Source organism: Enterococcus sp. DIV1411a (assembly GCF_050531945.1).
GTDB classification, from domain to species: domain Bacteria; phylum Bacillota; class Bacilli; order Lactobacillales; family Enterococcaceae; genus Enterococcus_B; species Enterococcus_B faecium.
Genome location: NZ_CP172892.1, coordinates 288,358 through 346,028, shown reverse-complemented (window position 1 = coordinate 346,028; position 57,671 = coordinate 288,358). Strand labels below are relative to the sequence as shown.

At 37.9% G+C, this 57,671-nt stretch carries 48 protein-coding genes and 8 pseudogenes (2 of these 56 only partly in view); 9 read left to right on the top strand and 47 right to left on the bottom strand.

The features are described from left to right. From IGJ87_RS01690 to IGJ87_RS01635, 12 genes are all read right to left on the bottom strand, one after another. On the bottom strand, positions 1-680 hold the 5' portion of the coding sequence (locus IGJ87_RS01690; RefSeq protein WP_002327498.1) for a helix-turn-helix domain-containing protein. 781 nt of this gene lie to the left of the window's left edge; the window shows 680 of its 1,461 coding nt (coding positions 1-680); the start codon lies at positions 678-680; its stop codon lies beyond the left edge, outside the window. Then, positions 670-1,965: an NAD(P)/FAD-dependent oxidoreductase gene (locus tag IGJ87_RS01685; RefSeq protein ID WP_038811357.1), complete on the bottom strand. Its 1,296-nt coding sequence runs from the start codon at positions 1,963-1,965 to the stop codon at positions 670-672. Before IGJ87_RS01685 ends, IGJ87_RS01690 begins: the two co-directional genes overlap by 11 nt. A gap of 342 nt (positions 1,966-2,307) precedes the next feature. Then, positions 2,308-2,985, bottom strand: coding sequence for a type 1 glutamine amidotransferase domain-containing protein (locus IGJ87_RS01680; protein WP_002328734.1), 678 nt, complete (start codon positions 2,983-2,985; stop codon positions 2,308-2,310). A 29-nt stretch (positions 2,986-3,014) separates the two neighbouring features. After that, positions 3,015-4,106 (bottom strand): NADH-dependent flavin oxidoreductase, encoded by a 1,092-nt coding sequence (locus IGJ87_RS01675; RefSeq protein ID WP_002328733.1) that lies wholly within the window; start codon positions 4,104-4,106, stop codon positions 3,015-3,017. Positions 4,107-4,206: 100 nt separating this feature from the next. Further along, positions 4,207-4,641, bottom strand: a complete 435-nt coding sequence (locus IGJ87_RS01670) for a MarR family winged helix-turn-helix transcriptional regulator (protein ID WP_002294674.1) — start codon at positions 4,639-4,641, stop codon at positions 4,207-4,209. 147 nt (positions 4,642-4,788) lie between these two features. Beyond that, the gene (locus IGJ87_RS01665; protein ID WP_038811361.1) at positions 4,789-6,426 is read right to left on the bottom strand and encodes a glycoside hydrolase family 13 protein; all 1,638 of its coding nucleotides are present in this window, start codon (positions 6,424-6,426) and stop codon (positions 4,789-4,791) included. Positions 6,427-6,752: 326 nt separating this feature from the next. Further along, positions 6,753-8,066 (bottom strand): NCS2 family permease, encoded by a 1,314-nt coding sequence (locus IGJ87_RS01660; RefSeq protein ID WP_002328310.1) that lies wholly within the window; start codon positions 8,064-8,066, stop codon positions 6,753-6,755. Positions 8,067-8,346: 280 nt separating this feature from the next. Further along, positions 8,347-8,535 (bottom strand): hypothetical protein, encoded by a 189-nt coding sequence (locus IGJ87_RS01655; protein ID WP_002327504.1) that lies wholly within the window; start codon positions 8,533-8,535, stop codon positions 8,347-8,349. A 19-nt stretch (positions 8,536-8,554) separates the two neighbouring features. After that, entirely contained in the window at positions 8,555-8,977 is a 423-nt protein-coding gene (locus tag IGJ87_RS01650; protein WP_002349820.1) for a VOC family protein, read from the bottom strand. A gap of 144 nt (positions 8,978-9,121) precedes the next feature. Beyond that, complete coding sequence (locus IGJ87_RS01645; RefSeq protein ID WP_002296773.1) at positions 9,122-9,832, bottom strand: B3/B4 domain-containing protein; 711 nt, start codon at positions 9,830-9,832, stop codon at positions 9,122-9,124. Positions 9,833-9,849: 17 nt separating this feature from the next. Continuing rightward, positions 9,850-10,347 (bottom strand): GNAT family N-acetyltransferase, encoded by a 498-nt coding sequence (locus tag IGJ87_RS01640; RefSeq protein ID WP_002349822.1) that lies wholly within the window; start codon positions 10,345-10,347, stop codon positions 9,850-9,852. A gap of 36 nt (positions 10,348-10,383) precedes the next feature. Continuing rightward, positions 10,384-10,836, bottom strand: coding sequence for a MarR family winged helix-turn-helix transcriptional regulator (locus IGJ87_RS01635; protein WP_002294693.1), 453 nt, complete (start codon positions 10,834-10,836; stop codon positions 10,384-10,386). A 259-nt stretch (positions 10,837-11,095) separates the two neighbouring features. On the opposite strand from IGJ87_RS01635, the gene IGJ87_RS01630 reads away from it, so the two are divergent. After that, on the top strand, positions 11,096-12,415 hold the full coding sequence (locus IGJ87_RS01630) for an IS1380-like element IS1678 family transposase (protein WP_002323333.1): 1,320 nt from the start codon (positions 11,096-11,098) through the stop codon (positions 12,413-12,415). A 239-nt stretch (positions 12,416-12,654) separates the two neighbouring features. On the opposite strand, the pseudogene IGJ87_RS01625 reads toward IGJ87_RS01630, so the two are convergent. The 15 genes and pseudogenes from IGJ87_RS01625 to IGJ87_RS01555 all read right to left on the bottom strand — a co-directional run bounded on the left by IGJ87_RS01625 (position 12,655) and on the right by IGJ87_RS01555 (position 27,897). Further along, positions 12,655-13,259, bottom strand: a pseudogene (locus IGJ87_RS01625) (NUDIX hydrolase). A gap of 448 nt (positions 13,260-13,707) precedes the next feature. Then, on the bottom strand, positions 13,708-14,328 hold the full coding sequence (locus IGJ87_RS01620; protein WP_002319525.1) for an AAA family ATPase: 621 nt from the start codon (positions 14,326-14,328) through the stop codon (positions 13,708-13,710). Position 14,329: 1 nt separating this feature from the next. Further along, positions 14,330-15,199, bottom strand: a complete 870-nt coding sequence (locus IGJ87_RS01615) for a class II fructose-bisphosphate aldolase (RefSeq protein WP_002328728.1) — start codon at positions 15,197-15,199, stop codon at positions 14,330-14,332. A gap of 22 nt (positions 15,200-15,221) precedes the next feature. Continuing rightward, entirely contained in the window at positions 15,222-15,629 is a 408-nt protein-coding gene (locus IGJ87_RS01610) for a hypothetical protein (protein ID WP_002327509.1), read from the bottom strand. Positions 15,630-15,647: 18 nt separating this feature from the next. Further along, positions 15,648-16,937, bottom strand: a complete 1,290-nt coding sequence (locus IGJ87_RS01605) for a PTS sugar transporter subunit IIC (protein ID WP_104770913.1) — start codon at positions 16,935-16,937, stop codon at positions 15,648-15,650. 26 nt (positions 16,938-16,963) lie between these two features. Next, entirely contained in the window at positions 16,964-17,266 is a 303-nt protein-coding gene (locus tag IGJ87_RS01600; RefSeq protein WP_002287534.1) for a PTS sugar transporter subunit IIB, read from the bottom strand. 24 nt (positions 17,267-17,290) lie between these two features. Continuing rightward, complete coding sequence (locus tag IGJ87_RS01595) at positions 17,291-19,384, bottom strand: BglG family transcription antiterminator (RefSeq protein WP_002287536.1); 2,094 nt, start codon at positions 19,382-19,384, stop codon at positions 17,291-17,293. A 488-nt stretch (positions 19,385-19,872) separates the two neighbouring features. After that, positions 19,873-20,637 carry a TIM44-like domain-containing protein gene (locus IGJ87_RS01590; protein ID WP_104770914.1) on the bottom strand — a complete coding sequence of 255 codons (765 nt, stop codon included), beginning with the start codon at positions 20,635-20,637 and terminating at the stop codon, positions 19,873-19,875. A gap of 110 nt (positions 20,638-20,747) precedes the next feature. Next, entirely contained in the window at positions 20,748-21,617 is an 870-nt protein-coding gene (gene mdcB, locus IGJ87_RS01585) for a triphosphoribosyl-dephospho-CoA synthase MdcB (RefSeq protein ID WP_002319518.1), read from the bottom strand. A 24-nt stretch (positions 21,618-21,641) separates the two neighbouring features. Then, positions 21,642-22,726 (bottom strand): annotated as a pseudogene (locus tag IGJ87_RS01580) (acyltransferase family protein). 26 nt (positions 22,727-22,752) lie between these two features. Beyond that, complete coding sequence (locus tag IGJ87_RS01575) at positions 22,753-23,343, bottom strand: malonate decarboxylase holo-ACP synthase (protein WP_104770915.1); 591 nt, start codon at positions 23,341-23,343, stop codon at positions 22,753-22,755. A 3-nt stretch (positions 23,344-23,346) separates the two neighbouring features. Beyond that, the gene (gene mdcD / locus IGJ87_RS01570; RefSeq protein WP_002328723.1) at positions 23,347-25,023 is read right to left on the bottom strand and encodes a biotin-independent malonate decarboxylase subunit beta; all 1,677 of its coding nucleotides are present in this window, start codon (positions 25,021-25,023) and stop codon (positions 23,347-23,349) included. Beyond that, positions 25,013-25,312 (bottom strand): malonate decarboxylase subunit delta, encoded by a 300-nt coding sequence (locus tag IGJ87_RS01565; protein ID WP_002287548.1) that lies wholly within the window; start codon positions 25,310-25,312, stop codon positions 25,013-25,015. Before IGJ87_RS01565 ends, mdcD begins: the two co-directional genes overlap by 11 nt. Before the next feature lie 101 nt (positions 25,313-25,413). Continuing rightward, complete coding sequence (locus IGJ87_RS01560) at positions 25,414-26,979, bottom strand: malonate decarboxylase subunit alpha (RefSeq protein WP_104770916.1); 1,566 nt, start codon at positions 26,977-26,979, stop codon at positions 25,414-25,416. A gap of 6 nt (positions 26,980-26,985) precedes the next feature. Next, the gene (locus tag IGJ87_RS01555; RefSeq protein ID WP_002319511.1) at positions 26,986-27,897 is read right to left on the bottom strand and encodes an ACP S-malonyltransferase; all 912 of its coding nucleotides are present in this window, start codon (positions 27,895-27,897) and stop codon (positions 26,986-26,988) included. A gap of 119 nt (positions 27,898-28,016) precedes the next feature. On the opposite strand from IGJ87_RS01555, the pseudogene IGJ87_RS01550 reads away from it, so the two are divergent. Continuing rightward, a pseudogene (locus tag IGJ87_RS01550) lies at positions 28,017-28,873 on the top strand (LysR family transcriptional regulator). Positions 28,874-29,059: 186 nt separating this feature from the next. On the opposite strand, the gene IGJ87_RS01545 reads toward IGJ87_RS01550, so the two are convergent. Both IGJ87_RS01545 and IGJ87_RS01540 read right to left on the bottom strand, forming a co-directional pair. Then, on the bottom strand, positions 29,060-29,422 hold the full coding sequence (locus tag IGJ87_RS01545; protein WP_002287552.1) for an MmcQ/YjbR family DNA-binding protein: 363 nt from the start codon (positions 29,420-29,422) through the stop codon (positions 29,060-29,062). Positions 29,423-29,610: 188 nt separating this feature from the next. After that, positions 29,611-29,793: a hypothetical protein gene (locus tag IGJ87_RS01540; protein ID WP_002294711.1), complete on the bottom strand. Its 183-nt coding sequence runs from the start codon at positions 29,791-29,793 to the stop codon at positions 29,611-29,613. Here IGJ87_RS01540 and IGJ87_RS01535 point away from each other — a divergent pair. Next, a pseudogene (locus IGJ87_RS01535) lies at positions 29,768-31,206 on the top strand (helix-turn-helix domain-containing protein). The gene IGJ87_RS01540 and the pseudogene IGJ87_RS01535 sit on opposite strands and share 26 nt — an antisense overlap. Before the next feature lie 6 nt (positions 31,207-31,212). On the opposite strand, the pseudogene IGJ87_RS01530 reads toward IGJ87_RS01535, so the two are convergent. The 4 genes and pseudogenes from IGJ87_RS01530 to tdc all read right to left on the bottom strand — a co-directional run bounded on the left by IGJ87_RS01530 (position 31,213) and on the right by tdc (position 38,794). Then, positions 31,213-33,765, bottom strand: a pseudogene (locus tag IGJ87_RS01530) (HAD-IC family P-type ATPase). Between the two features lie 113 nt (positions 33,766-33,878). Further along, the gene (locus IGJ87_RS01525) at positions 33,879-35,210 is read right to left on the bottom strand and encodes an amino acid permease (protein ID WP_038811235.1); all 1,332 of its coding nucleotides are present in this window, start codon (positions 35,208-35,210) and stop codon (positions 33,879-33,881) included. Next, positions 35,176-36,654, bottom strand: coding sequence for an amino acid permease (locus IGJ87_RS01520; RefSeq protein WP_002319503.1), 1,479 nt, complete (start codon positions 36,652-36,654; stop codon positions 35,176-35,178). The genes IGJ87_RS01525 and IGJ87_RS01520 overlap by 35 nt, the downstream gene beginning before the upstream one ends. A gap of 304 nt (positions 36,655-36,958) precedes the next feature. Then, entirely contained in the window at positions 36,959-38,794 is a 1,836-nt protein-coding gene (gene tdc / locus IGJ87_RS01515) for a tyrosine decarboxylase (protein WP_104876556.1), read from the bottom strand. A gap of 468 nt (positions 38,795-39,262) precedes the next feature. Here tdc and IGJ87_RS01510 point away from each other — a divergent pair. After that, a pseudogene (locus IGJ87_RS01510) lies at positions 39,263-40,690 on the top strand (helix-turn-helix domain-containing protein). Between the two features lie 91 nt (positions 40,691-40,781). On the opposite strand, the gene IGJ87_RS01505 reads toward IGJ87_RS01510, so the two are convergent. Next, positions 40,782-41,147 carry a DUF1622 domain-containing protein gene (locus IGJ87_RS01505; RefSeq protein ID WP_002307868.1) on the bottom strand — a complete coding sequence of 122 codons (366 nt, stop codon included), beginning with the start codon at positions 41,145-41,147 and terminating at the stop codon, positions 40,782-40,784. Continuing rightward, complete coding sequence (locus tag IGJ87_RS01500; protein ID WP_002287567.1) at positions 41,144-41,509, bottom strand: DUF1622 domain-containing protein; 366 nt, start codon at positions 41,507-41,509, stop codon at positions 41,144-41,146. Before IGJ87_RS01500 ends, IGJ87_RS01505 begins: the two co-directional genes overlap by 4 nt. A gap of 437 nt (positions 41,510-41,946) precedes the next feature. Between IGJ87_RS01500 and IGJ87_RS01495 the strand changes: the two genes are divergently transcribed. From IGJ87_RS01495 to IGJ87_RS01475, 5 genes are all read left to right on the top strand, one after another. After that, positions 41,947-42,075, top strand: coding sequence for a hypothetical protein (locus IGJ87_RS01495; protein ID WP_002287569.1), 129 nt, complete (start codon positions 41,947-41,949; stop codon positions 42,073-42,075). A gap of 56 nt (positions 42,076-42,131) precedes the next feature. Next, positions 42,132-43,826, top strand: coding sequence for an oleate hydratase (locus tag IGJ87_RS01490; protein ID WP_002319499.1), 1,695 nt, complete (start codon positions 42,132-42,134; stop codon positions 43,824-43,826). A gap of 99 nt (positions 43,827-43,925) precedes the next feature. Beyond that, positions 43,926-44,222 (top strand): hypothetical protein, encoded by a 297-nt coding sequence (locus IGJ87_RS01485; protein WP_228023256.1) that lies wholly within the window; start codon positions 43,926-43,928, stop codon positions 44,220-44,222. 377 nt (positions 44,223-44,599) lie between these two features. After that, positions 44,600-45,733: an alcohol dehydrogenase catalytic domain-containing protein gene (locus tag IGJ87_RS01480; RefSeq protein ID WP_002319497.1), complete on the top strand. Its 1,134-nt coding sequence runs from the start codon at positions 44,600-44,602 to the stop codon at positions 45,731-45,733. 30 nt (positions 45,734-45,763) lie between these two features. Further along, positions 45,764-46,054: a YrhK family protein gene (locus IGJ87_RS01475; RefSeq protein ID WP_002319496.1), complete on the top strand. Its 291-nt coding sequence runs from the start codon at positions 45,764-45,766 to the stop codon at positions 46,052-46,054. 56 nt (positions 46,055-46,110) lie between these two features. Here IGJ87_RS01475 and IGJ87_RS01470 read toward each other — a convergent pair. The 12 genes and pseudogenes from IGJ87_RS01470 to sstT form a co-directional block, all read right to left on the bottom strand. After that, positions 46,111-46,574: pseudogene (locus tag IGJ87_RS01470) on the bottom strand (GNAT family N-acetyltransferase). A gap of 130 nt (positions 46,575-46,704) precedes the next feature. Continuing rightward, on the bottom strand, positions 46,705-47,958 hold the full coding sequence (locus tag IGJ87_RS01465; RefSeq protein WP_002287577.1) for a PTS sugar transporter subunit IIC: 1,254 nt from the start codon (positions 47,956-47,958) through the stop codon (positions 46,705-46,707). A gap of 28 nt (positions 47,959-47,986) precedes the next feature. After that, positions 47,987-48,304 carry a PTS lactose/cellobiose transporter subunit IIA gene (locus IGJ87_RS01460; RefSeq protein ID WP_002287579.1) on the bottom strand — a complete coding sequence of 106 codons (318 nt, stop codon included), beginning with the start codon at positions 48,302-48,304 and terminating at the stop codon, positions 47,987-47,989. A 25-nt stretch (positions 48,305-48,329) separates the two neighbouring features. After that, entirely contained in the window at positions 48,330-48,650 is a 321-nt protein-coding gene (locus tag IGJ87_RS01455) for a PTS sugar transporter subunit IIB (RefSeq protein ID WP_002287582.1), read from the bottom strand. 464 nt (positions 48,651-49,114) lie between these two features. Next, a complete protein-coding gene (locus tag IGJ87_RS01450; protein WP_002319493.1) occupies positions 49,115-50,530 on the bottom strand; it encodes a glycoside hydrolase family 1 protein in 1,416 nt (471 codons plus the stop codon). Between the two features lie 15 nt (positions 50,531-50,545). Beyond that, positions 50,546-51,862, bottom strand: coding sequence for a PTS sugar transporter subunit IIC (locus tag IGJ87_RS01445; protein WP_104770918.1), 1,317 nt, complete (start codon positions 51,860-51,862; stop codon positions 50,546-50,548). Positions 51,863-52,011: 149 nt separating this feature from the next. Continuing rightward, on the bottom strand, positions 52,012-52,710 hold the full coding sequence (locus IGJ87_RS01440) for a FadR/GntR family transcriptional regulator (RefSeq protein WP_104770919.1): 699 nt from the start codon (positions 52,708-52,710) through the stop codon (positions 52,012-52,014). Between the two features lie 288 nt (positions 52,711-52,998). Next, positions 52,999-53,954, bottom strand: a pseudogene (locus IGJ87_RS01435) (aldo/keto reductase). Between the two features lie 113 nt (positions 53,955-54,067). Continuing rightward, the gene (gene msrA, locus IGJ87_RS01430) at positions 54,068-54,901 is read right to left on the bottom strand and encodes a peptide-methionine (S)-S-oxide reductase MsrA (RefSeq protein WP_104770920.1); all 834 of its coding nucleotides are present in this window, start codon (positions 54,899-54,901) and stop codon (positions 54,068-54,070) included. A gap of 233 nt (positions 54,902-55,134) precedes the next feature. Further along, positions 55,135-55,878: a tRNA pseudouridine(38-40) synthase TruA gene (gene truA, locus IGJ87_RS01425; protein ID WP_002300898.1), complete on the bottom strand. Its 744-nt coding sequence runs from the start codon at positions 55,876-55,878 to the stop codon at positions 55,135-55,137. 190 nt (positions 55,879-56,068) lie between these two features. Next, on the bottom strand, positions 56,069-56,704 hold the full coding sequence (locus tag IGJ87_RS01420) for a DUF998 domain-containing protein (RefSeq protein WP_002294730.1): 636 nt from the start codon (positions 56,702-56,704) through the stop codon (positions 56,069-56,071). A 146-nt stretch (positions 56,705-56,850) separates the two neighbouring features. Continuing rightward, positions 56,851-57,671, bottom strand: the 3' portion of a protein-coding gene (gene sstT / locus IGJ87_RS01415; RefSeq protein ID WP_002304113.1) for a serine/threonine transporter SstT. The gene runs 400 nt beyond the window's last position; only the last 821 of its 1,221 coding nucleotides appear in the window; its start codon lies beyond the right edge, outside the window; the stop codon is at positions 56,851-56,853.

The window sequence follows — 57,671 nt, the reverse complement described above, 5'->3', positions numbered from 1 at the left end:
TTCTTTTCTTTCAAAGTTGCGTACGTACTTTTTTCATTCAATAGTCTTTTTTTCGTAATCCCGAGCCAGCAAGCAATCTGTGCTTCTGCTGATGCCGTAAACGTTGTTTCTAATACACGGTCCAATCCTAGAATGAACGGTCTTTTTTCTGGTGTATTTTGCAAAAAAAGCGGTCGCTGATCTTCCGGGATATATTGGAATAATTCATAATAAAAATATCGTATCTGTAGCTCTTCTCCGTATAATTGACCGTTTTTGATTTGTAATCCAAATTCCTCTAAGAGCTGGTTCAATTCTTTGATCTTTCGAAAAATAGAAGACTCACTGATATTAAACGCTGTCGCTAATCGAACGATGGATACTTGCTGATGTTCTAATAAATAGACGAGCATCTTAAACTTCAAGCTTTCCTGCAATAAAAACAATAGAATTTTTTCCAAACTTACATCTTCGTCCAACACCAGCAGCGCCTGATACTCATTTCGCTGTACTTCTACTTTTTTTTCCATCATTCGGCCAATCAATTCAATATCTTCCAAATATTGATCAAACGAGGCTTTTGACAGTTGGACATGCTCTCTCAAACCATTGATAGAGGCTGTTCCCCCTTGTAGAACAAGGTTTCGCAAAATCAGGATCTGTAACTGCTCTTTTCTTTCTAATAATGCTTCAATCTTCATAGGCAGTATTCGCCACCTTTGACCACACCATATCTGGCACACGGTATTCTGGCTGGAAAAATAGCTCATGTTCTTCTAACTGTTCAAACGTCCATCCTTCTTCTACTGCAATTGTCAGTTGGTCAAGAAGGTGGAACATCTCTTTTTTGCTTTGGAGCTGTACTCCAAGAATCTTTTTTTCAGAATCAAATAGAAATTTGAGTTTAACTTTGCTTTGATTTATTGCTGTAAGCTTGTATTCTACGTATCCTGTTTCAATTTTTTTGGGATAAAAAATGCTCTCTTCTTCTGTCAAACCTACGCTTCCTAAGAAATAGCCAAACCACTGATTGCCGACTGGACGATAGGTTCCCTGATCCTTTGTCTGTGAGCCACTAATTGTCTTGCTGACATTTCGTGCTGTACGGACAGCGTTATTTACTAGAGAAACATACATTTTTTCATTTGTTGGACGAAAAGTTACTTGGATCGCATCGCCAATCGCATAGACGTCTTTTTGAGACGTTTGCAAGTAGTCATCTACCCAGATCGTTCCATCATCATTCAATGTTAATTGTTCTTCCCACATCTGATTGTCGGGGCGAGAATGATTAGCCAGCAAAACAAGATCATAGTTCTCCTTTCTTTTTTCCGTCTCTACAATAGCGGTTTCATTTTCAGTCAAAGACACAACTTGTTCTTCTAAAAAAAGTGAAAGCCCTTGATTTTTCATTTCCTTTACTAACGGTTCTGTCATTTCAGGATCTAGATAACGAAAAAGAATTGACTTTCGGCTTTCGTAAAGATGGATTTGTTTTTTTCTTGATGCCAAACCTTCAGCTATTTCGATTCCTGCTTGTCCTGCACCAATAATTGCAATTTTCTTTGCATTCATGATCTTTTGCTGAAGAGCCGTTACGTTTTGTATCTTTTTAACTGGGTGAATAAGCGTTGATTCTGCAGAAATATTTCGAAACTTTTGATTTGAACCAGTCGCTAGAATCAAACGATCAAAATCCAATTTTTTTCCTCCTGCTAAAACGACTTTTTTTTCTTTCAATCCTATTACTGTCTTTTCTGTGTAAACATGGATTCGATAGCGGTCAGTCAGTTCTTCTTTCGTGATCCAAGAAAGTTGTTTTTCACTGGTAACCTTTCCTTTTAATATCAAATTGAACCCGCTGGGAATCCATCCTAACTTCGATTGCTTTTCAATCAAATATATTTCACTTGTTGGCATCAATTGGCGAAGATAAATAGCCGCATGAATCCCTGCAAACGACCCGCCGACAATTACAATGTTCATCTGCATTCCTCTTTCTTATAAGGTGTTCTACTGCTAACTTCTCAATCAGAAAACACAGTATTCATAACTCGCTTTCAACCTTATGATACATAGCGATGCAGCAGAATCAACCCTCTCCATCATACCGTGTTCTAGGTCTGTTTCTCAATAATATACTAGTGGACCTAATTGAAGAGTATCATTTCTGAAGAGATGTTTCAAAAAATGTACTCTTATAAAAGAAAAAAACTCGCCTTTTACGTACCTCTGTCCAAATAGGAAACAGAAAAGAACGAAAAGACGAGTTTTAGTGTGTGTAATGTAATAGTTAGAATAGACACATCATTTTTATGCTAATAATTTTTAATTCTTTAATGCTTCAACAACTGCTTCGCCTAATTGATGAGCAGATTGAGGATTTTGCCCTGTAAGAAGCCGCCCATCAATGTGAACCACTTCTGAAAAAGCTCCACCAGACTGATAGTTTGCTCCTTTTTCTTTCAAAGCATCTTCTGCTAAGAATGGTACTTCATTCGTTGTACCATTTGCTTCCTCTTCTTCATTACTGAACCCAGTCACTGTACGTCCAGCTAAAATAGATTTTCCAGACTCATCTGTAACTGGCAACAATCCTACAACACCGTGACAAATAGCTGAGACCAGCCCTTCATTTCGATAGATTTGTGAAGCGACTTTCCCAAGATCTATTGCTTCTGGAAAATCCCACATTGTTCCGTGGCCACCAGCATAATAAACCGCTGCATAATCATTTGCATCCACATCATCAGGACGTAAGGTATTTCCCAAGGCCCGATTTCTGAAATCTTCATCTTTATAATAGGCCCAATCGATTTCATCCATATTCAAAACACTTTGCGGTTCTAAAGGTACATATCCGCCTTTAGGACTGACAAAATCTGCATCGATCCCATTTTTTACTAATACATCATAAAAATGAGTCAGTTCACTTAACCACAAACCTGTAGGACGCTCGATCTTTTCGTACTTTTCTACATTTGTTAATACGATCAATACTTTCATTTTCCCATCCTCTTTCTATAAAAATTGCGTTATTGATAACGTGCTTTCAAGAAATTATATAATGGACTTGGCAAATAAAGCTCTTTATATGCTTCTTCGAAGGGTTTCGTTACAAATTCATCCTCACGGTTTTCCAATAATTTCTCTGCCCAGTCAGGATCGACGATCATTTGCTGTCCAATTGCTGCAAGTTCTGCATATTTCAATACCTGCTCTACATCTTCGCGATTGCGGATCCCACCGACACCAACTAAAGGGATCTTTCCTTGAATCGTGTTATGGACCACTTCAAGAATCGATTTATCGTTGTATTTATCAGAACGAGCTATTCGATCATACATATTTAATGAAACATGCAGATAATCTAGTTTTGACTCACGTAATCGTTCAAGAAGCCAGATCGTGTCTTCAAAACGGATACCTGGTGTTTCATATTCTTCTGGTGAGAAACGATACCCTACGATGAATGGTTTTTTAGCATATTGTTCAACCGCTGAGAAAATCGTTGTTAATAATTCTTCAATAAAACGATAACGACTTTCCAAGCTACCGCCCCATTGATCCTCTCGTCTATTCGAATGCGGAGAGAAAAATTGTTGGATCAAATACGTATTTGCTCCATGCAACTCGATTCCATCAAATCCTGATTCAATCGCTCTACGTGTGGCTTTGCCAAATGCTTGGATTGTTTCAACGATTTCTTCTTCACTCATTGCTCGTGGTGTTTCCGCATCAGGACGTTTTGCTGCAACTGCACTTGCAGATACAGGCTGTTCTCCAGATAAAGTTGCTCGACTTGTCATTCGTCCACCGTGGAAAATCTGAATAATCGCTTTTGCGCCTTCTCCTTGGATTGCTTTCGCTAGCTCACTTAACCGAGGAATCATTTCATCATGAGCGATGCTGAGTTCACCTGGCCAGCCTTTTCCGATATCTTGGACATTTGCAGCACCAGTAATAACAGCACCAAGACCTTTAGAACGTTGTTTATAATAAGTGATCTCATCTTCGGTGATCACTCCATTGAAAAAGCTGAGTTGTGTCGTCATAGGCGACAGCATCAATCGGTTCTTCAATTGAACTCCTGAAGGTAAAGTAATTGATTGATCAAATTGTGACATTGTCATTCCTCCCATAATTCGCTCTGATTAACCTATCGAGAATCATCTATCATTAAACCACTCGATTAGTTGTACATGCAACTAATTTGCTTAAAAAATTTTATTTTTTTTGTAACTTATCTGTTGCATCATTCATTGTCTGGGCTAATTCTTTACTTGCTTCATTTCCCAAAACTGCTTTGTATGACTGATGAAGTTCTTCCCAGCTACCATCGACTTCCTTAGCAAATTGGCGTCCTTGTTCTGTAAGATAAACTAATGACAAGCGACCTTCGCTAACTGTTTTGACGTATCCTTTATATTCTAATTTTTCAACAAAACGAGCAATCGTTGATGGGGCGGAATAGAGCATTTGTGCAATATCTTTTTGTGGTATTCCATCTTTTTCTTTTAATATCAATAAAATAAAACCATAAGTTGGTGCCAGACCTGTCCTTCTAAACGCTTCATCAGCTAATTTATTCAACATGCGATCTAGCTTTTTCACGCTAAAGAAAAGACATTCATCTAACGCTTTTTCAATTGGCTTTTCCATTTCATCCCCTCCATTGGCGTACATATCATAGTATGATTTTTATTTTTTGTCAAAAAACTCGTAATAATGACCGCCTCTTCTGTTTAGTTTTGAGAAAAAGAAGTTGTGACAAAAAATGTGTCACAACCTCTCGGTAATACGTTTCAATCAAATAAGCTTTTCTTTATTTACTTCCACCACAAATGCTTCATATGGTCGTAACTCGACTTTGCCGTCTGGTAACTGTTTCAGAGGATAATTTGACACAATAACCCTTAAAGCTTCACGTGGAACAGTGAACGTCTGCTTTTCACTGGACATATTACAAATAACGAGCCATTGCTGGTCTTCATATATGCGAGAATAGGCAAAGACATGCTCAGGCGTCTTTTCCACTAATTCATAGTCTCCCCAGACGATGATGTCATGTTTTCTACGCAAATCAATCAATTTCTTGTACATATAAAAAACAGAATCTTGATCTGCTAACGCTTCTTCTGCATTGATTTCTTTATAATTTGGATTGACTCGAAGCCATGGAATTCCAGTAGTAAACCCAGCATATTCACGGGCGTTCCATTGCATAGGCGTCCTAGCATTGTCTCTTCCTTTCGCATTGATTGATTCCAAGATTTCCTCTTTTGTAAATCCAGAAGAAATCCTTTCGTTATACATATTGATTGTCTCAATATCTTTTGCTTCCGCGATATCATCGATTGGGCAATTCGTCATGCCTAACTCTTCTCCTTGATAGATATAAGGGGTGCCTTTCATCATATGGATCAAGATAGCAAACATCTTGGCACTTTCTTTTCGATACACATCGTCATTTCCCCAACGAGAAACAATTCGCGGAAGATCGTGATTATTCCAAAATAAACTATTCCATCCTTCATCACCTAAAGATGTTTGCCATTTGGATAATACTTTTTTCAGTTCAGAGATACTCAAGGGTTTCAAATCCCATTTGTCTTTGCCTTCTTGCTGATCTAATCCTATGTGTTCGAATTGGAAGACCATGGATAATTCATTTCTTTTAGGATTGGAATAAAGTTTAGCGATTTCGGTAGTTGCTCCCCATGTTTCGCCAACAGTCATCAGATTTTTGTCACCAAAAGTTGCTTGATTCATTTCCTGAAGATACTCATGCAGTTTAGGTCCATTACTTGTGATTTCTTTATCCGGTTCTTTGCCAATCATATCGATCACGTCCATACGAAAGCCACCAATACCTTTATCGATCCAGAAATTCATCATTTGATAAATCTCTTGGCGAACCTGTTTATTTTTCCAATTCAAATCAGGTTGACGCTTGCTATACAAGTGCAGAAAATATTGCCCCGTTTTTTCATCCAACTGCCAAGCAGAACCACTGAATATTGAGCGCAATCTATTAGGCTCTTTTCCATTGACCGGATCACGCCAAATATAATAGTCCCGATAAGGATTTTCTTTATTTTTACGGGCCTCAATGAACCACGGATGTTCATCAGAAGTATGATTCACCACCAGATCCATTATGATACGGATATTTCTTTTCTTTGCTTCTTCAATCAGTTCTTCCATTTCTTCCATCGTACCGAATTCTGCCATGATTGCTTGATAATTACTGATATCATACCCATTGTCATCATTCGGAGACTCGTATACTGGAGAAAGCCAAATTGCATCAATACCTAAATACGCCAGATAATCCAACCTGGAAATAATCCCCCGCAAATCTCCAATACCATCTTGATTTGAATCTTGAAAACTTCTTGGATAGATTTGATAAACAACTGAATGGTGCCACCATTTTTGTTCCATGATTTTCCTCCTATAAATGGATGTTTCTATTTTTTGCTTAATCATTTATTTTAGTCTCTCTCACTAAAAATTGTAACGCTTTCAAATAGCTATTGCACCTTGTTATCGGTAACAGAATAAAACAAAAAAACAGCTGAGGAAATTTCCTCAACTGTTTTTTGAAAGGATTGATTTATGCAGGGAAGAATGCTGATTTCACAACTTCTTTATAAACGGTGTTCACTCAGCTGTCCCTTGGTATTAGCTCAAAAAACGGCAAAATATAAGAAACTATTTTTTCGTTTTTTCTCTAATACTCAGGCCAGAACACTGATTTCACAACCTCTTTATTTCACATTCAATATCCACATGAATCCCACGAATACAAAAAACAGACCATACATGATTGGAGATACTTCTTTTCCTCTTTTAGCTGCTAACATGGTAATTGGATAGAAGATAAAACCTAATGCAATCCCATCTGAAATACTATAAGTCAAAGGCATGCCGATCAAGATCAAGAATGAAGGGATCGCAATCTCTAAGTTTCCCCATTCGATTTGTCGCAAAGATTGTGCCATCAATACTCCTACCATAATCAATGCTGGTGCAGTTACTTGTGAAGTAACAACTGATAGTAATGGAGAAAAGAACAAGCCTAACAAGAAGAAAATCCCTGTAGTAATAGCTGTGATACCTGAACGTCCTCCAACGGCGATACCAGCTGATGATTCTACAAATGCACCAACAGGAGAAGTACCTAATAAGGAACCCGCAAGCATAGCTGTTGAATCAGAAGCTAAAGCTTTCCCTACGCGAGGCATCTTGTTGTCTTTCATGAAACCTGCTTGATTTGCTAATCCAACTAAAGTTCCTGCTGTATCAAAGAAAGTCACAAGCAAGAATGTCAGCACTACGACCCACATTTGAAGAGAATTGATGTCCCCTACATGTTTTAATGCAACTAAAAATGTTGGTTTCAAACTTGGTGCTGCGGCAACAATTTCAGAAGGCATTGGAATCAAACCTGTGACCAGACCTAAAATCGTTGTAGCTGCCATCCCGATGAAGATGCCACCTGGTACACGCCGAACAAGCAAGATAGCAGTTACGACTAATCCAAAAATCGTCAACCAAGTAGAACCAACGTTGAGTGATCCTAATCCTACTAATGTAGATTCATTCGAAACGATGATCCCACCTTCGCTCAGACCAAGGAAAGCAATAAATAGACCGATACCGCCAGAAATCGCATATTTTAAATCTGCTGGGATCGCATCAATGATCATTTCCCGCAGCTTGAAGATTGTGATCAAAATAAAAATCAAAGAAGCAACGAATACGCCGGCTAATGCTGTTTCCCATGGAATCCCCATTCCTAAACAAACAGAATAAGCAAAAAAAGCATTGATCCCAAGAGCAGGTGCCGTTCCAATTGGATAACGGGCTAATACCCCCATTAAAATACAGCCGATCGCACTGGCTAATGCAGTCGCAGTAAACACTGCTCCTTCATCCATTCCAGAAGCACCTAATACAGTTGGATTTACAAATAAGATATAAGCCATTGAGATAAATGTTGTAAATCCTGCCAGTACCTCACGTTTTACCGTGGTGTTCAATTTTTCTATTTCGAAGTAGGAAAGTATTTTTTCCTTCATCTTCCATCCCCCTAAATCCGAACATTATAAATAAAGTCCGTTAAAATTTCGATTTATTAATAAAACAACGTGTTTTATCATATACTAAAACAAAATATAAGTAAACAAAAAATTCGGATTTTAAGCAAAATCCGAACGTTTCATCTGATTAAATCCCTTTATCTCAAAGTTCATGAACATTCACTTTGGATTACAAGAATTTCTTTATTGTGTTAATAAAGTTTCTTCATTCTAGTCTCAAAAATCAATAGTGTGATTTGATTTTACCATTTCGTTTCTGTTATTCTTTGATGAATTCTTTTGTATCGACAGGATTCAGATTATTTAGTCCGCCAAAACCTGTGTCGACCATTTTTCCCCAGCCTTTTGTCTTCTTTTTTCCTGATTTGAGATTCTTTGCTCGAAGCTTCTCACTATGTTTTGCTCGCCGATACTTCAAATAACCTTCTAATCTTCCCATTAGATCCACTGTTTTTCCTCCTTTTTATTCAATCAGACGACTCAGCTTTTCCTATAACAAAATAATTGCCTTCAGGGTCCGAAAAATTGAAAGTCAAGACGCCATTGTTGTCTGTGATTTCTCCTGGTTCTTCCATGTTCTCGTAGATAGTCTCAAATTCGTCCGTAAAAAACACTAAAGAAGGCGGTGGTCCTAATACTTCTGGTGAAAATTTCTGCACAAATACTTTTGGGAATACGCCTAATTCTAATTCTTTTGAGATGCTGAGTACAATACTCTTAAATTCTTCTGGCAATTCGATTGTTTCAGAAATTTCTGCACCAATTTTTTCTACAAAGAATCGGCAAATCATCTCTACGTCATTGACATAAAGCATCACACGTGTTTTTTGTATCATCGTTTGACCCTTCTTTCTATTTGATTTTCTTTCCTGTCTATAAACTGATTCCATTATATCACGAAAGCGCAAACACCTTGTGTTTGATACTATTCAAGAAAAATAAAGCAATAGTTTCTAGGATTGCTTTCCTCCACAAACTTTTTTTACAAAAAAAAAAAAACGGCAATGAATGCCGCTCTTCTTTTTTCGATTCTTTTATAATTCTGCTTCTGATTCATCTTTGGTTAGTGTGTGTCTAACACTAGTTACGCCAAATGTTTGATCGATTTTTTCCTTCAACGCTTCGATTGCCTGTGCGCCACGTGCCGCTTGTTCAGCATTGATGGATTCAATGACCAGCACCGCTGCTTGTGTTTCTTCCGTCAGCATCGTTCTTTGGGCTTCACGCCAGTTGAGACAGCGACAGATCGCTCCTTGTTCATCATAGTAGATGATTTCTTCCGGAAGTGCCGGAGCATCGGAATCTGCACCTAAAGGCAAGAATGATTCGCCACCTTGGGCTTTTCCTAAATGCAGATTTCCTGCGATCTTTTCGATATCTTCTCCGCCGCAAGGTACGCCAAAAGACAAGGAAATACTATTATAGATATCTACAAGCGGATTGATTGGGAAAAATTCCCGTTCTTGATTTGCACGTTTCAGTAAAGCTTCAATAGAAGAACGTGCACCTTTTTTAGTCTTGAATGTGGTAAATGCCTGACGCCACTGAGCAATGACTTCGTTTTGGCTGAATGTTTCTTCTGTAAGGTAATTTCTTGCTTCTTTTGCTGCCTCATTCAATAATTGATGATACGTTTCTTCACTTTCTTTTGTTACGTGGTTATCGATACCATTTACGGATAAGATTTCGATGGTTGCTTCAGGAAATACTTCCCAGAAATTGGTATCCACTATTACTTTTTTCATATGTTCACACCTCTTGATTAGAATAATTGCTTGATGAATAGATAGTCTGTTTGGGGATCATCTCCCATATAAAAAACATGTTCGCTGTATTTGATAAATCCTTTTTTACGATAAAAAGCGAGCGCAACATCGTTGTGTTCCCAAACACCGAGCCAAATGGCTGTTTTTTGCTTTTCTTTTGCTTTTTCAATAGCTGTATCTAGTAAAAATGTACCGATACCTTGATGTTTAAATTTTTTTCGTACATAGATTCGCTCGATTTCTAAAAAATGATCAGCCATTTCCTCAGATTGACTCGTTCCTGTATTTAGTTTCAGGTAACCCGCAGGCTCTTGATCGATACTCACTAGGAAAAAATCGGTTTCTTTATCTTTTAGCTCTTCTGTAAGTTTTTCTGGCGCATAAGCTTGTGTCAAGTAATCAGCTAAATGCTTCGGTGAATTATCTTTTCCAAATGTATCTGTAAATGTTTCGATACTGATTTGTTGTAGTAAGTCTACATCTGAAGGCGTCATTTTTCGAATTTCGTATTTATTCACGGCTTCTTCCTTTCAATAGATCCTTTTATTGCCTTTTTTGACAAAATTCCAATCTTCGCTAACATTCTTGCATACTTTATTTAAAAGATATTCCAATTGTTTTGCTTCTTCGTCAGAAAGACCATTTAATGCGACTGCATTGGAGTAGTTGTTTTCTCGAATGATGAAAGGATAGATTTCTGCTCCTTTTTTAGTCGGATAGAGTTTCTTGATTTTTTTATTTTCTTTATCTTCCAAACGTTCGATCATCCCATTGGATTCTAATTTCTTGATTGCTCGGGCAGTCGTTGTACGATCTACTTTGATCATTTCTGCTAGTTTTTCTTGGATGATTCCAGGATTTTCGCAAATACGTACTAAATAAAGATACTGTCCTCTTGTTAAATCGACTTCTTTGAATTCGATATTGCTGATAGAATCTAGCGCTCGGGCAATCATTCCGATGTCTCGAAGGATTTCAGCCATTTCATCCCACCTTTATTTTGTTTGTAAGACTAGTTTACCTCTTTTTGTTGCAAATGCAACTATTTTCAATAAAAAAATCAAGTTCTTTTTTAATAACTAGTAAACCTGAATAATTCATACTTTTAATTAAAACCATGTGAAACTGCCTCACGGCAGCTTACAATTACTTTTTCATCTTCACCCGTTAAGTGATGAAAAAAGAACCCCTTTCTGCTATGGTTAAAGTGACTAAACCAACCAAAAGAAAGGAGTTCTTTTCATGACTAGCTTACACAAAAACCAAGTAAAATTCAATTCAAATATCACTATTTCTCATACAGGTGGTCAATTATCGAGTGATTCGGGTCTCGTCCTAGTGAAAGAGCTGATGAACATCTTTGGTTTTTCTGAACTGGCTAAGCAACACATTCACATTGAAGACGAACGAGCGTATTTTACTCATGACAACTTATCCATACTTGAGCAGTTCATTATGCAATTAATTGCTGGTTACTCAGCTGATTCTGCAGCTAATCTCCTGAGACAAGATCCTGTGTTTAAAGCTGTTTTAGATAGGAAAGAACTCGCTTCTCAATCTTCACTTTCCCGATTTTTAGATCGACTATCTGAGGAGAATATCCATGAACTTCAAGCTTTGAACCAAGAACTTATCGATAAAGCACGCCTCATCCGTAATGATACGGAATTAATCATTGATTTAGATTCGACCCATTCAGATACATTTGGTCACCAAGAACAAACGAATTATAATACACACTACCAAACCTATGGTTACCATCCATTGGTAGCTTTTGACGGATTGACTGGTGACTTCTTAAAAGCTGAACTACGTTCAGGAAATCAATATACATCAAAAGGCGTAAAGGAGTTTCTCACACCTTTATTAGAGCACTATAATCACTCTCTACCAAACACTGACATCTTGGTTCGTGGAGACAGCGGGTTCGCTACACCTGGTGTGTATGATTCGTGTGAATCAAAAAAGAGTCATTATGTTATTCGACTGAAGAATAATCGTAGACTAGGTCAAATAGCTGAGAAATCAGTACTTTATGGCGATAATCAAAAGTGGGAAGAACGAGAAGTTCAGTACTTCTCGACCACTTATCAAGCACAATCCTGGTCACAAAGTCGTCGCGTGTGTATACGCTCAACACGTGAAGCGGGCGAACTACTCTTTCGACATGAATTTATCGTGACGAATCTATCAGAAAATGTTTCTCCTGATACCATCTTTTCTATCTATGCCAAACGTGGCACAATGGAGAACTTTATTAAAGAAGCGAAAGCTGGCTTTTACTTTGACAAAACAGACAGTCCTCGCTTTTTGGAGAATCATGTCCGAATGATGCTCAGCTTGATAGCTTACAACTTAGTCAACTTCTTAAGAACGATTGGCTTTGAAGAAGTCCAAAAGGGAATGACCATTCATTCTATTCGATTGAAGTTTCTGAAAGTTGCTGGGAAATTAGTCCAAACGGGTAGACGAGTCTATCTCAAATTATCTAGTTATCATGTGTATCAGAATGAATTCTACAGGGTCTTTGCTCGCCTGAGGCGAGGCAGTCAATGGATCTAATCCAACAATCTAACGATTTTTTTACTGGGAAGTTATCCAGGGAGAAGTATGCTCAAAATGCCTTACACCCAAAATTTATTCCTCAATATTTTTGAACAGTGAATGTTTGAAGTAACTTTTTAGTCAAAATCAGTTGATAGGGATATTAGTGATACATATTTCAATAAAATGTGCCAAAGAATTAAAGCTATGAATTATTCAGGAGTAAAGTATATTCTTTTCTTCTTTTACGAAAAAGCTCAATCACAATAGATCTGGTTTTTGTTTTCTAAAATAAGTAACTGTTTCTTCGTTGTTCGCTTTTCTGATAGCTTTGGCAACTCTTCTATACTAAAAAATCCCATGTTGGAAGTTTCATTATTCTCAATAAACTTGGCCTCTTCACCGTGGATCGCACAAGCAAAAACAAGTTTATAATACTGAAAAAGCTGTGGAATATCTTTTTGTTTATTCGTATCAAAAACTGCTCGCAACTGAGTAGTTTCTACTGTTAATCCTGTTTCTTCATAGACTTCTTTACGCACATTTTCTTCAGGAGACAATCCTATTTCAGCAAATCCACCAGGAAGTGACCATTCTTTCGTCCGTTTATCTTCGATTAGTAGGACCTTGCCATCTTTTTTGATATAGGCACGAACATCTACTTTTGGTGTTGGATGTCCTTCTCCAATCGTTGTGAGCGCTTTTATTTCTTCGAAAGTTTCTTTTCCTATTTCACTGATCAGTTCCAATGAAATCGTCCGGATCTCTCAAAACGCTCTTTATCAAATACATCTTTTCCATAATATAGACCAGCTTGAGAAAGTGCGAGTAGTCTTTTGTATTGAGCCAACTTCTTGTTCATTCTCTTCCCTTCTTTTTTAGCAAATGTATGACTATGTAATCAAGTATAGAAGACTAGTTTAATTACGGCAAATAAATATAATGAAATCTGCAATAAATAAAAGAATGTTAAAAAACTCGAGAACAAAAGACATTCGACTTCTCTGGGGCTGTGAATAAATGGCGTTCAAAAGCTTGCATCTGCGGTAATAAGCCCCACCAAACGAAAAATATGACGAGCTATTCTTGTCTGGCTGTTCTTATTAATTGAGGCAGGACAGCTTTTTCACAACCTCTTCCTTAAACGGTGTTCTCCTACCAACTCCTCAGTCACAAGTCACAATATTCATCAAACATGAGAAGCTGTTTCTTGAAATTGCTCCTTGTGACTCGGTGCTGAACGGTAGGCTCACGACCTCTCGGTAAACGGCGTTCAAAAGCCAATTTTTCGATATTAAGCCATTTCTTTGTTACTTATTGTCATTGATTTTTTTTTCTAATTTATCCAATAGTGGAGTGTAATCCACTTGAGTATAGTCTGTTACATCAAATTCATATAGTGTTCCTAACTGGAATTTGTCATATTTTCGGTCGGCGATGATCTTTTTGAATGCTTCTTTCGTAATATGATTGGTCCCTTTCGTTCGATCTTCCAATACGTCACCATAGTGATAATGATCCATGATATAGCTCAAATGACGATCTGATTCACGATCACGTTTGTACCGACGTTGCCATAACACTTCAAAGTCTGCTGTTAGGCGAATCGTGATCACCTGATATCCGTATCTATCTGCTAATTCTTGGAGTCGTGCTTTTTGCTTATCACTAAAAGGATACTCGGACACAATCACTTTCTTTCCTGCTTCCATATACAAATCAAGTGCTTTGTAATAGAAAGGATAAACTTTCGTCCTTTCTTGTTCCGCCCGTTCTTCCAAATTGTTAAACCCGATGGATTCTGCATAGTATTCCTTGATTTCATCGAGCGTGATGGCATACATATCTGGAAATCGTTCCCGTAGTTTATTCATAAGATATGTTTTTCCTGTACCAGGACTACCAGCCAGAAGAATGAAATACTTTTTCATCTCATTTATTTCCTAAGTTAATTGGACTTTCCAAGTTCATAAACAGTCCAATCTTATGCTTGACAATTTCTTTTACTGCTTCATTTGCTGGAATCACATTATGGCGAAGAGACTTGTTGATTTCTGTTTCACTAAAGGTTTCTTTAGCTACTTTCGTCCAGTTGACTAAAAGCTCCGTTCCAACATTGAATTTGCGGATCCCGTTATTGATCAATTCAGGATAATCTTCTTCTTTCACACCTGTTCCTCCATGGATAACTAGGGGGACATCAACTACTGCATCGATTTCTTTCAGCAAGGGAATGTTTACTTCTGTTTTTGATTTGAATTGTCCATGATTCGTACCGATAGCAATAGCTAATGCATCCACGCCTGTAGCTTCTACAAATTTCACTGCGTCTTCCGGTCTTGTATATACCTTGTCATTTTCAGCGACATGGATTCCTTCTTCTGTACCGCCGATTGTTCCAAGTTCTCCTTCTACGGAAACACCGTGCGCATGGGCATATTCTACTACTGCTTTTGTCTTCAGGATATTTTCTTTGAAAGGCAGATGGGACCCATCATACATGACAGAAGTATATCCGCTGTCGATTGCTTCTTTGATATCATCAAAGTCTCGGGCGTGGTCTAAGTGCAAGACTGCATCAACCATTTCTTCTTCTGCAATAGCTGTCATTACATTGACTAACACATGCATGCTGATATATTTAGCGGTATCGACACTTGTTTGAATAATGATTGGCGAACCCATTTCTTTTGCTGCGCCTAGCATGGCAGGAAGCATTTCTAGGTTATGCGTATTAAAAGCTCCAACTGTAAAATTCAACTCTTCTGCTGTTTTTGTTACTTCTTTCAATGTTGTATACATCTTTTATTGCCACCTTATCTTTTTATTTGTTTCCTTTGATCGTTACTTGTTTTGCAATTTGTCGCATCTCATCCATTTTGCCCATGTAGTAATCGATCCCTTGATCATCACCAGCACGAGCAGCATCTGAACGCTTCTGGTTATAGAGGCTCATCAGTTTTTTATACCCATCTCCGATCGTCTGTTTATTTTCCAAGCTCTTTTCTAAATATTGGATGGCTTGATCGTTCTCATACAATTCAGAAAATTTAAGTCCAACTTGTTCATAAAGTTCCGCTAATTTATGCCTATCTTGGGTAGTGGAAATCTCTTGTTTCAATTGTGTAATCTCTGATTGAATCTTTTCGGTCGCTTCTGGCGATAGGGCTTTTTCTTCTTTTGCCAGAACTTTTTTCGGTTCTTTCTCTTTTTTCTTAAAAAATCCAAACATCATTTTCCCTACTTTCAATTAAAATGCTTTCAAAACTGGGCTTAAGATCCAGGCATATAAGAGTGCTGCGGCTACTGTATCTACATCGGTTGCTGTAGCATTGATGAATCCCATCGAATTAAAGATCGTTACTAGTAAAGCGGGCAATAATGTAATAAAGAAACCATGAGCAATACCGCCAATGATCGCTCCTCGGCGTCCGCCAACTGCGTTGCCAAATATCCCTGCTGTCCCTCCGGCAAAGAAATTGGTTAGCATACCAGGTAAAATCATCGCTAAGCCGAACATGGGCAAAGTAAACATGGCAATAATCGTACCAATCGTTGTCGTAATGAAACCTAAAATGACAGCATTTGGGCTATAAGGAAAGAAAACTGGACAATCTAAGGCAGGGATCGCATCAGGAACTAATTTCATAGCTATCCCTCGAAATGCCTGCACGATTTCACCTAACAGTAGACGTACACCAGCTAGCAATACATACACACCCACTACGAATTGGATGGCTTGTAAAAAGGCAAACATGATATAGTTTTGATCTCCTGATAATTCAGAAGCGAATGGTTCGCCTGCAAATAAAACAGTGATGATATATAGCGGGACCATCACGACCATGACAGACAAATAAGTATCTTGCAGAAATTCGAAATGTGTCGGCAACTTGATATCTTCGATCGACTTTTTATTTTCGCCTTTCTCACCAAAAAGCTTAGCAACACCGGCTTCAAATAAGTACCCGATCGTACAAAAATGACCTAAAGCAATATCATTTGATCCAGTGATTTTACGAATGATCGGTTGCGCTACTGCCGGCATAGCAATGGCGAAACAAGCTCCGATAAAACCACCGACCAAGATCAATACGATCCCTCGCAGACCGGCAAAATAGCCAAAGACTGTCGTCATCGTTGCCATCCATAAAATTGCTTGACCAGTTAAAAAAATGTACTTCCATTTTGTGAAACGAGCCAAAATAATATTGAATACAAAAATGGCTAAGAACGTCAGTGCAATATCTCTACCTAAACCCAAATCATTCATTGCTTGACCATTGATAGATTCAATAGAAGGGATGATCCCTTGCATATGAAATCCTTCAGTAAAGATTTTCCCGAAATAAGTTAAACTTCCAACGATGATGCTCGAACCGGCACTCAACACTTGAAATCCTAGGAGTGTCTTTAACGTGCCAGAGATGACTTGTCCTGCTGATTTCTTCTGCAGTAGTAGACCCAACATAGCAATCAATGCAATGGTGATCGATGCCTGAGTCAAAATATTTTCGATGATAAAATTGATAACGCTCATGTTTTTACCCTCTTTTCTTTTTGTATTTAGATAACTCCCTTATCTTGCAGAACTGGGGTGATTTTTTCTTCAATTTCATTTTTTGAAACAATATTTTTCAAATAGATCATCGCCGTTTTAGGATCAACTGCGAACTTTTCGAACTGCGAACGAAAATTTTCTGCTGTGATGATCACATCTGGTTTCATGGAAACTGCGGAAGAAATATCACAATGGTCCAGTTTGGCTTCTACTCCTAATTTGTTCAAAACATCCTCAGCAGACATCTGTGCTGCAAAACTACTTCCTAAACCTGCGCCGCATACGAATAAAATGTTCAATTTGTTCATCTTTGTTCTCCCCCGTATCATTTATTATTTCTCAACTACTGAAAAAAGCAGTTGTTTGAAATCTTCGATATTTGTGCATTCAATCAATCGATCCAACTTCTCTTCGTTGTTGATCAATTCAATTAGTTCTTTCATGATGTTCAGATGCGAGTAGGAGTCTACTGCTGCCAAACAAAAAATAATCTTTACTGGATCCATTTCAGGATTACCGAAATCGATTGGTTGCTCAATCGTAGCTACGCTGACTCCTAATTTATTGACCCCATCTTCTGGTCGGGCATGGGCTAGTGCCATGTGTTTGCCAATCACGATATACGGTCCGTAATCATTCACTGCACGAATCATCGCTTCGACATAGCGCTCTTCGACAATGTTTTCTTTAACCAATGGTCTAGCAGCTAGTTCAATCGATTCCTCCCAAGTAGTGGCTTTTTCTTTGATCATGATATTGCTGTCCGTCAAAATATCTTTTAACATAGGCTGGATCTCCCTTTTGTTGATTTCTAAATTGTTTGTTTCGAATAATTTTTCTAACTTGCCATAGATGATTCGATCTACTCGGCCACCACTTTCTTTCATGACATCTATTATTTGAGTGAATAACTCCGTCGATTCATGACTGTTAGGCTCTAACCGCTGTAGTTCTTCATTTCTTTTCAAAAAGTCTTCTATAACCAAGATATTCGTCTCAGTTAAAATCGGATCGACAACTAAAAGCGGCTTATTTCGATAATTCAATTGAAAGGTGCTGAAAACCAGATTGACATCCAATTTATCTACTAATTCGATTTCTTTTGAACTTAAAACTGCAGTAATCTCGATCTGAGGAAACTTTTCTTTCAGATTCTCTGCTAACAGATTTCCAGTAGCCATCCCATGGTTACAGACAACGACTGATTTATAAACATAATTCAAGTCTCGCTTGATTACACTGGCGATCGTCGAAAAGTGGATGACAAGAAAAGCTATCTCGTCCTCCAGTATCTTGCCACCAATTACTTCTTCGATCGTAGGAACAAAATGAGTGACTGCGCGGTAGATTGGGAAATAATTTGTTCGGATGTTTTCTTTCAATGGATTCATGACTTGGATATGATTCTTGATTCTTACAATCAGTGCAGCCATGTGCTTATAGAGATTTTCGAATAAAGCTTCTTCCTTTAGATGGAAAGGTACGTGTGTCTCGTTCTCTACAAATTGGATCAATTGGATCGTTAGTAATTGAGCTTGTACCCACTCGATTGAATTGGAGATATCTCTAGCATTGAACGTCTCAATAGTGAAACGAAGATAATTTCTTTCTACTTGCGGGACATTGTCCAATTGAAATTCCTCGATCATGTGGTCAATAAATGCAGAAAAGCTACTGTCTTTTATTTCTGTATTTTTCCAATTAATGGCAGAGATAAATTCATGTTTCCTGATTCGCTGGATCCAGATCAATGTAAAAAGCAGGATTTGTTTTTTATAAATATCATCTTCTTGTTTCAACAACTTATTGGAATAGATCTCCTGTATTTTTTTGATTTCCACCAAAGGAAAATAATGGAGAAAGATTTTTTGAGCCGGTGTTAATTGTGCATCTTGATTCATAAAGAAGTCGGTCATTCCCAGATTCTGATTGATAAAATCATAGATCATCGTACGGATAGATCGTTCTGAACCTTTATAAACCAGTCCTTGCTTTCCATAACTGACGATCTCTATCCCATAACTGACCAGTGTTGCTCGTAACCGTCTCATATCTTCATCTAATGTACTTTTAGAGATTTGAAATTCTTCTTCTTTTTTGTTTAGATGGATCGGGATTCGGCTGTAAGCAACGGCTAAAACTAGATCAAAAATACGTTCGCGCCGATTCAAAAAGCCGTCTTTCACATCTTTTATTTCAGTTTCTAATCGAGCTTGCTTTTCCTTTTCCAGCTTCAACAAAAAACCTTTGTTGCGAATTGTACGGATCTCCGGAAGCTTTTTACTGCTCAACCAGATATTCGCTTCAAGAACTTCCTGACGGATCGTCCGCTGACTGACATTGAACTCACTTGCTAGATGTTTTGCTTTTACTGGATATTGGGCTGTCATGATTCTGTGAAGTATTTCAATTGTTCTTGTTTTCATAGAAATGATCTCCTTCTGATTTCAAGTATATGGTTCCGCTTACATAATAAAAAGTAGATATTTCTGCCACTTGAAGTGGAAAGAAAGTAAGCAAAGCAAACAAAAAATAAGCCATATGCTTTTTCATCTCCTCAACGAAAAAGACATACGCCTATTATTACAAAAATTTTGCCCATCTATACAAAAAAGAGGTTGTGAAAAAGCTGTCCTGCATCAAGTAATAAGAACAACTAAACTAAAATAGTGCTTCCTATTTTTTGTTTGGTTGTTCTTATTATCGCAGATGCAAGCTTTTGAACACCATTTAGTGGAGAAGTTGTGACAGAGATGTTCAGCCTTGAACGATAAGAAGCGATTTTGAAAAATAGCTTCCCATATTTTACAAAATCGTGCCTTATTGCCGATAGGCTATCTCTGGCACACCGTTTATTCAGAAAAAGGAGTTGCGACAAGGCTTTTGTCACAACTCCGTTCATAAATATTTCCTGTCAATCCAGCATAATCGGCTGAATAAAATCGGCTTGCCATCTTTTTTCTTTCTCAGAAAAATCAAAATACCATATCTGAGAAAAATACTGTCGTTGTGTCTTACTTCCTGAGATCAATCGCCCATCTTTTCGATCGACTGAATAATCACAGCATCTGAAATCAATTCGGATGGCAAAACTATTTTCGTGGATCTGTCGATAATTTCCTACTTCCTGAATAGTTATTTTTTTAGTATGATTTCTTACACCGTCTGCTTTGTTTTTTTGCAGAACTTTCTGATTTTCGGCAAACAGCTTGTCTGTATAACAGCTTCTGGCTTTTTCAGGAGTTTCTTCTTCCCAAGCGGATTGGATCTTCATGAATATCTTTTGGATTTCCAGAAACTGTGCTTTCTTTTCTTTAGCCGTTCCTGACATGCGGGACAATATCTCCGCTTTCAGCCTTTTCTTTTGTCTTTTATTCTTGACGATAGAAAAAGCAGAAACCCCTCCTACTGACAAAACAGCTAATGCAAGAAATCCCGTTTGCTCATAACTAGAAGGACCTGTACTTGGACCATAATACCCATAAGAATCTCTGCCGTAAGAACGACTGCCAAAATAACTGCCCCCATATGAACGACCGCCAAATGAACCTCTGCCCGAACTTCGACCGCTAGATGTACCTCCATCATGACCACCCGCGACAGCGAATCCTTGGGTCGGCAGAGCAAACAAACATAGGCCCACTAACAAAATGATTGCTAAATAATTGATTTTTTTCATTGTCTTCCTCGTTATCTTTTATTACAAAAAACTATTTTTATCATAGCCTTGCTAAAAGGAAGAGTCAATAACCAGATGCATAAACTGTTTTTTTAGCAATTTTGTCTTATTTAGTCATTGAGTAACATCGAACAGATGTATGTGTCGGCAGTCCATAATTCCTCTATCTTCAGCATGAACAAGCTTGCAGACAAGAGATCTGCGCTTCCTCCAGGAGAGATTTGGTTTTCCTGACAAAAGTGCAACAGTGCTGTAAATGGACGATTTGGTAAAGCACTTTGACTAGCAGCATGAGCAAGTTTTTGCATTTCCACTAACGTTTTCTGATCACTGCGATGCAATACGCATGTGTCATCTAGCGAACTCATCAAAACTAACAACATATGCATTTGTTTCTGTACATATGAATCATTATCTAGCTCCTTAGCTGCTTGGATTGCAAGCCTGATATGCGGATACCCTAATATTGCTTCTTCATATGCACCATTTACGCCATATTTTTGCTTCACCCTATGACCATGAGTGTTTTTTTTATGACGATATTTTGTATCAGGAAAAGCAGCAAGCTTGCTGACATCATCAAGTATTTTCGATAAAGAAAAAGGCTGTTCCATACTGATTTTTTGTGCAATGACACTGATCAATAGCCCCATTGCCCAAATCGCTCCTTTATGGGTATTGATGCCATTTGTAGCAATCAGCATTGCCTTTTCCGCTTTTCGCCCAATCTCAGCAATTCTTTCTCTTAACTCCTGATCAATAGCATGATGCCATGCTATTTGAGCCATTTCTTCAAAAAAAGGAGTTAGCGTCTTAGCAGACTTAAGAAATAAAGCATAGTCCATATCGGAATGTGCACCCGCATCCAGTGCATCCACTAATCCAGGTTTTGGACTTAATGTTACTTCTGCGATCAATGCTTCCTCTACCAACGCAGCGAGTTGCTGAGTCACTGCTTTTTTTCGTTCGTCATTTATCATGACACTCACTCCTTCTTCCTACTATTACTTGCTGAAACCTTTTTTGATAGCTACCCAAATGATATGAAGTAACCAGCTTAAAGCAAATGCACAACTTGCCGTCATTAGATAAGCTACAAGAATCATGACTCCTGAAGGTAACTGCAGCCAACTATCTTTAAACAATAATAACAGTACTTGGAAAACAAATACATTGGCTAAATACGTACGATAAGCATAAACAGACAACCATTTGAACAATGGCAATTTTGGCGAATCGTTTACAATCATTTTGGAAGCGCCTATGAAGACAGCAAAGATGATGACTAAACTGTATAAACTTTGGATCGTATTCAAGTAAGGCGCATTCGCAAAGCTCAAGTCTCCTGGATGTGCGAGCAATGAACGGACAGAAAAGAACGCGATAACTAAGGCAACAGGTAAGAAAAGATAACGTACTCTGTCCAAATATTGATAAACTTTTTCATGATAAACAAATGCGGCTACCCCATAAATCCCGTAAATCATGAAACTAGCAACAAACCGATCTAACAAGTACCAGCTGTCATGATAAGGCCCAGTCAATACTTGTGTTTGATAGAACAGATACCATGCGACATATAAAATCGTTGAACCAATCAATACTGGCCATACATATTTTTTATTAGCAAATACTTTGTAACCGAGCCAAACAAAAAACGGCATGAACAATTGGATCTGCAGCATCATAACGGTATACCATAAATGAGGCGCTCCATCACCTGTGACATATTTCAGTAAAAAGCTTGCAGTATCGTATACGGAGTTTGTTGTTGGACTGCTGGAAATAGCCAAAGATAAGCCGTCGTCCATAGAAGATACGGAACGACTAGTTCAAAAAACTTTTCTTTCAAAAATTCCCAATAAGACAAATGCTGGCTTGTTTTTACCATATTATAAACAATTGCAAAAATAAACATTGGTGCTGTGTATTTAACGATGACGTAAAAGGTACCAAGAAAAGCTGTATTTGTTGCGCTGTGGCTGTTTGCCAAAGCAAAGCTCAATATCGTTTGCATCATAACAGCCTTTACAGCTGATACTTTCTGGAAGTCACTTACGTTGATTTTGATTTTTTTGTTTTCAAACATCTCTTTCTCTCTCTTTTTCTTTATTATCAAAGTTCTTTAGTTAATTTAGGTCCTTCGACTGTTTTCAATAGAATTTTTTTCTCTGGCTCTCTCAAATACTCTTTTAGTGAAAAACCGCCTTGCCGAGTCACTACTTGGGTATCGAATTGCTCAAAAAAAGCAGGATGCGATTGAATTACCTGAATTGGCAATTCAATCGGTGAATTTGCGTACAGTAGCAAATCAAAATCACTGGTTTCTTTTACTGCCGGAATCCCAGTCGATAATTCAAATCCTAAGCTGCCGCCGATTCCCCATTTACATCCTGATAATATGTTTCTAGCAGCATGAAATTGCTGATAAACAGGATAATCCATGATTTTCTCTTGTCTATACGATTCTTGTTCGATGATGTCCCACGGATGAATGACTTGTTTGACGGCATGTTTTGAGATTTCTGTTGCCCATCTCTGATTGCGGGCAGGTCCACGTAAACCAATCGGTAGTATTTCTGCGTGATCCGTCGACGCACGACGAACTGTTCCGAACATCTTTTCAGTTAGAACGACCCATTCAGGCAAGGTGAACCCTTCTATTTCATGTTTATCAAAAAGGACAATACCATGTGCTTGAATCATTTTTTATGCATCCCATTCTTCGTCCATTTTGGCACGGACTTTATTTGTTTCGACACGTCCGAATGTTTTGGCTGTTTCGTTTGTGTATCGATTTGTCAGCATCGTGTCATTTGTATTGCGGACATCTTGAATGGCTTCATTGATTGCTTCGATGACTTTGCTGACATTTTGTTCTGAAGCAGCTTGGTCGGTGATATCTTCTAGGAAATGATAGATCGCTCCTAGTTTTGTATAATTATTGATATCGTAAGCGATAGCTGGAACTTTTTCAGCAGCTGCTTCGATTTCAGCAACCGAACGTTTTGTCACACGTGCAGCACTTTCTTTAGACATCGCTTGGACGGTAATTTCTTTATTGTTTAAAGCAATCAAGCGGCTTGATTGTAATCCATGTGCTAAAAATGCACCTGAAATAGCATTTCCTGCAATCAATCCAATAACTGGATGTCCAGCTTGACGGAGTTTTGCATAAGCAGCAGCACTATTAGCCAAAGCCACATGGATACCGATTAATTCTTCGTTATAGCCGTATGCTTGGCTTGGTACATCGATCACAACGATGATTGGCCGTTTCACTTTTTTATCTTTATCTTCTTCGTAAACGTGATCCAAAATTTGTCCCATGCGGAAACCTTCAACTAAACCAACTTCACCGTTTCGTACACGGTACATCGGGTTTTTAGGATCAGGTACGATTGATGTCACGATGGTTTCTTCTATGAATTTACTTGATTTACCATAATACACAGTACTAATAGAAGAAGTTGGATTTTTCATGCCAGTTAGTGCCGCAAACCAATCGTAACCAACACTTGCTGCAGCTGGTTCATTTCCTTCTGCTACTTCTGGTAAGTCAATTGATTTTGCTTGATGGTTAGCAATTGCTTCATTGTAATCGTCAATGGCCATTGGTTTTGAAAGATCTAAAGAATCAAGTAATGATAAATAAAATGCTGAGCTTTCACTGCGATGCGTGTCTTTTCGTTCGTCCATTGCTGCGATGACAGCAGCTTTGATTGCTTCTACACTATCAGTCACTAATTCATCAATGATTTTTGACTCTACCCGTTGACGAGATCCTAATGTATTCCAAATCAAGTCTTTGTCACTAGAATCAAATTCTCGAACGCCTGCTTCTTGTTCAATAACTTCTGGTCCATTCAAACCGACTCTCGCTTTTTTTGTTGCGATTAAATAACTCATTAATGCTGAAGTAATCGACATACCGCCAAATGATCCTACACGTCCTGGAATCAAACCGATGACTGGTACATATTGTTTTAGAGCAATGATTACATTTCCGATTTCTGAAATAGATAACAGTCCGTAGTTTGCTTCTTGCAAACGAACACCACCTGTATCTAGTACAATGACTGGAAAGATCTCATTTCCTTTTTTATTTTCTTCTAACACATGTTCAAGTGCAGCAACGATTTTTGCACCGGAAACTTCACCGATACCACCACCTTGGAATTTTCCTTCCATAGCGATTACTACTGCTTGTTTGCCATTGATCGTGCCACGGCTGACAACGATCCCGTCATCACTTTCAGGGACGATTCCTTGTGCTGGCAAACTTGGCGCGATGATTTGATCGAATGGATCAATCAATTCACGTCCATTGTCAAGTAGAGCGTTCACTCGTTCTCTGGCGTTTAATTCTACAAAACTATTTTTCATCTGAAAGTTCCTCCATTGCTTGCGTCAATCGTAGGTACACAACTCCTGGTGTAGCACCGAAGTCATTGATCACGATATCTGCTGAAATTGGATAACGATCAAAAAATCTCGTTAATACATTGTTCCATACTTCGCCGAAGCCATCGCTTCCTGTACAAATTTTTACAGTAGATTCTGTTTTTTCTGTTGGAAACATCAAGATTTCCAAATCTCCTGAACCGACCACTCCTACATGGATTTTCTTATTGATCGGCTGTTTCGTTGGATATTTATAAGCTAATTGTTCCATGGATCTCTCCCCTTTTTGTAAAACAGAGCATACACGTTCTGCTTATTCGTCTTTCTTCTTCCATCTGGGTAAATGGCGACAAAAGGTTTTTCTCGCCAATTTTATGACCAAGTTCTGAATTTCATTGGTGGTTCATACAGGCCATCTGACCATTCGATCAAATCATCGATTGTTTGTGCAGCTAATAATGAACGTTTCGCTTCACTGCGTTTGATACCTAGATCTTCTGGTAATTTCACGATGCCGGCTTCACGCAAGCTATCTAGTGATTCTTTCGTGCTAGTCATTCCTTCTTCTGTCACGATATGGGTAGTATCTTCGCTATAGATCATCACTGGTGCATTGGCTAAGCCTGCCTGTTTTTGAACAACTAATGCATCTAATTCTTCGACAAAGACTGGTTTTTTATTTGAACCATATGTTTCAACCATTTGAACAACTAATTTTTGTCCTTTACCTAATGGATCATCATTGTCGCGAAGTGATTGCCATGCTGGTGTAGAATGACGACGACCGCCAGGATTATGTCCCATGTTAGGCGCTCCACCAAAACCAGATAAACGTCCTTTTGTTACGGTAGAAGAATTTCCTTCGTAATCTAATTGCAAGGTTGAACCGATAAACATATCGATTGCATATTGTCCAGCTGCTTGTGATAATGTTCGGTTACTGCGCATCGTGCCGTCTTTACCGACGAAAAAGACATCTGGGCGAGCAGCAATATATTTTTCCATACCGACTTCACCACCGAAACTATGGATACTTTCAACCCAACCTGATTCGATTGCTGGAATCATCGTTGGATGTGGGTTCAATACCCAGTTCTTCGCGATTTTCCCTTTTAACCCTAGTGATTCACCATAAGTTGGCAGTAATAATTCGATAGCTGCTGTATTGAATCCAATACCGTGATTCAAAGATTGTACGCCGTGCTCTGCGTAGATTCCTTTGATTGCCATCATTGCCATTAGGATTTGCAATTCTGTGATGTTTTGAGGATCTCGTGTGAATAAAGCTTCTAATTGATAAGGTTCATCTGCTTTCACGACAACGTCTACCCAGTCACCAGGGATATCTACACGTGGTAAAGAATCGACAACTTCATTGACTTGAACGATCACGATGCCATCTTTGAAAGCTGCAGCTTCGACGATTGTTGGTGTTTCTTCCGTATTGAAACCTGTATACAAGTTGCCGTCTTTATCTGCTTTATCTGCAACTACTAAGACAACGTTTGGTATCAAATCGATGAATAAGCGTCCATAAAGTTCCAAATAAGTATGGATATCACCTAATTTCATTGTGCCGTCTTCAATCATTTGGGCGACACGCAAGCTTTGTGCACCTGCATAAGAGAAATCGATCTTGCTTGCGATTCCTTTTTCAAAAATATTCAAATGTTCTGGTCGTGAGATACTAGACATGATCAAATGCAGATCATTCACTTTTTCTGCATCTACTTTTTCAAGACTTTCTGAAAGAAAACTTGCTTGTTTTTGATTGTCGCCTTCTAATACAACTTTGTCGCCGGGAGCAATCAGTTTTTCCATTACTTCTACGATTTTTTCAGTTTCTACATACTTGCCATTGAGCAAGTTGCTGATTTTTTCCAATCGCTGCGCTTTTTTTTCGCGTTTAGAAGCCCAGTTGCGGTTTGGTTTTTCCATAATTAGTCATCTCCATTTTTGATATAGAAACGTGGCGTCATCAATACCATGTTGGTCTAGATTGATCGTACGGATCCCTTTATCTACACCAAATTTTGTATGAATCAGCTTTGTCAAAGTATTGCCGGGGGGAAATTCAATCGTCAGATCCATTCCTAATTCTTTTGCCAAGTCCATCATTTGGTTCCACTGCACAGGGAAAGCTAGATTTTCCAACAAATCTTTACGAATCTCTTCTGCGTCCTGAGTGGCTCTTCCATCCGTATTTTTTATATACAAACATCTGGCATCAGATAGATGGACAGACTGCATATACGGCTTGAATTTCTTGACCGTATCATTCATCAAGAGACAGTGAGATGGCACAGGGACTTTCAGCAGCTTCGCTGTTTGCGCTTGGTGCCGTTTGGCTTCTGCCAACGTAACGGATAAACCTTCGATACTCCCAGATAACGTATGTTGCATCGGACAATTTTCATTTGACAGATAAACTGGATGGTCAGGATCAAATGTTTTGGCTACCATTTCCTCTGCTTCGCTTCTCGTCACACCTACTACTACGCCCATTGCATAACCGCTTGGATATGCTTCTTTCATCAAGACTGCGCGGTGATAGACTAGTTCCGCTGCATTCTCAAATGTCAAAGATCGACAAGCAACAGCTGCACAAAAAGCACCGATCGAATGTCCTGCTGCAATATCAGGCTGAATACCGTTTTTTTCCATTTCATCTAAATAAAATACTGCTTTTGTCAGTAATGCTAGCTGGATAAAAACCGTATCTTGATAGTTTTCTTCTTTATCGACTAACCGATACCCCGTCACATTTTCTAAACGTTCCATGTACATTTCAGGGATATCCGCTAACATCCCTAACTTCTGACTGCCTTGTCCAGGAAATAAGAAACCTGTACTCATGAGCCTCGCCTCCTCAGCACTTACTTTTTCCACTGCTATCTTAGTCAATTTCTGCTATAATAAAAAATGCCAAAAAAAGAAAAAACCATAACAAAAAGGTATGGATGGGATGGATAATTATGAAATTGCTTCATCTGCAGTATTTTAAAAAAGTATTCGAAACAAAAAATGTTACCCAAGCAGCCAAAGAATTATTTATTTCTCAACCTGCCTTGAGCCGTGCGATCAAACATTTGGAAAACGAATTAGGTGTCCCTTTGTTTTACCATAGCGGCAGAAACATTGAGACGACCGTTTATGCAGAAGAATTTTATCCATATGCAGTCAAGACATTAGACACATTAGAAGAAGGAATCAATTATTGTCTTCGGTCAATGAGAAGATCGTTACTTCCGTCATATTGTATTTAGAGGTAGCTTCTGTTTCTATTCCGAACTTAGTCCGAATTTTTATGGAAAAGCATCCTGATATCCAATTAACGATCATGCAACATCATTTACCAGATGATATTACCGATCCTGTACTGTACATCACTTCGGAGATGAAGCCTGGCATGACCAATATTCCTATCATGAAAGAACCTGTTTATGTCGCCATTCCTAAGAAACATCCTCTTGCGAAAAAAGAACATCTGCAATTAGAAGATATCCAGCGCCCCCCCATCTTGATGCTGTCAAAGAGCAACGCCTTCCGTCATACACTGGATGCAGCACTTGAAGCGAAAAGTATCGAATTGACGATCAGTTCGACGACAGATGATCCTGCGACATTACGTTCTATTGTCAAGCAAGGATTAGCTGTTAGCTTTTTCCCAAAAGTTTCTTGGTCTTACGATAAAAATGATCCTTTCGTCTTGCGGGAAATCAAAGATTTGCCCTTGACACGAACAATTTATTTATCTTCTAGCTTCACAGAAGATCATCCTTTGATCAAAATGATTGCAAAAACGATGCGGGAATTTTATTTAGGAAAATAAAAAAAAAAGAGCTGGGACAAAATTCTTGTCGCAGCTCTTTTTTCGAACAAACGGTGTTCCAGAAGTAATTTCTTAGAAAATAAGCCGAAATTTCCCAAAAATTTGAGAAGCAATTTTCGTAAATTCCTTCTTATTTCTTGAAGCTAAACATTTCTGTCACAACCTCTTCTCTATTGTCCTAGACATTCATTGCGTTGATTTAAAACTTCCATCAATCAAATCTGCTAGTTCATCTAGCTTTTCTATTTTACGTAGATCAATAGAGATCCAATGTTCTTTATTCATGTGATAGGCTGGAAAATACCCCTCTTTTCCTCGCAAAATTCCGCCAAGTTCAGGATCGACCTTCAAATCAAGAATATTGATGATCCTATGGTCACTTGCATCATCATAGATTTTTTCTTCTGGAACAGACATCAGGACCCCAAACCATTTTTTGCTTTTTTGATGTCTGAATACGCAATAATCAGGAAATTTTTTAAAAATATATTCTGGAGACAAATTGTATGTTTCATTGATGTGATCGATTAGTTCTTTTTTCGTTAGCATCTGCTTCCATCTCTTTCTTATTGATTCGCTTTATTCAAAGATACCACGTAAGAATAGAAAAATGAATACAAGTAGCTGCTAATCAAATACTTCGATATTTTTCTTTTTTATCAACTCTTAAATGTTCAATCCGCCTGTGTTGGTCTTGCTATCATCTACTATTAAAATGTTGATTATTGTTTGCCCACCTATTTTTTGATTTTAGTGGTATCATTTTTCAAGTTCATGATGAAATTCTTATCATCAGTAAATGCTCCAGAAAAATAAACAATGATTGAAAAATCAGTTGAAACTTGACCACCGTTTATTTTCTCCGTATTCTTAGAATAGAAGGGAGTCTGATTGATGTATTCACTAATGAAAAAAATCATTACCGAAAAAGATATTCGACGTCATGTTTCTTTAGTAGAACAATTGCTGAATCATACAAAGATAACCGTAAATGAATTAGCTGAAATCATAGGGACAACCGAACGAACGATTTATTCTGACCTTCAATCTATTCGCTCTCAACTGCCTGAAGGCTGGGACATCATTAGCGATCAAGCAGGGATTAGTTTGCAAAACCAGCAAAATTTATTAGCAAATGACCTTTGAGAGATTTTTTTCAAACAATCAGTCAGTGTCGAACTATTGAAAAGTCTGCTTTTTACAAAAAAAGTTGCTGTCCCTGATTTTCTAGCCGACCATGGGCTTTCTTATGGGACATTGAAAAGACATGTGACTAAAATCAATCAGCGTTTAGCAAGTTACGACTTGCAGATCGATTTGACGAAATATACCGCTTCTATTCTTGGGAAAGAGCGTGCGATTCGCACTTTCTATCATCGACTGCTGATTCCTTTTACTCATAACAACTATTTTTTCGAAGATTATTCGATTCATGAATCCCATTATTTTCAATTTTTAAAAACAATAAATCGAACGGAGCTAGCGGTTGAAACAGAAGAGATTTTTGGAACATGTTGGTTCTTTATCAATACGATCCGTATAAAAGCGAATTGCCGATTAGATTCTTCTATCCATATCAACAGTACACTCTCCTCCCTGTATGACTCTGCATTGAAAAAATTGTATTTAACGGAAGGTATTTATCTCAAAGACACTGAGCTTTCTTTTGCTTCTTTCTGCTTTCTGGAAAGTTGGAATTACAACAATAACTATGGACAAGAAACCGCTTGCTGCCTGCATCATTCTCCATTTTTCGAACGCCTCGAAACGTTTGTAGAGGAACTAGCTTCAGAGCTGTCTCTTGATCAACTAAAAAAACATCTCTAACTGATAACTTGGCTCTTCTCGTATTAAAATATCATGAATCGCCGATATTGATTGAAGCATTGGACCGTCAATACCATTGTTTTTTAGAAACATATGATCAGCAATATGCACATTTGTCTCAACAGAAAGAGAATTTACTGAACGATCTAAAAAAAGAAATGGAAATCAATGAACCGAATTTCTTCCTTCAACTCTTATCTTTACTGATCCAACAAACGATTTTTTCTATCAAACCGAATTTGTTCAATGTCTATTTTATTTTCCAAGGAGAACCTTCATGGAAGGCATTCTTGCAGCAGGAATTAAAAGATTACCTGGGAAAACGTGTCTGCTTCTTACCTATCAAACTAACCGATCTTTCCACTATTTCTTTCGAAAAAACAGATATCTTGATTTCCAATTTCCCGCTGGATTCTCTAGATATCCCTATCGTATACATTTCTTCTATTCCTACGAAAAATGAGCTCAATCGTTTGACTGAACTCACTTTCAAAACTTTTTTATAGTAACGGCTAGCGACTGTATTCTCTAGCTGTTTTTTCTTTTTTGCGAAACAGTTTATTCATGATCCCTTTTTCTATTTCTACAACTAAGAATAGAAGAATCACATTTGCTCCAATCAATAACTGTTGTGTCATCGTTAAACTTACTGTACCGATCAGCTGCTGGCCGACTGGTAGAAAAATAACCATCCCTTGCAATAAAGCAAGGATACCTAATGAAAGAAAAAGCGCTTTGTTTTGCAAAAGACCCTGGTTCAATGACGGCTTGGACAACTCTCTGCAATTGATCATGTAAACAGCTTGAGCTAAGACGATATTTTGTAGAAGAATGGTTTGCTGTAAGCTTTGCCCTTCAAACTGCATAGCCAATAAATAGGCAGGAACCATGATCAGTAGGGAGACATAGATGATCCGAAACAAATGATAACCAGATAGGATTCCTTGCTTTGGATCTCTTGGTGGGCGCTTCATGATTTCTGGATCTGGCGACTCGAACCCTAGTGCATAAGATAAAGTGATTGTCGTTACCATATTGACCCATAAAATCTGTACTGGGAACAAAGGTAGCGGGCGATTCAGCATAAGCGCCCAAATCAAGATCAATCCTTGAGCTAATGCAGTTGGCAAGAAGAAATTGATGGTTTTTTGCAAATTATCCAAAATCCGCCGGCCCTCTTTTACGGCTTTTGCAATCGTATGGAAATTATCATCTCCTAAAACCATATCAGCTGCCTGTTTGCTTACTTCACTACCTTTGATTCTCATAGCAATTCCTACATCGGATCTTTTCAAAGCAGGTGCATCATTTACGCCGTCTCCGGTCATTCCAACGATTTATCCATTTTTCTGCAAAGCTTTAACAATTCGCAGTTTATGTTCTGGCGTCGTTCGAGCAAAGACATCGACTATTGGCACTTGCTGAATCAACTCTTCATCAGACATAAGATCCAAATCGATCCCTTCTAAAACTTTGGCAGTATGTTTTAAGCCAATTTGTTCCGCAATCGCTTTTGCTGTGTCTTTGTGATCCCCTGTAATCATTTTCACTGAGATCCCTGCTTGTTGACATTCCTTTACAGCTTTGACTGCACTTTCTTTTGGCGGATCGATCAATCCGGCGATCCCTGCAAAAGTTAATTGGGTTAAAGTCTCATGCGTGAGTTCCTGTTTCGAATCTACTTTTTTATAAGCAAATCCTAAAACACGCTGACCTTTTCTCGCAAATTCTGCAGCTGTCTGACTCCATGCTTCTTGTTCTGCAGAAGAAAGAGTTGATTTAGCAAATAATACTTCTGATGCACCTTTGACGTAAATCACCGCTCCTTTTTCCTCCGCATGCATCGTTGCCATATATTTGTATTCAGAACTGAACGGAATCTTTGCTTCTATTTTTTTCAAAGGCAGATTGGCTGTTTCTGTGTGTCGAATCAGCGCAACTTCTGTCGGATTACCACTTAAATTTTCTGTTTTCTGTTCTTCTTTTGTTTTTAATTCCTGACAGTTTTTCATAATGGACAACACGCAGGCTTCTTCTTTTGCAGCTACATCCACAACTGTCATTTCATTTTTTGTCAATGTTCCTGTCTTATCTGAACAGATCACTGTCATAGAACCTAATGTTTCTACCGAAGGAAGTCCTTTGATGATCGCCTTTTCTTTTGCCATTTCATGTACTCCAACGGATAGGATCATGGTCAAAACAGCTGGCAATCCTTCGGGTACCATTGACACCACCAAAGCAATCATAGCCGAAAGAAGGATATGCCAATCCATACCATATCGAAATGTCGTAAAAATAACTAAGAATAGGCTCAAACAAAGAATGCCTTGAAAAATTTGTTTGTTTAATCGGTTGATTTTCTTAATCAGAGGCGTCGTTTGTTGTTCGACCGATTGCAATGCTTGATTGATTTTACCGATTTCTGTCGTGTTTCCTGTTTCTACAACGACACCGACTGCAGAACCAGATTGTACAAGCGTTCCTGAAAAAGCCATATTTTTCTGGTCGCCGATCGATTCTTCTTCTGTCAAAACGGCATGACTTTTTTCAGATGCTTCTGATTCTCCCGTCAAAATCGATTCTTCCACTAATAAATCATGTGCTTCAATTAATCGGATATCTGCTGGAACGACATCTCCGGCACGTAAGACAATGACATCTCCTTTTACCAGTTCTTTCGCAGGGATTTTTTCTTGCATCCCGTTTGATAGTACTATCGCTTCTTGTCCCATCAGCTGCTTCAAACCATTCAATGATTCTTCCGCTTTTCTTTCTTGCCAGTAACTAACGAGTCCATTGACGATCACTACGAATAAAATAATACTTCCTTCAATATATTCACTAGAAGCAAATTTCAAAAAAGAGGCAATGATCAACACGATCATTAGCAGATCAGTAAAGTGCTTTGCTATTTTTTTCCATCGTTTTGTCTGCTGCCTTGCTTTTATTTCATTATATCCTTGATCAGTCAGGCGTTTCTGTCGTTCTTCTTGCGACAAGCCTTCTGTTGATGTTTGATAGTTTTTCAATACATCTTCTACCGTCAATCTGTACCAGTTCATCCTATCCCCTCCTGTTTAATTGATACTGTTATTATACGCAGGGAAGTTTTTTCAGGCGTATCGATTATTTCAGGGGGGTCTGAAATAATTCGTTTTGCAGAATGTATCTGGGCCTAACTGATATTTCTATTGCTTATTCTTTTATATACAAAATTTAAGAATACAAACCAGATAACCAATAAAAAAGGAATAAAGCGTGTCGTGCTTTCGAATAACAAGCTGAAAGCAATTGAAGTAAAAAACACCAACAAAGCAAGATCTTTATATCTTTGTGTAGTGTTCCGTTTCTTTTCTTTAATAAATTGAACATGTGTACACAAGATCGAAGACCACACAAATAGAAAACAACTCGTTGTCATGCCTGCCAAAAGCTGAAAAAACAATCGACTATCAGCTACAAAAAAATGTAGACAAAGACCGGCAAAAAATAACATTCCTGTAATTAAAATACCGTGTAAAGGTACGCCTTTCTTAGAAAGCGCACAAAACCAATGGGGCAAACTTTTCTCTTTTGCTGTTTGATATAAAATCCTGCTAGTACTGTAGACTGCACTATTTGCTGAGGACAAAGAAGCAACCAAAATCATTAGATTGACAATTGCTGCTCCGCCTTGGCAATGGATCATTTGCAGCATAGTCACTAAAGGACTTTCTTTTAAATCTAAACAATGCCATGGAACAACAAATAAAATCGACAAAATCGTTCCTATATAGAAAAAGAGAATACGCCAAGGCAGACAGTTGATTGCTTTTTTCAAATTCTTTTGCGGATCACTTGTCTCGCCAACGGTTAACCCGATCATTTCAATTCCAGCAAAACTGAATAAAACCATAGGAAATGAGACTACCATTCCAGCAAAGCCAAACGGTAGTAATTCATCGATCTGTCCAAAATTTTCTTTGATTCCGATAGACTGGGTATGAAAATCTGAGACACTCAATCCTATACCCAATAAGATAAAAAGGAAAATCCCCAAGATCTTGATGATTGAGAAAAAAGATTCCAATTCACCAAACCACTTGACTGCAACAAGGTTGACTGCCATTAAGATCATTAGTGCGCTACCTCCGCTTATCAAAGCTGGTACATGTACAAACCAGAAATGGATATACAATCCTATTGCTGCTAATTCCGCAAGTCCAGCTCCAAGCCAGCAAAGCCAATAAGTCCAATTGACAAAAAATGCCCACTTTTTGCCTAAATAATAGTCAACGAAATCACTGATAGAGTTAAATGTACTATTTGCTAAAAATAAATCACCCATGGCCCGCATCAAACTATAAATAGCCAAACCGCATATCAAATAAACGAGAATAACAGCTGGCCCTGCTGATGCAATTGCCTTTGCTGAACCTAAAAATAATCCTGTTCCAATTGCGCCACCTAATGCGATTAACTGGATATTTCGATTAGTTAGAGTCCGTTTCATTGCCGGTTTTTCCATCAAGTTCACCTTTTTCTTTTTCAAGCAGCATGGCGACTTCCTGTTCCCAAGAAGGTTTCTTTATTTTTTCAATACAGAGTGGTACTACAAACAAAATGACACTGATGGCTGTGACTGCAATTAGATTGATCCATGTTCCAGCTTTCATCGTCAGTCCGACAGAAAATCCGATTGCCGCAAATAAAACAATAACGACAGTCCAAACTCCAAGATTGCTCTTTTTCTCTTTTTTTCCAATTCTAAATGGTCGATTCAACTTTGCATGTGTATAACGCAATCTCAAAACTGCGATCCCCATGATGACATAGACGATACAGTAGATAACAGTAGTTGAATTTACGAGCATCAAAAATGCTTGATTGACGCCAGGAATCAGCAAATAAAAAAGTGCAAAGATTGAGATAATGACAGACTGAGTCAAAATAACGGATTTGGATACGTCAAATTGATTCGTCTTCCAAAAATTGAATTTTGGTGGATACGCACCTTTTCTAGCACTTTCTGTCACTGTCTTTGCTGGTCCTGAGGCCCAAGCAGATAATTGGACTGCTACACCAATGAAGACAAGTAAACTAAACAGATTCACAATAAGATGTGGCAAACCAAGAATTTGGCAATAAATCGAAATAGATTGCGCGATATTATTCAATTCCATTTGTCCTTTTGGTACGACATTTGCTACAACTAAAGCATTCAAAATATTGACGAAAAATATAAAAATTAACGCGGCAAATACTCCGCGAATATACGTTTTAACTGGATTTTTCAATCGAGTGATATACACAGAGGACATTTCGATACCAGTAAAAATAAACATGATCGGCGCAAAATAAACAAATGAGGATGCAGTCGTAGTATCTGGTATTAATTTGTCCCATGAAAAACTGCCTAATGTTCCGGTTGGTACGATCCCAACTTTGATCCACGCAGCAAACCCTAATAAGAGCATCATCGTCAAAGGCACGTACAATCCTAACCAAACACCGACTTTTCCGCCGATTTTTGCCATATCAAATTTCAAATTCAAAAAAGTGATGATCCAATAAACGACTAAAATAACAACTAATGTAAATTTGCTGTTCAAACCAAGCGGCACATTATCGATAATATTACCAAACAACGGAGCAAGTGCTGAAGCGACCATCACCATCCCAGGAAACATTTGGACCCATAACAGCCATGAGACAACGAACCCCCATTTTTTTCCTAGAGCATTCGATACCCAAAGTTCTGGACCACCTTTTTTGGGAAACATTCCGGCAAATTCACCAGAGATCAATGAGATTGGAAAAGCGTACAATAATACTGCAACCAGCATGTAAAAAATCATCGTCCAGCTCGTTGCTGCTACATCTGGAATATTTCGTACACTTGCTACAAGGGCGCAGGTCATTCCGATAAAGGTCATGGTCGTGATTTGCTTTGATGAACCAGTATCTTTCATCTTTATTCCTTCTTTCAATAGCGACATATGTTTTTGTTTTCTTTTATTTTTGTTCAAGAACAGAAATGACAAGGTTTCATCGATTCAGTACAAAACCCAGTATCACCGAAACATCCATTGAACGATCTTAGTGAACTGGGTTTGATACATGAAACGAACGATCCAACTTATAGAACGTTTTATAAAAAAGAATATCTTGGCGAGGAATATATGAAAAACAGGGGGAAATACAATTGTTTTGATGAAGCAAATAATTGTCTGTTCTCCATATGTCTCTTGCTATTCTTTCACACAAAAATCAGTTCTATTGGATGATTTCGTTTAGTTTCTTTTCCATTGCTTTGGCGATTTCTTTTGTATAAAAATTGAAAATTCGATCATCATTCAAATAAGGAGTCATGATAGCCGCACGTAGCAGAGTGATTTTCTGTTCTTTTTTCCATTCTTCTTTCGTTAGACCCATTCTTTCAACAAAACGAATCGGAGAATCACCGTAATCTTCTTGTGTAAATGTAGTATGAGAAGTAATAAACCGTTCACCATAAACATAGCCATCCATATAAGAAGACCGATCGAACATTTTTTCATTTAATTCATTGATAGCGTTCAAATCTGTACAGCCTTGTTCTTTGAATACCCAATTGACCATATTAAAATCAGGATGATTCAATGGATAGACTTCGATTGTTTTTCCTTTAACAGTAAAAGTCATATGATCGAGAAATTCTCTGAATCTTTGAGCTGCCTCGATTGAAGCCCCAATCAATTGACCGTATCCGGTCACATTCAATGGCAATACACGATGTGCTGTCCAGACTGCGGCGGCGGTTGCTCCAGCTTTTGATCCTTCCAAAATATAAGCTCCTAACATATCTGGAGCCTTTACTGATTTTTCAAACACATATGGCGCGAAATAAGAAATGATATTTCTCATATTTTTATGTTTGATTACGATTCCTCCAGCAGCATAAGGGACATAGCCCATCTTATGGGGATCTATCGTGACAGAATCCGCTTCTGAAATAGCTCTGAACCCTTCATATACCTCTTTGTCAATCGTTACGCAGTGGTGGAAAACATGATGTTCTTCAAAGAATTCAGCTAAGGAAGCATACGGCACAAATTCTCCTGCTTCGTTTAGAAACAGTGAACGCGCATAGCCGCCATATGCGGCATCAACATGTAAATAGAAATAGATACCTTCATCTTTTAACCTTTCTCTTAATTGGACGATTTTATCTACACTGTCTACTTGACCTTCTTCTGTCGTTCCTACGACAGCAACCACACCTAGAATTGGGATTTTTTGTTCAGCTAATTCACGAATTGTTTTTTCCAAAGCATTAATATCCATTCGATAATCCTCTTGAACTGGGATAGCAACCATCTGATCTAAGCCGACTCCGCAAATATCTAACGCCTTCATCCAAGAATAGTGTTTTGTTTGAGGGACCAGCCATTTCCCTAATCTTTGGATATTTTTTCCGCTACGGGAAGAAGCTGCTTTGACCTCATCCATTTCTTCGTCCGTAAAGCTTTCGGTCATTTCCAAAATTTCTTCAACAGATAAATTCAAAAGTTCCCACTCAGACATTTTTTTCACTTTTTCAGGCAGCACTTCCTTGACAGCTAAAGGAATCGATTTGATGCAGCGGGCGTACCATAATCCTTCAAGATTAGCAATAGAACCATCTGCTGCAATGTGTCCCCATCCGTCTGTCATATTGAATAATGAAGCAAAATCCTGTCCTACTTCTGCTTCCATTTGCGAAGTTGCCATAGAAGATTCCAATGCAACATTATTTGGGTTCCACAGCATCGCATAGTTGTAAGCTAATAAAGCAGGCATCAATGTTTCAGCATTCATTTGTCCCCAGTAACGGCCTGCTGAATGCCATGGGATCGATCCTGCGCGTAATCGCTGACTGACTTCATCCAAGACCTCTATCATATGGTCGCGGGTGGCTAGATAATCTGGAGTGAGCTTATCTCCTTCGCTAATTGCAGGCATATCTGAAGGAATATAATTTTCTCTCCATCCAAGATGTTCATCTACCATCTTGTTCAACAACATTTTATAAACTGGTCCATTTTCAGCTTTGTCGCCTATAAAGACGGCCTTGATATCCATATCTTTCATTTTTCTTCCCTCCATATTTTGTTGGTCAATGTCTCGCAGATACATGTGTTTATCTGTAACACCTCTTCACTATAGCGCCAAAAATGAGAAATTTTTTTTATAACATCAAATCCACGTAGATTTTTACAAACAAAAATAAATAAAGTCGGATTTTTCTGATAATTAAACGCAAAAAAACGAACAATTTTTCAATAAATCAGTGTTCTAAAATAGATAACCTAAAAAAAGCGAACAAACAAATAAAATGACTGTCCTTCATTCACTAAACATATTTTTATTTTTTTATATTGTTAAAAATTCACAATTTATTTTTTAATAGAATTATCTGTTTTCCAAATTTTATAACATAAAAAACCTTTTTTAACGGCATTTATATGCTTTTTCAGAAATTAACTGATGATTTCAAAAAGAAAACATGTCATAATATTTCCCATATTGTGCAAAAAAATACAAGGCGGAGGCTCTACTATGATTGAAGAATATATTGAGAAAAATATTTTAAGACAGCTGTTTTTATGTGGGCAATTCTATGTAAATAAAGAAGTCAATCTAGAAAAGCTCTCCAATCTCCTGCATGTTTGCAAAACCACTTTGCTCAATGATATCAATAACATAAAAAAAGAATTTGAAGAACAGATCGCTTATACACATCGGGAAAAGGACCGTTACACTTTATATTTTTCAGAACATATACCTCGATGCAAGATCATGCAGCAAGTGTCTCAAAATTCGTTGTTTTTAAAAACTTGTCTGCTTTATTTGGAAGAAGATGAACCTGATTATCTTCAATTAACTGAATGTGAATTCATCTCTGTCAGCAAAGCTTATTCATTAAAAAAACAAGTATTAGCTTATTTTAATGACTGCGGGATCGAAATCGACCGCTACTCCCCTTGACTCACTGAAATGGAAAGACGTCTGCTGCTTCTTAATGTGTCGTATCGTTTAGGCGGTTTTAATTCTTGGGAGCTACCTGAATCGTTTTTTGAACGTACCGATCGTTTCATTGAATCCGTAACGGAAAATAGTGGCAGATTTTATGATAAAGAAAATAAAGAAATCTTATCGATTGGTTTTGCTATCAGTTTCCTACGCCAGCAAGTGTGTGCTGTGACAATAGATTCAAAATTTATCGAAGAAATCAAAAAACGTCCTATTTACAATTATGTCGAATCAGCATGGGAAAACACTGATTTCCAAACCTATTATAAAAAAGAAGAATTCGCCTTTATTTTGACACTATTCAATCTTTGTAATTATGGTTTCCATTCTTATCAGTTGATTGCGGAAGACTTTCAACAGCTACACCAAGTGTTTATTGACAATACTCCCGAAATAAAAGAACTAGTTGCTACCTTTGAATCTCACTTCAATCAAGAATTATTCGGAAACCAACCGTTCGAACGTGCGCTGATTCATCTGATGCGTTCGGCTTGGGATAACTATCAATTATTCATGCCAGAAAAATTTTATCTTTTAAATGAGGAACAGACAAATTTATATAAAGAAGTCCAGACAATTTTTTCCAGCTGGTCCAGCCAGTTACCTTATGATCTACGGTTGAATCCTAATTGCATGCGGGCTTTTGTGATCGAATTGAGCGGAATTCTCCGTCTGACAAAAGAACATCTGACTATCTATATCGTCACAAATTCGGATGTTCATTATCTGATTTATCGGGAAGCCTTGGAAGCTGTAACTACTTTCGATTTTCAAGTTGCACCAACAATTTATTCAAGTATATCTGATATAAAGAAGTATGCGCAGCAGTCCTCAAACCGGGTATTATGTGAACGTACATTATATACACCAGATGCGGTCCAATATGAAAATATTATTCCTATTTCGATCAATACGATCGATCGAGCTATCATTTCAGCTGTGCAAAACAAATAAGGGGCTGTGACAAAAATCATGTCACAGCCTCTTATTTGTTGAAGATGCCCATTTCTGTAACAATCTCTTGATACACGTCAGGCTCACAACCTCACTTATTTTGGACATCTACGGGTCCGATCTCTTTATTTAAAAAATAAGAAATGATGGTTCGGATAACTACCAACGCCGCTAGTTGGAAAATATCCTGCAAGGTAGGTTTGATAATCGATTCGATGATCCCAGCTGAAACAAGAATTTCCAAACTTAGAAGTATATAGCCTCCCAACATCTTTTTAATAGCATTGTTCTCGCTGACTCGGTCGTTTTGCACTTTTGTATGGACAAATAAATATTTCAAAAAATCCTTGATTGATAGACAAACACCCCAAACCAATAAACAGATAGCAAAGATATCAAGTCCCAGTACAAGTTTTTCAAAATATGGAAGAAGAAACTGCATCAACTCTGTCGTCATCCTACCTCTCCTCTTCTTTGTTTTTCTTTGTCTTCTATTTCCTGATTCAAGAAATAAGAAATGACTGTTCGAATGATAATAATAAGTGCAAGCTTCAAAATATCTGTCCAAGTCGGCTTGATAACTGACTCGATGATATCAGCAACGACTAGTACTTCCAAGCTTAACAAAATATAACTTGCTAGCAGTTTTCTTGTATCTGCATTACGAGTATTACGTTCTGCATAGTTTTTCTTGACATGAGACCAATCAAAAAGTTTGAATAGAACAAGAACGATCCCGACAATTAAGATACCGATAGAACAAATATTTAAAATAGCAATGATCCATTCTAGAAATTCAATTAAATTTGAGCGAAACATATACGCTACCTACTTTCTTTTAATTTGTTCCTATTCTTTTATTGTAAAAGAAAGTTACCTTGTTCGTCTATTTAAAAGTTGTTCTAATGATAACGGTTCGCTTAAATTTTTCTTTTTCACTCTCCCATTTTTCTCCCCTCATCCATAAATCGTGGAAGTATCCAAAACAACGTAGCAAGTTAAAATAAGGCTTAGTCCGTCATCAGCTTTTCAAAGAAGCACTGTCTCGGTGCTTTTTTGTACCCAAACTTCTAAAAATAGAACCATACACCTCCTCAAATCTTTTCTTCTTACCTACCCTATTTTTATTTACAGGAAAATCAGACACTTCTTCTTTTTTGTCAAAATTTCCTTTTTCTTCTCGTCCTATCATTTGGCATTCTAATAAAAATGAACTATCCTTGGATATAGAAAGAGAAAACAAGGAGGCGTTTTTCATGAGTAAAAAATTAATCAAAGTCGGCATCGGTTTAGGTTTGCTTGCCCTTGGCGCTGCATATCTAGGAAAAAAGACAGGACTATTCGAAGATGACAGTCATTTATATGATGAATTCGAATCAATCTAGCATCCTATTTCGTTGAATCACTACGGACATACTTGGAAGACATTGGAGGAATCACAATGAGAAAAAGTAAATCAATAATGATTGGTGCCGGTATTGCCAATATGGCAGCGGCTGTTTATTTGATTCAAGAAGGCAAATGGAAAGGGGATCAGATCACCTTTTATTCATTGGATGATCACGGTTCAAATGATGGTGCACCGACCGACACTGTAGTGGATGAATATTGGAATAAAAACCATCCATTAGAAAACCAAAAAGGCTATATTGCTCGAGGCGGTCGCATGCTTAATTACCGTACCTATGTAGATTTGATGGATCTGTTAAGTCGAATACCTTCTGTTACTGAGCCAGGGATGACTGCTGAAGAAGATACGAGAGATTTTGATGCAAAACACCGAACCTTTGACAAAGCACGTTTGATGGAAGGTGGCAAAGGAATCATTGATGGCGGAAAACTGGGATTCAATAATAAAGACCGTATTCTTCTGACTAAACTGATTGCTATGCCTGATTCAGAAGAAGAAAAACTAGACAATATCACTATCGAAGAATATTTCAAAGATGATCCACACTTTTTTGAAACAAACTTCTGGTTTATGTGGGAAACAACATTTGCTTTCAGAACACGTAGTTCTGCTCAAGAATTGCGTCGCTATATGCATCAAATGATTTATGAATTCACTCAAATCGAACATCTAGTGGGCGTCAATCGAACACGTTACAATCAATACGAAAGTATTATGCTTCCTTTGATCGAGTACTTGAAAGAACAAGGATGCAAAATCATTTTGAACCGCCGTGTCACTGACTGGGAATTCAAAGAAACACCGATGCAAGATGAAATCACTGTGACTGGTTTGAAAATGACCAATACACTGACTCAAGAAGAAGAACACGTTGTGGTCGATGAAGATACAGCAGTTATTTTCACTAATGGGTCCATTACAGATTCAGCTACTTTAGGAGATTACGAAACACCAGCTGTAGAAAATATGGATTATGGTGCAGCTTCTAGTCTCTGGAAAAAAGCCAGTGAACGTTTCTACAACTTGGGAAATCCTGACAAATTCTTTGCTGATCGAGATGCAAGCGAATGGGTCAGCTTTACCCTGACGACGAAAAACCATTTGTTGTTGAATGAAATCACCCGTATCACGACTCAAGAACCAGGAAATGCCTTGAATTCATTTATTTCAACCACACCGATCACGCCGTTAGGCCAAAAAGATGTCAATATGTCTATCGTCGTGCATCATCAACCGCATTTTACGTCTCAGAAATCAAATGAAACAGTTATTTGGGGTTATTTCCTTTATCCAAGACGACGTGGCGAATTTGTGGATAAACAGTATATTAAAATGAATGGAAAAGAAATGCTAGAAGAACTGATCGGACAACTTTCAAAAGTAGATCCTGGACCAGTGAATATTCGTGAAAAAGAAACAGAAATTTTCGACAGCGTGATAAATAATATCCCTGTCTATATGCCTTATGCTTCCGCGTTGTTCAATAATCGTGCCAAAAGCGATCGGCCAAAAGTCATTCCTAAACATTCGACCAATCTGGCCTTTACAGGAGAATTTGTCGAGCAGCCTTATCAGATGATCTTTACTGAACAAAGTGCTGTACGTTCTGGAGAAATCGCTGCTTTCCATTTTGCGGGTATCCCTATGTCCCGTCTTGTCAAAACACCGCGTTACGACAAAGATATTCCTACTCTAGCTCGTGCCGCAAAAAAAATGTTTGAATAACCAAGAGGTTGTGAAAAAGCTGACCTGCATCAAGTAATAAGAACAACCAGGCTAAAACAGCTTCTTATGTTTTTGATTTGGTTGGACTTATTACCGCAGATGCAAGCTTTTGAACACCGTTTACCAAGAGGTTGTGAAAAAGCTGACCTGCATCAAGTAATAAGAACACCCAAGCTAAAACAGCTTCTTATGTTTTTGACTTGGTTGGACTTATTACCGCAGATGCAAGCTTTTGAACACCGTTTACCAAGAGGTTATGAAAAAGCTGACCTGCATCAAGTAATAAGAGTAGCCAAGCTAAAACAGCTTCTTATGTTTTTGACTTGGTTAGACTTATTACCGCAGATGCAAGCTTTTGAACACCGTTTACCAAGAAGTTATGAAAAAGGCGTTTAGTTTCGAGTATGAAGAAAAATTTTGTGAAAATGGTTCCTCACGTTTTTGCATAAATTTGACTTAATACCGAGAAACTGATCCCTTCTGTCATAACCTCTTTTTATTTATGTCTGTTTCTTTTTGAAAACAACCATTTTTTCAACGTTTACTCTCTTGCCAATCCAACATCATCTAACGGATACAACTATTTCAATGATTACCATTACACTAAAAAATCGGAAACACACCTCTCCGAACACAAATACATAAGACTATAGAATGTTTCATTTAAGAAAAAAAGCGTTTCATTATCAAAAAGGTAAGATCTCCTTTAAAATGAAATTATCTGTAGTACTAATAATGCAGACAATTTTATGAATTTGAAAGGAGCATCTCCAATGAAAGCAGTCACTTGGCAAGGAAAACAGAAAATGGAAATCAGAAACGTAGATGATCCAAAAATATTAGAACCAACAGATGCAATCATCCGTATCACAGCAACAGCCATTTGCGGCTCCGATCTGCATCTTTACCATCATGGTGAAGCAGTTTTGGAAAAAGGGTATGTTGTAGGACACGAACCAATGGGAATCGTTGAAGAAGTGGGATCTCAAGTTCAAACATTGAAAAAAGGGCAACGTGTGGTTATCCCTTTTAATATTAGTTGTGGTCATTGTCATTTCTGCCTGAATCACATGGAAAGCCAATGCGATGAATCAAATCCAGATCAGTTATATGGCGGGCTTTTCGGATTTGGCAAGTTGAACGGTAATCATTGGGGTGGTCAAGCGGAATATCTAAGAGTTCCTTATGCAGACTCTACTTCATTTGTTGTACCAGATAATGTTCTTCCTGATGAAAAAGTTTTATTTCTATCAGATATTTTGCCCACAGCTTATTGGAGCGTTGAAAACGCAGGAGTAAAAAAAGGCGATACAGTTGTGATTCTAGGTTCTGGTCCAGTCGGTCTATTCGCTCAAAAATTCGCTGTTATGGCTGGAGCAGAGCGCGTGATCGCAGTAGATCCAGTACAGCACCGTCTAGATAAAGCGGCTAATTACAATGGGGTTGAAACTTATTTCTTAGAAGACACGGCACAAGCTGGAACAGAATTGTATGAACTGGCTAAAGGTGGCGCAGATGTCATTATCGATTGTGTAGGAATGGACGGATTAGAGCCTGTCAAAGAAAAAGCGAAAAATTTAGTAAGCTTACAAAGCGGCACAATCTCTCCATTACAGATGGCATCGCAAGCTGTCAAAAAATTTGGAACAGTCCAAGTAACTGGTGTTTATATGACTCCAGCTTCTTCTTACCCGCTGCAAGAATTTTTTATGCGGGATATCGCTGTCAAGCATGGACAGGCACCAATTATCCATCTAATGCCAAAAATTTACGAAATGATCGCAGAAGGACTATTCGATCCCACACAAATCATTACTCATTCGCTGCCACTATCAGAAGCAGCACAAGCATATGAAATCTTTGACAAAAAAGAAGATAAAAATATAAAAGTTGTTTTGAAACCTTGAATTCAGTAAAAAATACAGGTGATTTTCTTTATGCCCAAAATCAAACGAAATACCCATGAGATCGAAATAGGAAAAGAAGAAGATATCGAAATACGAGGACGTCGCTTCCGCTTCTATTTCCAAAATCGTTACACATTGATCTCACTGGCTGTCGATTTATTAACCGGGATTTTCTATATTTTTGGAAGCCTTGCTTCCTTAACTAAAATCCCCGATCGATATGGCACCTATTTTTATTTGGCTGGTGCTATTTTCTTGACAATTCGTCCTATTCTCAGAATCGTAAGGAACATTTTTATTTACGACGAAAAAAAACAATGAAGAGAACAAGCAAAAAAAAGAGGCATGAGATTTGAAAAAATCTCATGCCTCTTTTTTCACCCTATCGTATCACTTTGATACAGACGAGCGGTCGTCCCACTTTCTTCCTTGACCATTGTCAAAAATGTCCACTCGTATCGTTCATAAAACGTGGTATGATCTGTAATTAAATAAAGTTTTTCATACCCAAGTTGATGCATTTTTTTCTAATTTCCGCTAATATCCGCTTGGCTATCCCCTGCTTACGCTTTTCCGGTTCAACAAACAGGGCACAAAGATTTGGTGTCAGATCGGGACGGTTATGGAAGTCGTTTTCAATGACGCCCGCTCCTCCGACGATGGTTTCTTTTTCATCTAAGACCACATACCATTGAGGAATACTTTCCTTATTAGCGATTCCAGTACGAATACTTTCCTCATACACAACAGCAGGAACTCCCCATTTTGATGAAAACCACTTCGCACTTTGTTTTACTAATTCTGGGTGTTCTCTTAATTTGATCCAGTTATATGTAACCAATGTTTAAACCTCTGACTAAAATAAAACGTTTACAAAAATTATACAAGTCTTTATGAAAATTAGCAATGACAACAATAGTGATGTAAAAAAAAAACGGAAAACAATCACTTGTTCTCCGTTTTTTGATTAATCAAGCATCTAAAGCTTCTTTTCTTCTTTCTTGGATCGTAGCTACCTTGACGAACGGTAGATAGATCAAAATAGAAAGAACCAAATTGACAGCGGCTAGTACACCACCTGCAATACTTTTTGTTGCCAATACACCGCCAATAATTGGTGGAGTTACCCATGGAGGCATAACGGTAGCTGCTGGCACTAAACCTGTAGAAGTCGCAAAGTAAGCAACACTAACTAAGACCATTGGTGTCAAAATAAATGGAATGAACATGATCGGGTTCAACACGATAGGTAACCCAAACATCGTTGGTTCATTAATATTGAAGACACCTGGCGCAATCGACAAGTTTGTTACAACCATATATGGTTTGTTTTTACGTCCTACTAAATAAATAGCTAACAGTAAACCTAAAGTTGCACCTGTTCCTCCTAAGTTGACAAAGCTGTCAAAGAAAGGTTTGTTCACGATAAACGGTGCGCTATGTCCAGCTGCGATTGCATTAACGTTTGCTTCAATGGCTGGCGCATTGATTGTTTGCATCAAAGGATCGACCATATTCGCTCCGTGTAAACCAAAGAACCATAAGAATGGTGTGATAAATGCAAGCAGTAAGGCAGATGGATAAGAGTTTGCAAGTCCCATAAATGGTTCTTGGACCACTGTATAGAAAGAACCTACGATATCATCAACACCGAATGCAGCAAAAATTGCAGCAACTAAAGCAAACGCAGAGATAGTGATCATTGCTGGTAGTAATGAAGCAAATGCTTTTGCAACTGCCGGTGGCACACCATCAGGCATTTTGATGATCAATTTTTCATTTCCGCTTAAACGTACAAAGATTTCTGTTGAAATAATCCCAACAATAATAGCAATAAACAAACCGTTTGAGCTCATACCTAATGCTCCGCCTAAAGCGAAGAAAGAGCCTAAAGAAATCACACCTGCGGAAACACCGTCTTTTCGGTAGCCGTTAGCTAAATGATAAGCAAGCAAGAAAGCAATCAAGACAGAAAGAATGGCAAATGTACCGTTCCAAGCAGCAGCCCCGAATCCTTTCCATGATTCACCACCAAAAATTGAGTTCATCAATTCTTGGAACCCGGGAATCGGTAAGTTATTGATCATTACTGCTAATGCTCCTAAGATCATTAACGGCATACTCACCATAAATGAGTCCCGAATCGCAACTAAATGCCGTTGTGCACCAATTTTTGATGCTACAGGTATAAAATGTTTCTCCATAAATGCAACAAATTTATCCATAAATCTTCCCTCTTTTCTTTACTGTAGATTACGCGTTCAATCGACGATACAGATCAATGATCTCTTTTGCTAAATCTGTAAAAGCTATGGATGTCATCAGATGATCTTGACTGTGGACTGTCAAAAGCGTGACTTCAACGTGATTTCCTTGTGCTTCTTGTGTCAGCATCTCTGTTTGAGAGTGATGTGCTTGGACTAAAGATTCCTCTGCATCTTTGATTTTTTCATCTGCTAAAGTGAAATCACCTTTTTTCGCAGCAGCAATCGCTTCCATTGCATCGCTTTTTGCATTTCCGCCAAACATGATCAGACCCATGATGGCTTCTAGATTTTTTTGATCTTCCATTTATTGTATCCTCCGATAATTTTTATTATTTGTTTATTAGTTTTTCTGCTTGGTCGAGTACTTTTTCACCATTCATCATGCCATAGTCAGCCATATTGATTACATCTAAAGGAATGCCTTTAGGTGCTAGCTTTTCAGCAAATTGATTTTGCATAAAGCGTACTTGCGGTCCTAAAAGTAAAACGTCTACATTTTTAGATTCTAGTTGATTATCCGCATCTGAAGCAGATACAGCAAAGATGTCTGCTTCCATTCCTTTTGCTTCTGCTGCCTTTTGCATTTTTGTGACTAGGAGACTTGTACTCATTCCAGCTGAACATACAAGCATGATTGTTTTCTTTTCCATTTTAAACACGTTCCTTTCTATACTTACACTTGTATATAAGCAAGTAGCGTGCCAACTTTAAAAGCGCTTTAAAAAGTTGATATCATCACATTTAAGGTCTATACCAAGTTGCATACACACTAAAAAAGAAAGCGCACACTAAACACACAAATTAATTTTTATTACCTTTTTTCTTTTAACGTGCACAAAAAAAGTTGTGACACAAAACTTGTCACAACTTTTTTTCGAATAAACGGTATTCAAAAGCTTGCATCTGCGGTAATAAGTCCAACCAAGTTAAAAACATAAGATGTTGTTTTTACTTTGCTATTCTTATTACTTGATGCAGGACAGCTTTTTCACAACCTCTCAATAAACGGTGTTCAATCAGCTGACCCTGGGTTTTAGCTCAAAACGCTGGATTCACAACCTCTTTTATTTCAAATAACCAGTAAATACAATGAACATCTACAAAAAACTTCTATTTATTTATAGATTTCGTCAGGCAAATCCAATTCTCTCTTATCAATCAAAGTCTGATACCACGAAGCAGATTTTTTCAATGTTCTGCTTCGTTCATCGTTCAATTCGATTCGAACTAATCCATATCGATTCTTAAATGCATTCATTGGTGACACACAGTCAGTGAATGCCCATAACATATAGCCTTCGCAATTTGCGCCTTCTTCTGTTGCTTTGATCAAATAACGCAAATGCTGTCCGATAAATTCGATACGGTAATCATCTTGCACGATTCCTTTCTCATCCATATACCGTTCTTCATGTTCTCTTCCCATACCGTTTTCTGTTATCAGCCAAGGGATATTATGATAATTTTCTTTTAGATACATGGCTATATCATACATGATTTTCGGATAGATTTCCCATCCCCTGGAATTATTCATTTTCTTCCCAGGTAAATCAAAGACTTCATAATATCGTTCTGGATGGAAAGGTGTCTCTTCATTCCATTGATAACGAGGAGCGCGAACGCGTTTAGGATAATATTGATTGATTCCAAGGAAATCTACTGTATGATGCTGAATCGTTTCTAAATCCTCCGTTGCAGGATCGAAATAAATCGATTGTTTTTGACACAACTCCAGGAACTCTTCTGTGTAGTACCCTTTTACCATCGGATCAAAAAATACTCGATTATAAAACAAATCATACATATAAGCAGCTTTTTGGTCTTCTGGAGAATTAGATCGAGCATAGACCATTTCAGGATTTAAAATACAGCCAATCCTTCCACCATAATTTCCGCTGCGGTAAATCTCTACTGCTTTAGCCGTTGCTAAAACTTTATGATAATTCCACATCATCCACTTTTTTGTGTTTTGTTCATGCGGCCAGCGAACAGCATCCAAATAGCAACGCGTTTGGGGAACGATTGGTTCGTTGAATGTAAACCAGTTTTTTACCCTATCACCGTAACGATCAAAGGCAATTTGAGCATACTTAGCATAAAAATCAACTACTTTTCTTGAAGACCAGCCATCATATTTTTCCAAAAGAAAAGCTGGGACTTCATAATGTTCCAAACAAATCATCGGTTCTACGTCTGCTTCGATCAAAGAGTCGATCATTTCACTTATATGCTGAGCATATTCTTCATCTACTATACAGTTCTCATAATCAGTAAAAAAACGAGCCCAATTGATAGAAGTCCGATAATGTGTCAGATGGATGGATTTCATCAGATCCACATCCTGCTGGTATTGTTCCATAAAATTAGTTGCTACGGCTGGGCCATACCCATTATGCCAAACAAAATGTTCATTTTTATACCAGCTATCTATAAACGAATCCTGTCCTTCTTTTTTTCCTTTCCAACCTTCCGTTTGCCAAGCAGAAGATGCAGCACCAAGAATAAAATTTTTTGGAATAGTAATTTTCATGATTTCCTCCTGTTTTTAGATCCCATCATTTTCCACACGATTTGCTACTTTTACAAATGGCAGATAGATCAAAATAGAAACAATAATACAAACAAGTTGCGTAATAACTGCACCGATATTTCCTGCTGTTGCCAGATAAGCATTGACGATCGGCGGCATTGGCCAAGGGACCATTACAACTGCTTTCGCCGCAAACCCTAAAGCGGTTGCAAAATAACCAATCGTTCCTGTGATAAGAGGCGTTAAGATAAACGGAATAGCTAAAATTGGATTCAGCATGATCGGCATACCAAAAATAACTGGTTCATTAATGTTGAAGATCCCAGGAGCAAGGGATAACTTGGTGATTTGTTTCATATCCTCCCGTTTTCCAACTAACAATACTGCAATCAGTAAACCGATCGTGACTCCAGACCCACCCATACTCATATACATATCCCAAAATGGCATAGTAATAATGTTCGGTACTTCTTTTCCAGCTTCAAAAGCTTCCGTATTTACAGAAATTGCCGCTAAAAGCAACGGTTCCCGTATCGGCTTCACCATTTGATTTCCATGGATACCAATCACCCAAAAGACTTGCGCAATAAACATCAATAGCAAAATACCCGGTAACCCTTGAACGACACCTTCTAATGGGCGTTGTACGACATTGTAAATGATATCATAAAGGTACATTCCTGTAAGTTCTTTGATGATAAATCCCGCAGCCGCGATACCCGATACAGTCAGAATCGTCGGGAATAAAGCAGAAAAACTAGCAGAAACATTCGTTGGCACGGTATCAGGCATTCTCAGCTGTAGTTTCTTCTGTTTCCTCAACCAGCAATAAAGTTCAATAGAAAGGATGGAGACCAACATTCCCAAAAATAACCCTTTCGTGTCTGTATATTGTTTAGCCAATACGTTTTCTACTATAACAGTCTGATTTTCATTCACTAATTCATAAACAGTTGGATTAACAGATAAATAAGACATCACTGCGATGATACCAGGGAATACACCATCCACTTTATTCAGCTTGGCTAATTCGATCCCTATTAGAAAAACAGCATAGATGGTCAAGAAACTTAGTGTGACATAGCTGATGGCAGATGCGATAGGCTTTAATTCTTCTAAAAAACGCAAGTAACTTATCTGTGCTAAGCCATTTTCCGAGTCAAAGACCATTGCTAAAAACAATGTGCCAAAAGCACCCGTAATAATTACCGGAATCAATGCAGCAAATGCGTTTTTTATCACCATGATATACCTTAAATTATTGATTCTCGTTGCCACGTTCCCTAAAACTTTGGCTAATTTATCCATAAAACTCATTCCAGATCCCCTCATTCCTGCTTCTTCTCCTTGACGTCATCTCTTTTTGTCTATTAGTCAGCGCTTACATTTTGGTGAACAGAAACTATTTACTCCTCTTTTTTACCAAATATAAAACAAAAAATCATCTGATGTATTTATCATAAAATACATCAGATGAACTGTCAATTAGCTTCTTTTTCTCCTATTATTTTCTGTAATTCTCTCCGATTTATTGCCATATGGACAGTCATTGCGTCAAACGCAGCAAGTACGTTCCGCCTTTCGATGGCCTGAACGATCTCTGTATGAATATCGATCGTCTCGATTTTCAGATGCTGGATATCATAATTTTTATTAAACAAAGCAATCGATTCATTAATGATTGGGATAATATGCAGCAAGGCTATGTTTCCGCTAGCTTCTGCAATCATCGTATGAAAATCGATGTCTAATTGAACATGTTCTTGTGTGCCTTCTCGAAAAGAAGTTTCAATCTTTTGCGTTAATTTTTTCATTTGGACGATTTGATTCTTCGTTGCATATTCCGCTGCCAAACCTGCCATCTTAGGCTCCAATAAATATCTCAGTTCAAATAAGTCTCGTATCATCCGATCCTGATCTTCAATCAAAGAAAAACCGAGTGGGTCATTGGCAATCCCTCGCTTATCACTGACAAATGTCCCCGCTCCTTGCCGAACTTCAAGGATATTCCTGGAAGCTAGAGCCCGCACAGCTTCTCGCACCGTGCTTCGCCCCACCTCTAAATAATCGGACAATTCATATTCATTCGGCAGTTTATCTCCTACTTGCAACTGCATTTCCTTTAAATATCTAAGGATCTTGTCAGTAGTTACTTCTACTAGGGTTTTATTTTCTTCCAAACCACATACCTCCTTTTCATCTGATGTATTTTTTCGTAATTATTATAACACGTTTGAATCATCTGATGATTTTTTGTATAAAAAATCGATTAATCCGTTCATAGACATACAAACGAAGAAGATATTTACCATAAAAAAGACTAGGATAAAATTCACTCCTAGCCTTCGATCATTTTTATTTTGATCGACAAAAAATATGATGTTCAATAACAGACGATCTTCATTCGATTCTTGATGTCATCTTTTGTTTTTTTTAATATATGGATAAAAAGTTTGATTACATCGTTTCTATTCTAGAATTTGGTCGATTCTCAATTCTTCTTCTGGTGAGAAATCTAAATTATCCATCATTCGAACACTTTCTTGTAACTGACTTAACCGACTTGCTCCGACCAGTACACTTGTAACAGATTTTTGTCGTAAATTCCATGCAAGGGCCATTTGCGCTAATGATTGTCCTCGTGATACGGCGATTGTTTGCAGTGCTTTGATTTTTTCCAGAGTTGATCCAACTTGTTCTTCTGAAAGGAATGGTATTTCCTTACGATGTGCTCTAGAATCTTCAGGAATACCATGTAGATAACGATTTGTCAGCAACCCTTGAGCAAGCGGACTGAACGTGATTGCCCCTAGCCCTTCTTCTTCTAATACTGGAGATAGATCGTCTTCTAGTAGTGCACGAGAAAACATATTGTAGCGCATCTGATGAATAATGAACGGTGCTTCCTTTCTTTTTAAAATTTCAGTCATTTTTTTGTATCTTCTCCATTATAGTTGGATATACCAATATATAATGCTTTTCCTTGTCTTACAAGTTGCATCAACGCTTCTGCTGTTTCTTCCAAAGGTGTATCAGGGTCTGGGCGATGATGATAGAAGATGTCAACATAATCTAGCCCCATTCTTTGGAAACTTTGGTCACAACTTGATATGATGGATTTACGAGAGCCCCATTCCCCATATGGCCCTTCCCACATATGATAACCTGCTTTGCTAGAAATAATCAGTTCATCACGGTAGGCTTGAAAATCTTCTCTAAAAATACGCCCAAAGTTTTTCTCTGCAGCTCCAGCAGGGCCTCCATAATTATTCGCAAGGTCGAAATGGGTAATTCCCATGTCGAATGCGCCTCTTAAAATCTCTCTTTGATTATGGATAGGATCATAATCACCAAAATTTTGCCATAATCCGAGAGATAAAATCGGTAATTTCAAACCTGAATGACCGGATTTACGATATTCCATTTTTTCATAACGTGCACTATCTGCAATATACAATTTTTCTCCTCCTCATCAAATCTTTTTAAAACGCTTTCTTGTTTTCTATTTTTAGTTTACTACATTTTAAAGAAAAGGAGTTAATCAAAATGATTTTTTCGTATATTTTTTTGCCATTTGTTTTTTACTCGTTGATAGATCAGAAATTGATTACGTGCTTGCTGGATTTTTTTATAGCGTTTCGGTTGTTTTTTGTAAAATTGCTGATGATAGTTTTCTGCTGGCCAAAACGTACCGGCTGGTTCGATTTTTGTGACGATTGGTTGGTGGAAAGTTCCTGAACTGTCTAGTTTCTGTTTTGATTGTTCCGCTAATTCTTTTTGTCGTTCGTCTTGATAAAAAATCACTGGACGATATTGCTTCCCTCTATCTTGAAATTGTCCAAATGTATCTGTGGGATCAGTAATTTGCCAATAGATTGTCAGCAACTCGCTATAACTTATTTCTCTTGTGTCATAAATGATCTCCACAGCTTCCACATGACCTGTGTAACCACCACTTACTTGATCATAATTCGGTTTTTCAACATGTCCGCCCGTGTATCCTGACAAAACAGATAGGATCCCTTTTTTCGATTCAAACGGCTCGACCATACACCAGAAACATCCCCCTGCAAATACTGCACGTTCTTGATAGTCAGCATCTTGCATGGCATGCTTGGAAAAGTCATATTTTTGCTCCTTATCAAATCCTTCCGTAATCAATAAATAAAAGTCCATTACATCAGGCGTCAGATTCATTCGGATAGCTAATGGACGTAGTGTTACTTCTAGTTTTGATAACTGTTCTTTAACGGATATATTTTCTCTTGTGTCATTCTTTGTCTGAATAAATACTTTTCGTTCCCAATCTCGTGTATTCGGATTCAAAATCAGATTATAAAGTGTTTGAATGAATATTTGTTCCTCATCCATAGATTCTCCTCCTTTCCGAAGAAGACAAGCTAGTGACTTTAGCTGTAATTTATCATAAAGTGAGGAAATAATCGATTGAATCGTATTTATTCAAAGAAGATAAGCAGCTTCAGATGATATAAGATGATCTTTATCTTAAAAAGCATACTCTATGGTTTGGTTTAACTAAAAAACGACCTCTGAAAAAAGGGATGTTCTCCAATTCTCAGAAGTCGAGTAAAGATGATTCTTTTTTATGAGCGATAATAAACTTCATCCAAAAACAGACCTTGTGCAGGGACGGTTTCTCCTGCATGTTGCCGCACTTTGCTTTCAAATATTTCATCGATTGTTTCTATCGGCATGGCACCTGTGCCGATTTCTAGTAATGTCCCCATGATAATCCGCACCATTTTATATAAGAATCCGTCTCCGACAAAAGTAAAATGAAGCATTTCTCCCTTTCGTTCGATAGATAATTCATCAATCGTACGCACTGTGGATTTTTTTGATTTTTTCAATGCAGAAAAACCAATGAAATCATGTGTACCCACTAATTTTTCGCAAGCTGCATTCAGCTTGTCCATATCCAACTCTTGAGGGAAATAAAAGCTGTGGTTTCGCTCAAATGCTGAAGGAATCACGTTGTTCCAAACATAATAGCTGTATTTTTTGCCCACCGCATTATATCTTGAATGGAAGCGCTCAGGCATTTCTTCGATTCTTTTGATGACAATATCCCGCGGAAGGTAACGATTCATAAAGTCGATCATTTCTGCCAGTCCAATTTCTGTGTTTGTTTTAAAATTTGCTACTTGTCCTCGCGCATGGGTGCCAGCATCTGTTCTTCCTGATCCAATAATTTCTATCTCTTCATTTGTCATCTGATGCAATACTTTTTCGATTTTTCCTTGAATGGTTTTATCGTCATCTCCAAGTCTTTGCCATCCTGAATATCTTTTTCCGTCATATTCGATTGTCAACTTGATGTTTCTCATATTTTAGTGGCTCCTCTGTCTTCCATTTGGTCTTCTCTCTACCTTTTTAAGATTGTAGCACAAAATATAGCTCCTTGCTTCTCTAAGACAGAAGCTATACAAGAAAACTGTGGAAATATATATTTCAGAAAAACAAAAAACAGCCACCGGATGAAGTATCCGCTGACTGTTCAATTTGACGGCTCAAGTTTTACTGTTTGAGATGCAAGATACTCAACCAGGCAATGGGCACATAATTAAAGAAAAAACTGATTCTTTGGCAAAAACCTATTTTATTCAGTAATGGCCAAGAATTTATAGAAGGAATTCTTGCCAGTCCATAAATCGCCGCAAAAAGCAAACTGATCACAGACAGTCCAAGGTATAAGTGGCTTACGTCCATTTGCCCATTTTTTCGATAGATCAAGAAAAGAAGAACTGGAAACAATAAAAAACCACTGTAACCTAAACCTGATCCGATATTATGGACCCATGTCGAAACATTCCACGAAGATTCATGGGTATTGATACTGAACAAACCTGTAAAGATACAATCACCTATACCATAGAACGCGATGGCTGCTGTAACTAGGGTAGCTAACACACGAGATGTACTTACAAATGCAGCATACAATGCAGGCAATGACAGGATGAAAAAGATCCCTGAAACCACAGACCAAATAAGAAACGCTTTTCTTACAGGACTGGAAACCTCTCCAAATACACTGATCACGCTCTTCATTTGATCTAATTCAGGATAATACAATCCTAATACGTACGGAGTCAAAAAATCACTCAGCACGCCTAATAATAAAAAGAAAAAACCAAATTTACGTAAAAAATCCATGATACGCCTCCAATAACAATTACCTATGCTTTTAATTGTTATTATAAACGACTTTATCTTGATTTAACAGAAACCTCTATTTACACGAACATCTATATAACTCATTAAAAACTCGAATCATTTTAAAAATACTAAATATCTAACGTTCAACGTTCACTTAATCCATCTAAACAATCTTTCAATTTGATTTTTTCCCCACTTCTTTTACGCGCGCCTAGCTCTCCTATTGCAGTAAACAACAGATCACTTGACGAATTTAAGGCAGTTTCCATTGAATCCTGGATAACACCGATAATAAATCCAATACCAACGATTTGCATCGCGACATCATTAGAGATACCAAACAAACTACATGCTAATGGAATCAATAACAGTGAACCGCCCGCAACACCTGAAGCTCCACAAGCAGCTAAAGCAGACAAAATACATAAAAGGACTTTCAAAACAAATGGTGCTTCAATCCCTAAAGAATGTACAGCAGTCAACGTCATCAAGGAAATGGTAATCGCGGCACCGCCCATATTGATCGTAGCACCTAACGGGATCGATATGGAATAAGACTCTTTTGTCAATTTCAATCTTTCAGCCAACATCATGTTTATCGGGATATTTGCGGCAGAACTTCGGGTAAAGAAAGCGGGAAGTGCGCTTTCTTTCAAACAAAAGAAAATCAATGGATAGGGATTTTCTTTAATAAACAAAAACGTGAGGAATGGGTACACAACTAATGCGACAAACAGCATCGTACCGATCAAAACAAGTAAAAGCTGCAGATACTCTGCCAATCCAGCGATTCCAGTCGTAGCAATTGATTGATAAACCAATCCTAAAATCCCTATCGGAGCAAATGCAATAATCACTTGTACGACTTGTGACAACGCTATAGATATCTGATCCACCAACTCTTTTGTCGATTCTGAACGTGCTCGAAAAGCTAGTCCCAACAATACAGCCCAGAATAAAACGC

What these genes read in the sequence shown, in the direction of transcription:
- IGJ87_RS01685 (WP_038811357.1), bottom strand. Translation starts at nt 1,965, where the DNA reads ATGAACATTGTAATTGTCGGCGGGTCGTTTGCAGGGATTCATGCGGCT.
- IGJ87_RS01680 (WP_002328734.1), bottom strand. Translation starts at nt 2,985, where the DNA reads ATGAAAGTATTGATCGTATTAACAAATGTAGAAAAGTACGAAAAGATC.
- IGJ87_RS01675 (WP_002328733.1), bottom strand. Translation starts at nt 4,106, where the DNA reads ATGTCACAATTTGATCAATCAATTACTTTACCTTCAGGAGTTCAATTG.
- IGJ87_RS01670 (WP_002294674.1), bottom strand. Translation starts at nt 4,641, where the DNA reads ATGGAAAAGCCAATTGAAAAAGCGTTAGATGAATGTCTTTTCTTTAGC.
- IGJ87_RS01665 (WP_038811361.1), bottom strand. Translation starts at nt 6,426, where the DNA reads ATGGAACAAAAATGGTGGCACCATTCAGTTGTTTATCAAATCTATCCA.
- IGJ87_RS01660 (WP_002328310.1), bottom strand. Translation starts at nt 8,066, where the DNA reads ATGAAGGAAAAAATACTTTCCTACTTCGAAATAGAAAAATTGAACACC.
- IGJ87_RS01650 (WP_002349820.1), bottom strand. Translation starts at nt 8,977, where the DNA reads ATGGAATCAGTTTATAGACAGGAAAGAAAATCAAATAGAAAGAAGGGT.
- IGJ87_RS01645 (WP_002296773.1), bottom strand. Translation starts at nt 9,832, where the DNA reads ATGAAAAAAGTAATAGTGGATACCAATTTCTGGGAAGTATTTCCTGAA.
- IGJ87_RS01640 (WP_002349822.1), bottom strand. Translation starts at nt 10,347, where the DNA reads ATGACGCCTTCAGATGTAGACTTACTACAACAAATCAGTATCGAAACA.
- IGJ87_RS01635 (WP_002294693.1), bottom strand. Translation starts at nt 10,836, where the DNA reads ATGGCTGAAATCCTTCGAGACATCGGAATGATTGCCCGAGCGCTAGAT.
- IGJ87_RS01630 (WP_002323333.1), top strand. Translation starts at nt 11,096, where the DNA reads ATGACTAGCTTACACAAAAACCAAGTAAAATTCAATTCAAATATCACT.
- IGJ87_RS01620 (WP_002319525.1), bottom strand. Translation starts at nt 14,328, where the DNA reads ATGAAAAAGTATTTCATTCTTCTGGCTGGTAGTCCTGGTACAGGAAAA.
- IGJ87_RS01615 (WP_002328728.1), bottom strand. Translation starts at nt 15,199, where the DNA reads ATGTATACAACATTGAAAGAAGTAACAAAAACAGCAGAAGAGTTGAAT.
- IGJ87_RS01610 (WP_002327509.1), bottom strand. Translation starts at nt 15,629, where the DNA reads ATGTTTGGATTTTTTAAGAAAAAAGAGAAAGAACCGAAAAAAGTTCTG.
- IGJ87_RS01605 (WP_104770913.1), bottom strand. Translation starts at nt 16,937, where the DNA reads ATGAGCGTTATCAATTTTATCATCGAAAATATTTTGACTCAGGCATCG.
- IGJ87_RS01600 (WP_002287534.1), bottom strand. Translation starts at nt 17,266, where the DNA reads ATGAACAAATTGAACATTTTATTCGTATGCGGCGCAGGTTTAGGAAGT.
- IGJ87_RS01595 (WP_002287536.1), bottom strand. Translation starts at nt 19,384, where the DNA reads ATGAAAACAAGAACAATTGAAATACTTCACAGAATCATGACAGCCCAA.
- IGJ87_RS01590 (WP_104770914.1), bottom strand. Translation starts at nt 20,637, where the DNA reads ATGAAAAAAATCAATTATTTAGCAATCATTTTGTTAGTGGGCCTATGT.
- mdcB (WP_002319518.1), bottom strand. Translation starts at nt 21,617, where the DNA reads ATGATAAATGACGAACGAAAAAAAGCAGTGACTCAGCAACTCGCTGCG.
- IGJ87_RS01575 (WP_104770915.1), bottom strand. Translation starts at nt 23,343, where the DNA reads ATGATTCAAGCACATGGTATTGTCCTTTTTGATAAACATGAAATAGAA.
- mdcD (WP_002328723.1), bottom strand. Translation starts at nt 25,023, where the DNA reads ATGAAAAATAGTTTTGTAGAATTAAACGCCAGAGAACGAGTGAACGCT.
- IGJ87_RS01565 (WP_002287548.1), bottom strand. Translation starts at nt 25,312, where the DNA reads ATGGAACAATTAGCTTATAAATATCCAACGAAACAGCCGATCAATAAG.
- IGJ87_RS01560 (WP_104770916.1), bottom strand. Translation starts at nt 26,979, where the DNA reads ATGGAAAAACCAAACCGCAACTGGGCTTCTAAACGCGAAAAAAAAGCG.
- IGJ87_RS01555 (WP_002319511.1), bottom strand. Translation starts at nt 27,897, where the DNA reads ATGAGTACAGGTTTCTTATTTCCTGGACAAGGCAGTCAGAAGTTAGGG.
- IGJ87_RS01545 (WP_002287552.1), bottom strand. Translation starts at nt 29,422, where the DNA reads ATGCTAACGAAAAAAGAACTAATCGATCACATCAATGAAACATACAAT.
- IGJ87_RS01540 (WP_002294711.1), bottom strand. Translation starts at nt 29,793, where the DNA reads ATGATTTTTTTCATTAGTGAATACATCAATCAGACTCCCTTCTATTCT.
- IGJ87_RS01525 (WP_038811235.1), bottom strand. Translation starts at nt 35,210, where the DNA reads ATGGAAAAACCGGCAATGAAACGGACTCTAACTAATCGAAATATCCAG.
- IGJ87_RS01520 (WP_002319503.1), bottom strand. Translation starts at nt 36,654, where the DNA reads ATGAAAGATACTGGTTCATCAAAGCAAATCACGACCATGACCTTTATC.
- tdc (WP_104876556.1), bottom strand. Translation starts at nt 38,794, where the DNA reads ATGAAAGATATGGATATCAAGGCCGTCTTTATAGGCGACAAAGCTGAA.
- IGJ87_RS01505 (WP_002307868.1), bottom strand. Translation starts at nt 41,147, where the DNA reads ATGACGACAGAGTTGATGCAGTTTCTTCTTCCATATTTTGAAAAACTT.
- IGJ87_RS01500 (WP_002287567.1), bottom strand. Translation starts at nt 41,509, where the DNA reads ATGTTTCGCTCAAATTTAATTGAATTTCTAGAATGGATCATTGCTATT.
- IGJ87_RS01495 (WP_002287569.1), top strand. Translation starts at nt 41,947, where the DNA reads ATGAGTAAAAAATTAATCAAAGTCGGCATCGGTTTAGGTTTGCTTGCC.
- IGJ87_RS01490 (WP_002319499.1), top strand. Translation starts at nt 42,132, where the DNA reads ATGAGAAAAAGTAAATCAATAATGATTGGTGCCGGTATTGCCAATATG.
- IGJ87_RS01485 (WP_228023256.1), top strand. Translation starts at nt 43,926, where the DNA reads ATGCAAGCTTTTGAACACCGTTTACCAAGAGGTTGTGAAAAAGCTGAC.
- IGJ87_RS01480 (WP_002319497.1), top strand. Translation starts at nt 44,600, where the DNA reads ATGAAAGCAGTCACTTGGCAAGGAAAACAGAAAATGGAAATCAGAAAC.
- IGJ87_RS01475 (WP_002319496.1), top strand. Translation starts at nt 45,764, where the DNA reads ATGCCCAAAATCAAACGAAATACCCATGAGATCGAAATAGGAAAAGAA.
- IGJ87_RS01465 (WP_002287577.1), bottom strand. Translation starts at nt 47,958, where the DNA reads ATGGATAAATTTGTTGCATTTATGGAGAAACATTTTATACCTGTAGCA.
- IGJ87_RS01460 (WP_002287579.1), bottom strand. Translation starts at nt 48,304, where the DNA reads ATGGAAGATCAAAAAAATCTAGAAGCCATCATGGGTCTGATCATGTTT.
- IGJ87_RS01455 (WP_002287582.1), bottom strand. Translation starts at nt 48,650, where the DNA reads ATGGAAAAGAAAACAATCATGCTTGTATGTTCAGCTGGAATGAGTACA.
- IGJ87_RS01450 (WP_002319493.1), bottom strand. Translation starts at nt 50,530, where the DNA reads ATGAAAATTACTATTCCAAAAAATTTTATTCTTGGTGCTGCATCTTCT.
- IGJ87_RS01445 (WP_104770918.1), bottom strand. Translation starts at nt 51,862, where the DNA reads ATGAGGGGATCTGGAATGAGTTTTATGGATAAATTAGCCAAAGTTTTA.
- msrA (WP_104770920.1), bottom strand. Translation starts at nt 54,901, where the DNA reads ATGGATGAGGAACAAATATTCATTCAAACACTTTATAATCTGATTTTG.
- truA (WP_002300898.1), bottom strand. Translation starts at nt 55,878, where the DNA reads ATGAGAAACATCAAGTTGACAATCGAATATGACGGAAAAAGATATTCA.
- IGJ87_RS01420 (WP_002294730.1), bottom strand. Translation starts at nt 56,704, where the DNA reads ATGGATTTTTTACGTAAATTTGGTTTTTTCTTTTTATTATTAGGCGTG.